Below are 57671 nucleotides of genomic sequence, written 5' to 3'. Positions count from 1 at the left end.
CAGCAAAGAAATGTTTGAGTCAGATGGACTTGAATTAGTATTTGAAGGTTTGGATACTTACGCGACTGTAAAACTGAATGCCCAAGAAGTATTTTATGCCGAAAATATGCACCGTACATGGTTCATTAAAGACAAGTCTTTATTTAGAGAAGGAGAAAATACACTAGAAATCACATTTCATTCTATTTCAAAAGTAGGAGAAGAACGATTAGCTAAATACGATCACATTTATCCTACCGTAGCAGAAAAAGCTGAAATTGGAAAACAAACAGCTCCAGTCACTAGAAAAGCAGCATATCAATACGGTTGGGATTGGGCTCCGAGACTTGTAGCAATGGGAATTTGGAGACCTATAAAACTGAAAGCTTGGAATAAAGCAAAAATTGAAGATTTCCATATTGTTCAACATCAGGTCTCAAAAGAGAAAGCCACTTTTACAGCAGAATTCGAACTTGAAACCATAGAAACGCTAAAAGCAGAACTTCAGATTCACATCAATGGAATTGGAACTGTAGCTAGCAAAACCATAGAAATCAAAGAAGGTAATCAGCAAAAAGCTACTGTAGATTTTGAGATCGAGAATCCTAAACTTTGGTGGACAAATGGCCTAGGAAATCAGCACCTTTATGAAATAACTGGAATTGTAAAATCGGAAGGAGTACAAGATGTTATCTCTCATAAAATTGGTGTAAGAACCCTAGAACTTGTGCAAGAGGAAGATGAACATGGTGAGAGTTTTAAATTCCGATTAAATGGAAAAGACATTTTTGCCAAAGGTGCAAATTGGGTTCCGAATGATCATTTCTTGCCTAGAGTAACCAAGCAAAAATATGTAGATATTTTAGAAGCTGCCAAAACGTCAAATATGAATATCATGCGAGTTTGGGGCGGAGGTGTTTATGAAGATGACCTTTTCTATGAGCTTTGTGATGAATATGGATTTTTGGTTTGGCAAGACTTTATGTTTGCTTGTACACAATATCCTGCTGACTCGGCATTCCTTGCCAATATAAAAGTGGAAGCAGAACAAAATGTAAAACGTCTTAGAAATCACCCTTCAATTGCACTTTGGGTAGGAAACAATGAAATTGAGACAGGCTGGGTGCCTTGGCAATGGATGGAAAAATATGGTTTTTCACAAGTAGATTCTACAGCGATGGAAAGAGAATATGAAAAACTTTTCTATGAGTTATTGCCATCTGTTGTAGACGAATTAGATCATGATAGAAAGTATTGGGCTTCTTCTCCACAAGCAGGTTGGGGTAAAAAATATGAAAGACAAGCCGCAAATCATCATAAAGGAGATGACCATTTCTGGGGTGTTTGGTTTGGTACTTCTCCACATGCTGTATTTTATGGAAATGCAGGCCGATTTGTTTCAGAATATGGCTTCCAATCATTCCCTGAGTTGTCATCTATCGAACAGTTTGCAAGTCAAGCTGAAGGCGATTTCGGGATGAATTCTGCGCTGATGGATTTCAGACAACGTTCTTTCCCAGGAAATCAGCGTATGCAATTGATTGGAGATTATTATTACCAAAAGCCAAAAGATTTTGAAAGCTTCGTTTACCAATCTCAACTGACACAAGCCGAAGGAGTCAAACTTGCAGCAGAATACCACAGAAGAAGACCTCAAACAATGGGGACTATTTTCTGGCAAATCAATGATTCTTGGCCAACGATGTCTTGGTCTTCTATTGATTATTACGGAAAATGGAAAGCGCTTCAATACTTCATGAAAAAAGCTTTTGCTCCTGTTATAGCCTCTGCATATAATGAATATGGAAAATTTGGAGTCTATGTATTGAATGATAAAGTCGAAGAACAAAAAGTAAAAGTAAGTTTAAGCTATCAGACCCTTGATGGGAAAGTATTGAAAACAAAAAAGTATGACATCAATGCAAAAGCAATGGCTTCAACGGAAGTAATTGCTGAACAGCAAAATATTGACGCATTCTTAGAAAGCACTTTAGATAGCTACAATAAAAGAGATTTAGTCTTGGCCATGGAAGTAAAACAAGATGGTAAGCTTTGTTATGAAAATACTTTCTTCTTTAATGCACCTAAAGATTTAAATTTAAAAGAACCTACTTACAAGTTCAATTTAGCGAAAACGAAAGACGGATATGAATTAAGTATTAAAGCCAATACAACAGTCAAAAATCTGATGTTAAGCTGTAATGATGAGAAAGCATTCTTCTCAGACAATTACTTTGACCTTTTAGCTCATAAAGCATATTCTATAAAAATCACAACCGATCAGACCTTAACAAAAGAAGACATACAAATGATGTCTTTAGTTGACAGTTTTACCAAAGCACTCTAAACACGAACAAATTTTTTAGAACATGAAATCAATCAAACAATCAATATGTATAGCAGCATTAGGCGCTTCTATGCTGTTTAGCTGCCAAACAGAGCAGAAATCTGAATTTTTCGCAGATATCAAATCCAATGAATTTATCAGTAAAGGCTTTGTTGGAAACGGTGTGCAATGGTCTGCATATCCTCATGCCGACGGCCCTACAGCAGAATGGGGCGATTTGATGACCAATGCCAAATGGGATACCTTATTCCAACGTGTTGATTATATGCAACCTCAACTTATCCGCGTTGTAGATCAAGCAAACTGGAGATACTACAAAGGTCTAGATAAAAAAGGACAGCCTGTTCTCGATTTTGATAATCCTGAGATGAATCAGCTTTACAAACTCATGGATTACTGTCAGCAAAATGAGATTGAGGTGATTTTTGGAGAATGGGGAACGCCTTATCATTTCCATGATTTGGAAGAAGCCAATGCTAAAAAAGACCGATTAGATAATGCGCATGATACTCGTTGGATCAAAATGATTGGGGCCTATTTAGACCATATGATCAACACTAAAGGCTATACCTGTATTCGATATTACAACTTGGTGAATGAGCCAAACGGAGATTGGGCATCTACCCTTGGCGACTTTGAAGAGTGGAGCAAAGGTGTTGTCGCTTTAGATAAAGAAATTAAAGAAAGAGGGCTCGATAAATATGTTCGAGTTTCTGGCCCCGGTTCTGTACCGCAATACACTTACCCAAATAAAGACTATAAAGGTTCTGACTGGGTAAAAATGAGTATTGATCAATTAGATGAAAACATTGGGGCGTATGAAATTCATACCTACATCGGGACAGAAGACGCTCGAAATGGAAAAGCAGCAGAATCCATGTATTTGCCTCAAGACATTCCTGCTGTTCAAAAAACAGGAAAGAAGTTTTTCGTAGGAGAAATTGGTATAAAAGATGCTTGGGATTCACCTCATCATAAAGAGAATTTGAGAATGGGAACTGAAGATGGTTATGCTTCCAATGAAGATTCTCAAATGGCCGTATTCACCTATCGCTACGGAGTAGATATGGTAGATGCCACCATTCAGCTTATGAATGCAGGAGCTCAAGGTATGGTTGCTTGGGATTTGGACGATGCCATGCACACCAAAAATGATACAGGAGAAAAGAATAAATTAAAACGTTGGGGTTTCTGGAATATCTTGGGTACAGAACTCATTGACAGACCCGAAGATGAAAATATTCGTCCTTGGTTCTACCCTTGGTCTTGGATCTGTAAATATTTCCCAGAAGGAACTGACATCTTAAAACAAGAAACACAATTACCTCAAAATGTTCGTTTGACAGCAGGTGTTTTAGATGGGAAATATACCGTCATGTTAGTAAACAATTCTGCTGAGACGCAATCCATCCATGTCGCAATTGAGGGGGCTTCAACGCAAGAAGTGAAGCAACTATCCTACGTAGAAGAGTCTTACCAACTCAACACAGATATGGGTAGGCCTCAACCAAAACCTGCTGGTTTTAATCTGAAGAAAGGAAGTAATGTCACACTTCCAGCTTATAGTGTTGTAGTGCTAACTACAATGGAATAATAGATTTTCATAGTAAGCCATTTACCTTTATTGCCACTAAATAAATGATTCGAAGTGGCATTAGAGGTGAAGCCGTTAAAATCCTTTGAAATGAAAGCGTAAAGAAAATTCTCTTGTTTGAGTGAAGCGAGTTAAGAATTTTCAGCGAGAATGAAGAAGGATTTAGGCGGAAGATCTATAGCCTTGATCTTTTGATTCTTTTGGATCAAGCCAAAAGAATAACACTAACCAAAATGAAATAGTAGAGATAAGTTCAAATATCCCCCTTGTCTCTACATGATGACTACTTAAGATGAAAAAACTAATCCTTCTATTTATATCCTGCTTTCTGAGCCTAATGACTTTTGCTCAGAAAACCGATTTTGTCCATGTCAAAAACGGGCAATTCTTTATCAATCAGCAAGCTTATCATTATATGGGCACCAATTTTTGGTACGGAATGAATTTGGGTGCTTACAAAAAAGATAGGCTCATCAGAGAGCTTGATCGACTTCAAGAACTTGGCATTACTAACCTCCGAATTCTTGGAACAAGTGAAGGCCCTGACACTGCTCCTTGGCGAGTAACTCCAACGGTACAAACCGCTCCGGGTGTTTTCAATGAAGAACTTCTTGAAGGGCTAGACTATCTTCTGGTAGAAATGGCAAAAAGAGAGATGAAAGCAGTTGTAGTATTAAACAATTTTTGGCCTTGGTCTGGAGGAATGGCGCAATATGTACAGTGGGTAAAAAAAGATAAAAGCATTCCTTATCCACCACCGGCAGAAGGTGGCGATTGGGGTGTTTTTGCCAAATATTCAAGTCAATTTTACGAACTAGAAGAAGCACAAAAGCTCTATCAAGAAAGTATCAAAAAAGTCGTTTTGCGTACAAATAGCATTACAGGAAAAGCTTATACCGAAGATGCTACAATTATGTCTTGGCAATTGGCCAATGAACCCGAAGATCAAACAGCAGACAAGCTTTTATCTTCTTGGATCAACACGACGGCCAAATTCATTAAAAGCTTAGATGCAAATCACCTTGTTTCTACAGGTTCTGAAGGTTATACGCCTAGCTCTTGGGCTGGAACAGATTTCGAAAAAGATCATGAAAGTGATGCAATCGACTATATGACCTATCACATTTGGGTTCAGAACTGGGGATGGTATGATCCTTTTAAGAAAAAGAGTTATAAAAAAGCAGTCAAAAATGCTTTAGCATATATGCAAAAACACAATGCTATCGCAAAAAAAATGGGGAAACCTGTCGTTTTAGAAGAGTTTGGGATTTCTAGAGATCTAGATGATCATTCGGATGCTTCTTCAGTAAAAATGCGCGACAAGTATTATGCTGCAATCTTCAAAGAAGTGGCAAGAAGTGCATCTGAAGAAGGCGCTCCAATGATGGGATGTAATTTCTGGGCTTGGGGAGGAGAAGGTCGTCCTTCTGCACCAAAATCAATTTGGAAACATGGAGACGATCTGATCGGAGATCCGCCACATGAGCATCAAGGTTGGTATTCTGTTTATGACACAGATAAGTCTACACATAAAATCATTAAAAAATATGCTCAGAAGTTGAAGAGCCTAAATGTCACGCTCTAACTTCATTTGACATTTCGTACTGATTTTTTCTGAAAAAACCTGTTTAGATCATCAAGATAAAATTCGTTGAGCTAAACAGGTTTTGTGCTATAATCTTTAACTTAATACCATGAAAAGAATCATTACTTTTGTAGCAAGTTTCACCCTAATAGGAATGACCGCTATGAATTCGTGTATGAAGCCTACTGTAGAAGAAGGACCTTATTTTTCAGCTAAACACCCTAATATTTCAGAAATAGGAAGAACGCAAGAAACTTCCGAAGGACTGATGTTTTCCTACCCAAATGTCACTTTCAGAACCGCATTTGAAGGAAGTTCTATCAAAATGCACCTTCAGCAATTCACGGGATTAGATGGAGATAACCACTTTTTAGTCAGAATTGACGATAAAGAACCGTTTAAAATTGCGGTTTATCCACAACAGGAAGAATATGTTTTAGCTGATAGTCTTGAAGATAAACTTCATGAATTGGAGCTCATCAAAATTACAGAGTCAAATTGTGGATATTGTGTGTTGAAAGGTTTCACAATTGATGAAGGAAAAAAACTGCAATCAGTTAGTCCAAAGGCACACAAAATTGAATTTATCGGAAACTCTATCACTTGTGGATATGGAGTAGAAACTTTGGATGCAGATGCACCTTTTTTGCCCGAAACAGAAAATAGTTATATGGCTTATGCTTCTATTGCTGCTCGAAGTTTAGGCGCAGATTTTCAGACCAATGCTTTTTCTGGGATTGGCGTGTATAGAAACTACGGTAACAATGGGATTCCTATGCCACAGCTTTACCCATTCACTATGCCCTATGATGGTTCTAAAGCTTTTCATGCAGATAGTATTGCGGCATGGGATTTTAAGAAATTCACACCAGATGTATTGGTCATAGCTTTAGGTACAAATGATCTTTGGGATGGAAATGGTTTTAATCCTGTCGAATTTTCGGAAGCATATCTTGAGTTGATAGATACTCTACGCTCAAAGTATGGAAATGAACTACCAATTGTGTGCACACTAAGCCCACTTTTAGTTGATTTCCGAAGAAGTATTTTGGAAGGTACTTTAGAGGGTATTCTGGAAACTAAAAAGGAAGAAGGAGATAATCATGTTCATTATTTCGAATTCAGTCCTTGTGGTGAGTTAGGTTACGGCGCAAGTTGGCATCCTTCGGCAGCCCAACAAGATTTAAATGGAAAAGAGCTAGCGAACTATCTTGCGAATTTGATGAATTGGAAGGTTAGTTAAGTCTTTGAAAGTTGACTAATGCATAGAAGTCCTAATGTTTAGGAATGTTGAGATATCAGTTCTTAACATTAAAAGATACTAACTATAAGGAATAATTTCACTTCGTATTTTCAAGCAAAATTATTCCTTACCTAAACTATCATGATGAACATTTATTCCAAAGTACTCTTTGGCTTACTTTCATTAGTCTTTTTGTCAAACTGTTCGAAAAATAAAAATGAAGAGGTTGTTTATACTTACCCTCTTCAAGGATTTTATTTGCTTAACCCTTATGTAGGAGCAGTTGAATTATCTAGAATTAATGAAGGGACTATTGAAGGAATATTTACTGGTATTGAACGCCAAGAGATCAGTGGGTTTTCAGCTCCTAATCCATTACAGTTTGCAAGTGAAGTAAGTATTGATGGTCCGAATGTATACTTTGGTAATGAACAAGAGCTGATCAATAACGAATTTCATTATGATGAAATGACAAATAGGCTGCATTATAAAATAACTTTTAGAGATTCGGTTTATGAGGGCAGCAGTGTCAATATGACGAATGGAAGAGGTTTGATGACATGTGACCATGATGTCATGATGAATTATATGGATGAACTGATTGAAGATTTAGAAAATTATTATCCAATCTATTTTTATAAATCTAAAGTTGATTGTATCCATGTTTTATCAACCTTTGCAGCTAGTTTTGAAAACTTAGCCTATCTATTAGAGTTCACGAAAACGTGCTATCCTCCTTTTGTACATCCATTGCTTGATGCATTAATTATTGAGTTTCATGTTTTGAGACGTGAATTTCAAGAAGCTTTAGATACAATTCATATGTGGTGGCCAAGCACCAATCGAGAAAGTGAGTTACAGGAGCTTTCAGAGAAAATGAAAAATGTGATACACTTATGGAAATATAAAGAAGAGAATTCCTCAGAAGTTTTAGATTAAAATATAAAATCCATCCTTAAGCACGATAAGGATGGATTTTTAGATATAGTTATTTATTTAACTTATAGCTTAGTTGTATTCATTTCGTAGCCCAATAGACTTAGCATCTTGCGCGCATATCTTTTATCTAATTCTCTGACTCCTTCCGAGTCAAAATGCACATTATCTTCCTGTACTGTACATCCACTTGATGGAATTACGTGAGCTGTAGGAACTTGCTCAGGTAGTTTATTGATGATTTCATTCATTGTAGCACAAATTCCACCTTGATCTTCATGAACTACTTCTCCCGCTAGAAGAGGTACTTCACTAGCCTCCAATGAAAGGTCTTCAAGCATGTCGTTATAGACTTTTTTGACATAGGAAGGCCAAAGTTGATTTCCAGTATTTGTTTCTCCTTGATGTAAAAGAATACCTTTTATCACACCTTTTTTCTGAGCATTTTTTGCTAGACTCATCAGTGTATAATAAGGTGCTCCGCCATAGGCATCCACTTTATCTTTAAACCAAGTTCCTTGATCAGTGTACATCTCTGTATAATCTTGGTATTTGTCTTTGTCAAACAAACGAATATCACAACCTCCAACTGCAACATTGATAATCACGATTGAAATGCTATCGGGTAAATTCGCGACCATTGTTTTCCCAAAATAATCAGCAGGTGAAAGTCCTGTATAACATTGAGATAAAGGAGGAGTAGCTGTGTACCATTCTCCTTTTGACCTTCCAAGATTGTCACAGTCCATTGGCTGAATCATTTGAAAGCGTTCGTCTTCGGTTTGGTCTTGAGGCTCAATCTGAGCTGAACCTTCCATATTTGACTGTCCAAAACACAGATAAATATGAAGATTTCTATTTAAGGTATCTGTTGGAGTTTTGTCAATTTCTTCTGATGTATCGTCACATCCCAACGAATAGAAAGAGAGAAAACTTAGGAATAAGAGAAGTAAATGTCTATTCATATTTTAACCTTTAAATTGTTGTCTAGATACCTTGAAACTAGTTTTTAAGGAATTTTCCTGAAGCTACTTTAGCCCCATCAGAAAGTCTTAAGATGTAAAAACCTAAAGGCAAAAAGCTAATATCTATCGACTTATTGAATGGAGATTGAAGAACAAGATGACCTAGGGTATTAAAAACTTGAATCTTTGTTTTTGGAGCTGTCATAGAAGGATCGAGCTCAAAATTTAAGACCCTGTTGGTCGGGTTTGGGTAATATTTAATTCCGACTTCTTTTGGATCATCATTCCCAGTGATATCACCTCTATGCTTATTTAAAATGGCAATGTATATTCCATTTCCATTTTGTAAACGGTCAATACCCAGTGTAATTCTTCCTGAAGAATTTGGCGATTTTTCTTCTTCATTAAGCAATTCATAGCTGTAAGCATCATATACTTTTACGGTATATTGTCCATTTGGAATACCTGCTACTTGAATAGCAAAGTCCGTGAAATTTTGGTTTGAGGTATTGTTTAAGAAAATATGAGCATCCCTTTTATCTACTAAAATTGCTTTTTCTTCATATCCTGAAACGGTGCTTGTCAGACTTAATTTTAAGAAGTCGTTTGCTGTTTTAGGAGTCATATTATCGGTTACTTCTCTTAGTAAAGAGAACATATTGTAACTATCCCAAGCTTCGAAGTCTTCCCACCACCAAGACATGGGTAATACAGGCGTTTGTTCAAAAAGTGAAGTCCAAATTGAGTATTTCAAATCTTTCTCCCATAGTCCTTTATTCTTATTTGAGCCATCCCAGCTCACACCTGTTTCTCCAACAGCATAAGGTTTATCATATTTGTCAGAGTAATAAGTAATATTGTTGGTAATTGACTGTGAGTTTCCGTAGATATGAGACTGAATAAGGTCTAGTTCATCAATATCAAATAGCTTATTAATTTCTTTATGACTAATACTTGTTGTGATTACATGCTCATGATAATCGATTGAAATAAGGTATTCAGCCATTTCTTTATGCCAAGCTACAACATCAGCTTCGTTGACATTTTGCCCCGCATAAAAAATAGTATTATCAACTTCATTAAAGAACTCAATAGCACCTACCGAAGTGCTGTATCCCCAACGCGAAATAATGTAGCGCATACGGTTTTTGTAAAGGCGCTTTGCTTCGTCAAAAGTGAAAAAATCATTCGGATTTTCGCATCCTGCTAGTTCTTTGTAAGGATGTTTATTCCAGAAGTTATTTCCCCATCCATCATTGTTGTTTACCCAAAGTGCACCATGATAATCCATTGCCAGCATCAAGTAGATACCATTCTTTTCAGCTTCTTCAATCATATAATCAAATCGCTCAATTCCCTCAGGATGGTAACCTACGTCTTCATGTTTTGAATATCTGCCGAAGTTTGGATCGTTCCATTCTAATGGTAAATTCCAAGGGGCGTTTACCCAAGTACGTACATAGTTAATATTATGCTCATTCATGAGGTCAAACCAAAAATCATAAGTGTATTTAGGGTTATCTCCAATACTTAATCGAGCCTCCCATGCAATGTTCATCCCGATACCTCTAAAGGAATCGCCATTGTCAAATGTGAAATTCGTTTTTTCTCCTGTGCTGTGTAAGAATCCTTTTTCTTCCGTTGAGGTCGCTTCAAATGTGATTGCTTCTGAGCTTTTACTTAACTCGTCTTTATTCACTTTTATAACATAAGAATATTGTCCTTCTGTACGCGGAGCAAACCTAAAGCCCCATGTAGAATGTCCATTGCTTGTATCGGTTTCCTTATGGAACATAGGATAGGAAATTGTTGACGCATCTGGTAAAGTGATTTCTGCATCAACAGATATATGGGCAGGATCATGAGGATTGATAAACCCTACTTTCAAGTTGACTTCTGCTTCATACTTTTCAAAAAGTTCTACATTAGTTTGGTTAGTTGTTGGTGTAAAAACCTCCAATATATCATCAGAAATTATATGGTCTGTGCTGATATTACTTTGTCCCCATGCGAATTGAATGCAAAAAAGACTAGCCATTAAGAAAGCTAAGAAATTTCTCATCTCTACAGGTCTTTATTGTTTAAAGAATATTCGTGTTAAAAATTTATCAGTTTTAGTTTAATCAAAGATTGCCTATAAAAAGTGTAAAAACTACTTCATTCATCTTGAAACATGGTACTTTCTTGAATCTTTAACAATTGTTTTATTAGCAACAAATACTTTTCTGAGTAACTTTAATTCATGATTAGTTTATGTTTTCAAAAATGTATCATGTTCTAGCGTAATGGTACAAGGCTTTGGCTTCACGAGTCTCTACTTTTGTATTCGTAGATTATACGCTTACAAAACAGACGAACAATTAATATCAAAAAATATGAAGCTAAAGAAATTTGAAGGAAACCCGATTTTGTCTCCAAACCCGAATAATGCATGGGAAAACTTAGTAGTATGTAACCCTGGTGCATGGTACGAAGATGGTAAGTTCTATATGTTATATAGAGCAGCAGGAGATGATGAAGAACATAAAATACATATTGGTCTAGCTGAAAGTACTGATGGCTTCCATTTTGAAAGACCTCTTGATACACCTGTACTTTCGCCGTCTGTAGATGGACCAGACTCAGGTTGTGTAGAAGACCCTAGAGTTGTAAAATTTGGAGATGCTTACTACATGACTTATGCATACAGAGCTTTTGCTCCTGGGCAATATTGGAAATACAGTTATGATGCTGTAGTTGCTCCAGAAATGGATGATTTCCACCCTTCAGTTTTAAAAGAAAATACAGCAAACACAGCACTTGCAGTATCTAAAGACCTAAAGAATTGGAGAAGAGTGGGAAGAATCACGGCTCCAGAGCTTGATGATAGAGATGTAATCTTGTTCCCTGAACAAGTGAATGGAAAATATGTCATGTTGCATCGTCCAAAAGAGTGGATTGGAGATGAGTTTGGTTGTGAAACGGCATCTATGTGGATTCGCTATTCTGAAGACATGATGGTTTGGAATGAGCCTTCAAAGCTTTTATTAAAAGGTGAAGAATGGTGGGAGCAAAAAGTAGGCGGCAATACACCACCAATTCGAACAGAAGAAGGTTGGTTGATGCTCTATCATGGGGTAGATGAAGATAAATGTTACCGAGTAGGTGCTTGTCTTCTGGATTTAGAAGACCCTTCAAAAATCCTTTACCGTACCAAAGACTTTATCATGGAGCCAGAAGAAGCTTGGGAAAAAGAAGGTCTTTATAAATGGGGAGTGGTATTCCCGACAGGGAACGTACTCGTAGATGATACCTTATACATTTACTACGGAGGTTCTGACCAATACTGTGGAGTTGCTACTTGTAACATTCATGAGTTGGTAGCATTTGTGAAAGAAAATACAAAACAAGAATCATTACAAGACTGAGGGAATTAGAAGAGCAGAACGTTTGAATGTTATTTTTTGAGTTCTGAGAAAGAATTTTTATTCACGAAAAGTTCTGCTCTTGTTAGCACAAAAGGCTTGTATCGCTATTGTTTGGACTGATAAATAAAACACTAATGAACATACAATTAAGCACACTCGATACTGTATTAATTGCAGTTTATGTTATCGGGGTCATTTTTTGGGCACTAAAGAACTCAAAGAACCAAGATTCAGAATCGTACTTCTTGGCAGGTAGAAATATGTCTTGGAAAGCCGTTGGTTTATCACTTTTTGCAGCCTCAGTTTCTTCAACAACACTGATCGGGCAATCTGCAGAAGGTTTTAAAACAGGGTTGGCAGTGTATAACTACCAATGGTTATCGATTTTGGTGATGATATTCTTTGCGATGTTTTTCCTGCCTTTCTATATAAAATCTGGGGTATACACCATGCCCGAGTTTTTGGAAAGAAGATATGATAAACGTTCGAGAACATTCTTTTCATTGATCACCATTATTGGAAATGTCTTTCTTGATGCGGCAGCAGCGCTTTATTCTGGAGCTCTGATTATTCGTCTGATTTACCCTGAGGCAGAACTACAAACCATTATCTTTATCCTCGCTATTGTAGCTGGTTCATATACAATTTTAGGTGGTTTATCATCAGCCATCAATGCAGAATTAGTACAAGCCGTAATCCTGATTATTGGATCAGTGATTCTTTCATACTTAGCAATTACAGAAGTTGGCGGATGGGATGTGTTGCACGAACGTTTCAGTGAAGGAATGTGGTTGCATCTTGTTCGTCCGATGGATGATGCTACAACGCCTTGGCTCGGAATGCTGCTCGGTATACCTGTTCTCGGCTTCTATTTTTGGGGAAATAACCAAGTTATGGTTCAGCGTGTACTTTCAGCTAGATCAATTGATCAAGGGCGAAAAGGGGTATTATTTGTTGGTTTCCTTTATGTTTTCACACTTCTGATTTTCATTATTCCAGGTCTTTGCGGAAGACTCATTGACTTATTTGATGTAGAAGTGCCTCTTAGCATTTTTGGAAATGCAGCTACTGAATTAGTTGATGTAAACGAAATTTACCCTCGTCTGATCATGAAGTTGATGCCTATCGGTTTGATGGGATTGATTATGGCAGCTATGATTTCAGCCTTGACGTCTACACTTTCAGCAGCATTGAATTCGGCTTCTACATTGATCACAATGGACTTTTATACCCGAATAGATAAAAAGGCAGATAACAAAAAGTTGGTAAAAGTTGGTCAGATTATTTCAACCATTATTCTGATTGTGGCTGCTCTTTGGGCTCCCAATATCCGAAAGTTTGGATCATTGGTAGATTATTATCAGGAAATAGCATCTTATTTGGCTCCACCAATTGTAGGGATTTTCTTCTTGGGGCTATTCTGGAAAAGAACAAATTCAGCAGGTGCTTTTGGTGGTTTAGTTTTCGGAGGTCTAGTTGCGATAGTACTTTTCTTCTTTAAAAAATATACACCATTTGCCGATATGCATTTCTTAATGCTCGTTCCTTTCTTGTTGGTTTCAAATATGGCGATAACCATTATCATTTCAATAATGACAAAACCACCAACAGGGAAGCAACTAGAAGGAAACCTATGGACAACCGCTTTGTGGCACGAAGAAACAGAGGCTTTGAAAAGTGTCGTTTGGTATAAGAACTTTAGAATACAATCTGCCGTATTAGCTGTTTTTGCAATTGCGTCATTCCTTTTCTACATTTAATCTAGTTTAGACTTTATCGGTTGGTTATTGATTACTTAAGAAAATGAATAACCAACTTTTTTCTCCGATAAACAGTTCGACTTATGAAAGTATTTCCAGAAATCACACCTGTTCAAGAGAATGATCTATTTTTTCTTCAACATCATCCTAAAGCCGATTTTGACTATCCCATTCATTTGCATGAAGATTTTGAAATCACTTTGGTAGAAGGCTGTAATGGCAGTAGAGCTGTAGGAAATTCTATTGAAAACTATGAACATGACGATCTAGTACTAATAGGCCCCAATCTTCAGCATAAATGGATGAAAGATGATGGGGAAGATATGCCTGCAGTAACTACTATTCAGTTCAAAAAAGATATATTTTCTGAGTCATTTTTAGGAAAAAGAGAACTTACAGAAATCAAGCAATTGATTCATGAGTCGGGAAAAGGTATTGTATTTCATGGAATTGACAAACATCGTATCAAGTTGGTGATCAATGAGCTGATTAAAAGTACCGATTTTAGAAGGGTACTACTTTTCTTTGAAATGCTTTATCTGATGGCGGTCAGTTCTGATAAAAAGCAATTGGCTTCCGATGGTTTTGTGGATGTTCACTATGAAGACACGAGTAGGAGAATAAATATTGTGATAGATCATATATTCAAAAATTTTCATAGAGATATTCCTCTATCAGAAGTATCACAGCTCGTAAGTATGAGTAATTCAGCTTTTAGTCATTTTTTCAGAAAGCGGACAAATAAAAGTTTTGTGAAGTTTGTAAATGATGTCCGTCTTGGAAAAGCTACTTTTTTCTTAGTGAATTCAAGTAAGAGTGTGGCTGAAATTTGTTACGAGTGTGGCTTCAATAACTTATCTAATTTTAATCGTCAGTTTAAAAAACAGAAAGGAATTACGCCTTCTATTTACAGAAAAGAATATCAGAATAGTGTAGAGGAACCGATTTAATTTCAATTAAAAAATCATCAAGTCTTGAGAAATGAAGGCTTGATGATTTTTACTTTTAAGTAATCCCAATTCGATATCAATTCTCGATGACTACTTTCCCAATTGCTTTCCCACTCTCTAACCTCGCATGAGCTTTACTGACTTCTTCCAATGAAAACTGTTCCTTGTCAAGGATTGGTTTTAAATGTCCTGCTTCAGCTATTTTAGTGATTTCCTCCAATATGTGACCATGCTCTTCACGTTTGAAATTATGAAGCATCGGAATAAGCATAAATACAACATGTAAAGAAAGTCCTTTAAAATGTGCGGTAGTTAAGTCTAATTCACACAAAGTAACGGTAGTGGCAATTTGTGCATTGAGGGCTGCTGCATTGAATGATTTGAGAAGATTTCCTGCGCCAACGGTATCGTAAATCAAATCAAAACCAGCTCCATTTGTGTATTTATTTACATATTGCTCAACTGTTTCAGTTTTGAAGTTGATTGGAGTAGCTCCCAAACTTTCAATAATACTTGCTTGGGTTTCATCTCCAGTGGCAAATACTTCAGCTCCGAAGTGTTTAGCTAGTTGAACAGCCAAATGACCAACACCTCCAGCTCCGCCATGAACCAAAACTTTTTGTCCTTCTTTGATACCCGCTCTTGTCAGACCTTCGTAGGCAGTAATCACAACTAATGGAAGGGCGGCAGCTTCTTTCATGCTTAAATTTTTAGCTTTATGAGCAACCAACTTACTATCAGCAGCTATATAATCTGCAAGAGTACCTGGTAAATCTGCTAAGCCACCAGCACAGCCATAAACTTCATCACCTACAGCAAAGTTGCTTACTCCTTCTCCAACAGCTTCTATTGTACCAGCGAAGTCCATTCCTAGAAGAGCAGGAACAGGAGGTGATAGAGGTAAATCTTTTCCCCTTTTTCGGATCATAGTGTCTACTGTATTCACACTTGATGCGGCTATTTTTACTAAAACCTGTCCAGCTTTTGCCGTAGGTTTTTCTAATTCAGTGAGTTCAAACTGTGCATTTTCACCAAATGCATTAAGGATCATTGCTCTCATGATATTTTTTTGGGTTTTACTTCAGTTTGTGAAATCTCATGTATAACAAAACTGCGTATGGAATAAGTCAGTAGGTCGTATTTAAGAGTGTAAGAATTGGAGGGTGTGAAGAAATTTTGAGTAGTATAAATAAAAAACGCACTGATAGTTTAGCTATCAGTGCGTTAGATGTGGATACAGATTTACCTGAAGATTAGAAGACTTTAATCCCGATGACCATTACATCATCAATCTGCCTTTCTCGTCCTCTCCAATTATCGAAAGTTTCTTCGAGTAATTCTCCTTGCTTTTCTAAGCTGTTTTTACGGTGAGAATATAGGTGTTCACGTAGTCTTCTCGACATAAATTTCTTTCCATCAGGTCCTCCAAATTGATCTTGGTAACCATCTGAGTAAAGATAGAATTGCATTCCTTCTTTTAGCTGAATGTCATGACGTTCAAAAGGGTTTGTATCGGTATCTTCTACTTGTCCTCCAATAGAAGCTCTAGAACCTTTAATGGTTTGTAACTCTCCTTTTTCGTCAATGTAAGTCAGTGGATTTTTAGCACCTGCAAAGCTTAGTGTTTTAGTATCCATATCGATACAACACAGAGCCATATCCATTCCATCTTGATTTTGGTTGTTATTTTGATCAAGGTTTACAGCAATGGCTTTTTGTAGTTCTGCTAAAATTTCGTCTGGAGCGGTAATGCCTTTGGTTTTAGTAATCTCATTCAAATTTTGAGAACCAATCATACTCATAAATGCTCCAGGAACACCGTGACCTGTACAGTCTACTACAGCTACTAGCGTTTTGTTGCCAACTGTAACGGTCCAGAAGAAATCTCCAGATACGATATCACGAGGTCTGTGGAATACGAAGAATTCATTGAATAAGTCTGCCATTTTAGTAGGAGATGGCATACTTGCTTTCTGAATCCTCTTCGCATAGTTAATACTCGCTGTAATATCTTTATTCTTATCTCGAATAGTTTCAGTTTGTATACTTACAGTTTCCAAAGTAGAATTCAACTCTTCATTGATTACTGTAAGTTCTTGGTTTGCTTCAGCCAATTCAAACGTACGTTCTTGTACCTTTTCTTCTAGAAGCTGATTTTGTCTGCTCACCAATTCTCTTCTTTTCTCTTCTTTTCTCTTCTTCATGTCTCAATTCAATCTCTTTGTTCAAAAGATTGTTCTGCATCTCATTCATTTTAGCACCCAAACTTAGGGAGAAAAGAATCAATTCTACGATTGAGCCTGAAATAGTGAAGGTATAGGGTTTAATTCCTAAGAAAGTAGGAGGCAGTTGCCCAATAGTTTGAAGCATTGCTACTACCGCAAACAAGAAATAAACGCCATTTCCGATCATAAAATATTTAGCTGTAAGGTTTCCTTGTCTGCCTAGTTTTATGGCAATGATAAAACTGATGACATAAACTGAAAGCCAAGCTAAAGGTCCTGTACTTACTACAAATGAGTTAAAACCGAAATAAACCAATGGGAAACATAGTGCATAGTAGACTAATAATCCTTTGGTGATTTTATCATATAGAGGGAAACGTTCTCTAAGGTTGAATAACTTTCTGTAGAAAAGAATCATCCCTGAAAGCGCCAAGAAACCAGCATAATTTTGGAACAGCTCATTCAATTCTGCAGACGGCATCATTTCAATAAACTTTCCTGAAAAAGCTAGATTGAAAAAGAAAATAACTACCGTGAAAAAGGCATAATACATATAGCCTTTATCTCTTGCTAGTACGAATAGTAGTAAGTTGTAGCAGAACATTACCGCTACAGCACCACAAAGAATCCAAAGACTCAGATCTCTAGATTCCTTTTCACTAACGAGGTCTGCAGTATTTACTATCGCAAATTCTTGAGGAATCGCTTCAAAATGTAAATCTGCTTTGTCTTGGAAAACTGCTTTGATATAGCAATCAATCGTTTCATTACCTTCTATTACAAAAGGAGCATAAGTGTTATTTCTATAAATAAACTCTTTTCCTTTGTTTGGGTAATGATTACCACCAATCACTTTTTTTCCATTACTAAAATAAAACTCTAGCAAGTCGAATCTTGACGTAAGAATCGTGAGTGATTGCTGTACAGCTGTTTTATTTTGAATTTGAAGACGCAGCCAAATTGTAGAACTTCCAACAGGAACTTTTTCAAAGTTGTAGCTTTCAAAAGCAACTCTATTACTATCAATGTCTTCGATAGTAATTGAAGCTCCTTTTTCAAAGCTCATCTCTATGTGAGGAACTAATGTAGTTTCTTCAGTGAGTGTTGAATTCAGTACAAAAGGGCTTTGTCCAAAACTACTGCTTGAGATTAAAATTGAAACAAACAGTAAATAGAGTACTTTAAACCGCATGTGATGCCTCCTTTTCTAATGCAGTATTGCTGTTAGGCAATTGGAATTTCTTTCTGTTCATGAGTAGGAATGTATAAATTAGGTCTAGAATAAACGTAATTACAGCAAGCCAGATAACAAATGGCTGTGGTACATCTCCTATCCATACAGCAACACCAATAACTGCTGTACCAATCATTTTCCATACAGCAACGCCCAATGAAAGCGCTTTTTGCTGAGGGTGGTTGAAGAACAACATGATGTATAAGAAAGACATCATGATATTCAGAATATACCCTGTGATTCCTCCAATTGGATCACCAAATTCCTCATGGAAAAGGTAGATAATACCGGACCAAGCAATAATACCCCCAATGATAATCACATTAAAGTAGCGAAGCACATAAGGATTTTTGACTTGCTTACGTCCGTATTTAAATAAAGCATAAAGTAGAAATACGTCCATTAAGAACCACGCTCTAATTCCCCAAACAGCCCAGAGCCCCAATTCTGTGACGAGTGCGAAACTATAAACTAATTCCCATGCAAAATTGGCAACCAAAGCAGCCAAAGGAATTTCCAAAAACTTATATTTTATTACATTTCTTGCGGCCAAACCGTAGGCTACCATCCAACAGATAGCATCAACAAGAAATAGAATTTGCTGATTTACAGTGTAGTCGGTTAAGTTAATCCACTTTTCCATGAAGTTAGCTTTTTTGAGTGTGGTGTTGTATACTTAATCTCCATTTCCCAATAGCAGGAGTGCTGATGACACTAAGCCATTCAGGTTGTCCTAGCTCTGTGGTTTTCTCCCAGTTTTCTTTTAATGAAGGTGGAATGTAGAAATGGACTTTTTTATAATCGTTGAAATAGAGTAGCATTCCTTGAAGTAGCGACTTATTGAAATGCTGTGCGAGTTTTGAGATTATTTCCGAATGATCCATCGTATCATCAATAGCATCAATCATAATAAATGATGCTTTTTCGATGAGTGAACCTAATAAAGAATCTTTTGCTTCTATGCCTACAATATCAGCTAGCTCATCACCAATAAGATGACGCATGAGTAATTTAGGGTAGAAGTCAAGGACTGTACCCGGGATTATATTTTGCATGAAAGTAACACAAGCATCAGTCAATTCTCTTCCAGCCTCAGAAGGCGCTTTTTGATCATCAAGAATTTGGTATCCTAGTTTTATTCCTTCATCATAGTTTTGAGGAATTAGCTCAGGAAGAACTCCCATAATATGCCCAACAACTCTCCATGCATAGAGATAGCTTTCCTTTTCTTCCTCAGTTAAGTCTACACCTATTTGTAATAAACCTTCAAGAGGAAAAACTGAAAAAGCTAGAAGTGTTCCTGCCATATCTTCCTGATTGATTGGAAGTCCGAAGTACTCCGTATCCCAATTATGCTTGTTTAGCAGATAGTATCGAATTGCAGCATGGATAAGACGAACCTTTTGAGCTGTTCTTATTCCTCTACCATTAGGACCTAAACCGCCCTCAGACATTACATCAATCACAAACTGAGCAGTCTCCATAAGTCTACGGGTAAACTTACTCAAATCTCCATTTTCATCCGCTTGAAAACGTCCAGTCATATGTAAAACTTCGGCACCTTTTGCACAAGCATAAGTTGCTGGTAAAGATTTACATAAAAGCATCATTGAAATCTGAAGTCCGTATTCTTCAAAGAATCGCTCACCTTCACGTATTTTTTCAAAGTCTACCCATTCTGGTAGCTGAGCAGTTTCTTCAAAATATGATCTTAGGACCTCGGGCATCTCAACCTCTGGTAGATCTTCGTTTTTTGAAACGATATCAAAAATTAACCGAATAGAATCTAACCCATTTGATTCTATCAGTTTCTCAACGGTTTGATCTGCAAGAGGGTCTGCGATTAAACGTTTATTGTCTAAAAGTACATCAAGCTCATTCATAGTAATAGCTAAGTTCTGGTAACCCCAAAGTATTTGAATACTTACAAAGAAAGCATTTATTAGGATTTATTTACATTAAAAATATAACTTAACATCGAATTAATATAACTTTTTCAATTATAAATTTTTTAATGTGTGGTGTTAAGCTACTATAGTTTAAATAAATACTTTGAGGTGAATAGGTAATTATTTGTTTTTGAGTTTAATATTTATCAATACTTGAGTTGAATTAATGCTAATAGTTTAAATACAAAAAAAGCACCAAAAAATTACTTTTGGTGCTTTTTAATTAGAAAACTTACAATAGTATATCAGTTTAGTAACCAATTTATTGCATCTTCTTTGTTGTCGAAATGTTGTGTGTTTAATAAGCTACCTTGTTCTTCTTCGATAATTTGTTCGATTGAAAGCTGTGAAAACATATCCGATGAAACGATCATGGCCATTTTTTTAAGGTGTTTACTAGCTACAGGAGCAATGTTAGTTTCATACCACATTTGAAATTGGTCAGCAAATGTGAATCCTAACTTTCTGTTGTCTGAATAAAGCAGATTGATCTGTTCATCATTGGCGTACACTTCAACCATGTTGTTTACTACTTCCTTCACTTCTTCAAAACTCATGAGGTAAGAATCCTCTTTCCATTCCACATGAAGAAGCTCTTTTTCGGGCTCTGTATAGATGTTACAGTAGAGGTTATTTAAGATTTCCATAATGTGTTTATAGTGTGTTTAAGGTTTACTCCAATTTAATAGGATCAGGCTGAGTCCTTTTTATTATTTATTTGAAAAAAGTACATCGGTATAGTTAACAAGTAAGTCTCTCAAATTGTAAAAATTCAAATCATAAAATATTGAATATGAGTATTTAAAGTATTTAGAGAATAAATGATAATGAGTGTGAACATTAACATGATGTTTAAAAACTTTTAAACACATTTGCACACCGAAATTTAGATGGCGGTTTAGTATTGGAACTATGCAAAATTAACCCACAATTTAATTGTGTCGGTTTTAAACTATCTAACAATTATGAACAAGCAATTATCAATCGCACTTAGCCTTATCATGGCTATGTTATCGTTGGTTTCATGTGATGATTCCAATGAAGCGGTAAACACTCAAGGAGTATTAACCCTAAATGTAGAATCCCTGTCTTTGGAAAATGCGTATGAGATTCATACGACAATTGGTGGGACTGATTATGTAATTGAGGAAAATGAAAATATTTTCTTGTCAGCAGGATTCTATGAGATGACAAAATTTGAAATCTATGAGAATGGAGCTTTATCTTATTTTCTAGTAGGTCAAGTAGGTTTTGAAATCAAAAGTGGAGAAATCACAGTCGTAGAGGTTCCTGTAATTCCTGTACAGGATGGAGATTCTGGTATTGGGGTACCAGAGTTTGAGGTAGAAGTTGACCCTTACCACGCAATCCGTAATGGAATGACATCCGTTGTTATTGAAGCAAACAGTAGCACAGGAGTAACTCCAATCAGAGAGCTAATCGATGATGGATTCCCGACACTCAGATTCTCAAACAATGAAGGTTCTCCTGTATTATTTACTTACTACAAGTATGGTAATGCTTCTGAGACAAATACCGTAATTGTAGGCGATTTACAACAACATTTTATTGTTGTACCATCTACAGGTACTTACATAGTAGAGTATTTAGGAAAGAAAAAGACACTTACTGTACAGTAATTATTCACAAAGTAAAATAATAAAGAGACGCTAGAGTAATATGTTAGGTATTACATTTAGTGTCTCTTTTTTTGACTAAGAATTTAAGATTCTTGATCCATCGTCAGTTTAGTAGAACTGAATGCACACAAAGGGGTATCAATATCTATAAACGTATTTTCAATTTGCCTAAAATAGATATAGCCATCAATTTCAGACTCCAATTCAAAAGTTGCTTTTTTAGTCTCAATTTCACAAAGTAAACTTCCAGCACTTATCCACTCGCCTTCATTCACTAGCCAAGAAGTTATTTTAGCATCTTCGATTGATTGAGGAAGTCTAAAAAGTGAAATATGCTCTTTTTCATTAGCTAATTTTTCGAGCTGATTGATAATCTGATCTCTAGTTTCATAATCCTCTTTTTGACGGGAAACTTTAGCCTCGTTCATCTTACCAGATTCTTCTGATGTAGAACTGAAAAACTGTATTAATTTCTTAAGCATTTGATCTTGAAAATTGGATAGATAATCTAAAAAACATGCTGCTATATATGTTCAATCTAGTTATTCATTTTTTAGCAATCAAAAATGTAGATGAGATTTGGGCAGTGTATTATTTGTAGTTAGGCATGAATATAGTGAACTAGGGAGTTTGTAAATAATTACATTTTTTAGAGCTTCAATTAAATTTTTCAGATATTCGTCAGAGCAATTTAGGATAAAGGTCTTTATGCTAAATTAAACCATAACGGTTTTTGGAGGTCAAAGATGATGATGATTCAGAAGCCACAAATGAATTTTTAGATCAATGAAGGATAGTACACTTTGGCAAGAACTAAAGGAGGGAAATGCAAAAGCCTTCAAGGAAATTTTTGATACACACGTTAAACTCTTGTACAAATACGGCTATAAATTTTGTCAGGATCCAGATCTCGTAGATGACTGTATTCAAGATATTTTTATGCGTATTTGGGAAAAACGTAGTACGCTAGGAACTACTGATAACATCAAATTTTATTTGATGGTCACGCTCAAGCGAGCAATTTATCAGAAGATTCTTCAGAAGAAAAAATTACCGACGAGTACAGATGGCGATGAGAAATACGAAAATTTCTCTTTAAGTTTTTCCATAGAAGAAGATATCATTAAAAACGAAACGGATGCTTTTAATAAAGAGCGTTTGTTGGAAACATTGAATACTTTACCTAAAAGGCAAAAGGAAGTCATCTATCTCCGTTTTTATATGGGTTTGTCTTATGAAGAAACAGCTGAACTGATGGAGTTGAATTATCAGTCGGTGCGTAACCTACAGAGTACAGCCCTTAAAAACATGAAAGGACAAATGGGTATGGCTTGTCTGGTATTGTTCTTAATGGTTTAATTTTTTTAAAAGTAAATCAGTACAGAACAGAAGATGAGTTCTTTACTGAATTGAAAGAGAGAAAAAGGTCTTGTTTAGCCTCACTAAAGTAATCAACGACTATGTCATCAATCGATAAATATTTAAATGATCCAAAATTTTGTTCTTGGGCTTTGGGCGAAGCCGAAGAAACAGTCTTTTGGAATAAGTATATCTCGGATCATCCTGAAGAAAAAGAGATTATTGAAAAAGCGGTCTCTATTGTTCAGAAAGTAAAGGTAGATGAACCGACGATAACAGATGCTCATGTCCAGAAGCTCTGGTCTTCGATAGCCCAACAAACTGTTCAGCAAACAAAATCGAGAAGTCTATTCCCACAATGGTCTTATGCTGTGGCTGCTTCAATAGCACTTCTAATCACAGTATCTGTTGTCTATTTCCAATTTTTCCAAGGTGTACAGGTACAAGCTGAATATGCCGAGCAGAAAACACATGTTTTACCTGATGGCTCTGAAGTTTGGATTAATGCCGGTTCAAAGATTAAATATGATCCTGAAAAGTGGGCTGAAACTAGAACCTTACAGTTAGAGGGAGAGGCTTATTTTGAGGTAGAAAAAGGGAGTAAGTTTACCGTTCAGACTCCTAAAGGAGATGTGTCTGTACTAGGCACTCGTTTCAATGTCTTTGCCCGATCAGATGATTTTAGAGTAGAATGTTACAGTGGTAAAGTGAAGGTTGAAAGTCCGAATCAGAAAGAGGTGATTTTGGAACAAGGTGATAAGGCTGTACTTGCTGAGACTTTACTCAAAAAGGAAGAGACAACTACTTCAAGAATTCCGCTTTGGAAAGAAGGACATTTCCAGTTTGACAATATGCTACTTACAGATGTCTTTGATGAGGTCGAAAGACAATTTGATGTAAGCATCAATTTCAAAGATCAAACAGCAATTCAAAATCGAAGATATACAGGTACATTCTCCAATAAGAATCTTGAAATCTGTCTTGAGATTGTCTGTGTACCTATGGGACTAAAATATACGGTGAATGGTCAAGAGATCACGATTGAATAAACTACTTTTTTTATATACACTATTTTTTATTACAACATTAGTTCCTTTTCATATGCCCAAAGTGTATGGACAGGAACTTTTGTTGATTACTAGAAAATTTGATAGTGAGCCACTCACTGAAGTTCTTAAACAACTCTCTGAAGAATTTGGGTATTACATCGCATTTGATGAAGACAAGCTGAAAGAATTACAAGTAAATGCAGACTTAAGTGAATTGAGTTTTGAAAATGCAATTACAGTTATTCTGAAAGACTTTAAACTAACTTATCAGATTTTGGATAAGAAGTATGTGATTGTAAAAGAAGCTCTTTCAATTCCTACCCCAGAATCAAAGTTTCAAATACAAGGGTCAGTAATTGATGCCGAAACAGGAGAAACTTTACCTTATGCACTCATCACAGATTTATCTACTTACAAAGGAGGACTAACAAATGAGCAAGGGCTGTTTTCAATGACACTTCCTGAACAAGCTGACAGTTTGAAAATCTCTTTTTTGGGCTACAGGCTTCAAGTAATTACACGTGAGATGTATGAGAATGAAGCTGTGCTAGATATTAGGCTAAAGAAAGAAACGGAAACATTGGAGACCTTAGATGTGAAACGTAAAAAATCACTCACATCTGAAGTGTTGTCTGAGGAACAAAGTGCAATGCTAGTAACCAACACCGTTGCAAGTGAGCTGTATTCTTCCCAATCCAATAATCTATCTTATGCACTTCAGTTTCTTCCGGGAGTGAGTACACAAGGAGGGATGTCTTCAGCCATGCAAGTTCGAGGAGGAAGTAGCGATCAGAATTTGACATTGGTTGATGGTTTTCCGCTTTATCAAATTGGGCATTACAATAATATGTTTGATTTGGTAAATCCAGTATTGGGCGATTCTGTCAAAATATTGAAAGGGGGTTACGATGCTCGTTATGGAAATAGAGTGTCAAGTATTGTAGATGTCAGGTTGGATGTTCCTTCACTTACAGAAGTAGAAGGAGAGTTGGGTTTGCAATCTTTGGCATTTGAGGGAATGATTTCTGTACCGATTATTGAGGGAAAGCTGTCCTTACTTTGGGCAGGACGAAAGTCTCATAATCTACTACCAAACACACTTTACAAAGATTTATACGCCACTTCCGAAACCAATATTCTCTATAATGAAAACTATGCTTCGGAAGATAATTCGGAAGCATTCAGACGAGCGGTTTTTCCTAATACTAGTTTTTATGATACAAACCTTAAACTAGCGTATCTGCATAACACTAAAAACATCTTTGTATTTAGTTCTTTATTCAGTGAGGATGAAATGAGTCAGAGACAATCATTTTCACAGCGAATTCCTGGACAGTCAAATCCAAATAGAATTCGTACGATAACCATAGAGAATAAAGATAACAGAACATGGAACAACCAAGGCGCAAGTTTGGAGTGGACTAGGTTACACCATGAAAATGCTGAGACTAAAACGTATTTAAGTTATGGCTCATCGGCATTGAGCACAGATCATTTCTATAATTATAATGTAAATCTACTCAACAATATCATTGGGATAGAAAGAGATAGTGCTGTTCATACACATGAGGAAATAACTGATTTCGGTTTTCATGTTGATCATAAACAGCAAACAGCTTTAGGACTCTTCGAGTTGGGAGGAAATTGGACATATAATCAAATTGATCGGATTTCGGCTTTGGAGCAGTCCAATACGTTGTTAATGTCCTCCAATACATTGGGTACTTATGCACAACTTTCGGCTAGTCATAAAAAATTATCTTATAAGCTAGGGGCTAGAGTTTGGTATTATGAACCTACACAAAAAACGTATTTTGCACCGAGAGCATCTCTAAGAATTGAACCCACAGATGCTTTTGCATTAAAGTTTGCAGGAGGTAGGTATTTCCAATTTATTCATCAAATATCAGATCCTCTAAGTAAAGATTATCAATGGTTGTTGGTAGATGATATCGGGATTCCTGTTCAAGTATCAGATCATTTGATTGGAGGATTTAGTTTTAAGAAAGGTGGGAGTACTTGGGACGTAGAAGTTTATCAGAAGAAATCAAAAGGGGATATATCTCAGCTCACACTCCGAAACCCCCAGTACAGAGATGGTTTGAAAGGAGAAGGTCTTTCTCAAGGACTCGACACTTTTTATGAGTATACCCAACAAGCATGGAAAATATATGCTTCTTATGCTTTTAATAAGTATACAGGCTTTTTCTCAAATCAGCGAGAAGAACAAAAAACATCTCATATTCTCCAATTGGCAGGGATGTATCAGTTCAGAAAAGTGAAGTTTGGGCTCACATGGCTTTGGAATAATACCAATTATGAGTTCATAGGATTCTCAAAAAAACAGACGGATAAATATCCATTACTCCGCATTGTTCAAGAGCCTTTTAATATTCCTGTCTATCATCGATTGGACTTTTCAGCACAATATGATTTTCGTTTGAATGATAAATTTGATGCTGAATTGGGGCTTGTTATTTATGATTTGTATAACAAACAAAATCTTCAAGAAACTCAAATAACAGGATTCAGATACGATGGAAGAATACAATATGTACTTACTGATTTATACCAAACTGGCTTTTTACCGAATCTGACGTTTAAGGTGAAATTCTAAATAATTCTTACTTAATAACTTTTTGGATTAAGCTTTGCGATAGTATTTATCTAAGATTTTTTTTGATTATAAATCAATTGAATATGAGAAAGTTTTTACTACCAATTGTAGCTTTAATAGCATTCACTTTTTCATCATGTGATGATCTAGAAGAAACAATAGATTGTACATCAAATACAGCAAGATTGTCTGCTTTGCTTTTGACAATTGATGAGTGGGACTGCGATGACGCAACTGAAGCGTACAATCTGTTAGACGAAAATCAAGATTGTGATGAAATGAAGTTCTTAATTGAACAACAAGATTATGGAACTGTGGAGGATGCCTTATTTATTATTAATGGATACAAAACAGTGACATGTACATTAGATGGGTTATTCTAAAATATAAATCTGATCTATGATAAAGCGCTGTCTCTTCGCAAAGGGACAGCGCTTTTTTATTTGATATTGATTTTGTTTTAATTTTTATCACTGATAATCAGTGTTTTAATAATTTTATTTATTTTTTTTCAAATAAAACAAGTACACATTTTCATCTTGTCCCTTTCCTGTAATGAATTCACCGCAGAACAACACTGCACGGTACCGATTTGGAAACCAATTATTCAAAAAAGAAAACAATTAAAGAGATGAAAATAAGATCAATTGTAACACTCGCTGCTCTATTTGCTTTTGCTTCATGTGAATCGGATGATAATAACATCGCTACAGATTTATCAGATTCAGTATTGCTAAATGATGAAACGGTAAATGAAAGTGTTTCAGAATATTTGATTCTTCAAAATGACCTTGAAGGTTTGGAAGAAGAAGCTTCGGAAAGAGAAGGTGAAGATGGAGGAAGTAACTTCCGTTCTACAGCCGGAGCTGCTGACAAAATGAGAGGTAAAGGTAAAAATGGTAAGCACCGTCCATTTGCCCATTATCACTGTGCAGATGTAACCCGAGAAATGGACTGGGAAGAACTAACACTAACTAAAGTATATGATTTCAGCAACGGCGGATGTGAAGGTGGAGAAGTAGTTATGGGTGGTTTAGTAACAGACGTAATTGACCTTGATACTACAGAAACGCTAAATACATATAGCTTCTCTACAACATTCGATGCTTTCTCAAGAGACGAAGTTGTCATGGAAGGAACAGTAGAGCGTGTTCGTAATTGGGAACCTCTTGAGGCAGAAGATTTAATAGATCCGAAAGCATGGATGAAAATCGGTAGAACATTTACGGGTACAGTTGCTAAAAATTTGACAGTTACATACCCAGCAGACGAAGAAAATGCAGAAGGTTGGTCTGAAACAATTGAAAAAGACTTGACGGTAGAAGCGAGTGAAGGAGAGCAAAGTCGTATAGGAACAATTACTTACAGCAACTCATTAGGTCAAGGTTATACTACAGTGATCACTACAGCAAGAGTGTTCACAAAAAACTGTGATTCAAAAGTATTTTTCCCTGTAAGTGGAGTTGAAGAAGTAACTACTTTAGATGGACTAGTAATAACAATCAACTACGGAGATGGCGAGTGTGATACACTAGCAGAAATTACAATTGATGGTGTGACTGAGGTTGTAGATTTGAAAGAGGTGATTGGAGAAGGTAAAATTAATAGAAGTGCCATTCTATCAAGACTGTAATTAAGAGAGGTATAGACTCACATTGAATTTAAATCAATTAAAAATCCATTAGCTTAAAAAGTTAGCCCGAAAATCCCCATTTGTAGAATAAATAGTACATAGTACAGATATAGATTGGCTTCCTCTTTTGAGGAAGCTAATTTTTTTATTTACAAGTAAGTGTAAATGATTATATGAGAAAAGTCGTAGAAATTATCAGCTTTAGATAGTGATAATCTGACTCCTTTTGAATATTCCTTTCAAGAACTATTTTTTTTGAACAAAAACGCTACCTCAAGAGAAAAAACAGCTGTTTTGGTATGATTCTTAGTCCCTTTAAGATTAATTTGTAAAACAGAAAAATCATATCTAATGAATTAGCGTTTGATTAAACTGTATGCCAAACAAGAAATAACTTCAATTGGCTTTACAAAAACACACTTTTAATAAACTGACAAGGACAAAAGATACATTTACCTATGCTGAATAATTCTCCTTTACGAATCCTTCTTCTCCTGGTCTATGTCGGGCTAATGGTAGGAGCAGTACTGATTGTTTCTCCTGGAGAAATACCACTTGGAGGAGAGTTAAGCCTTCGTATCCCAACTACAAAAGATGTGTTACCCAAAGAATGGCTTGAAGAAGAAAACTTCCAAAAAGCACAAGAAACACAACTTGCAAGTCAGGAAGATTTAGAAGTGGACTCTGTAGCGGCAGAAGCATCTGCTAAAACTACAGAAGTTAAGAAGCCTGTAAAAAAGAAGCTTAAAGTATCTTGGAAACCAGGTTCAATAGCCTTAGAATATCCTGCCAATAACAAAGAAGCTCTTGCAAACTTTTTCAACGCCTTACAAAAGGTAGAAGAAAAAGGCAGCCATATCCGTGTCATGCATTTTGGAGATTCTCAATTGGAAGGTGACCGTATGACAGAACGTTTGAGACGAAGATTCCAAAATCAGTTTGGAGGACATGGAATCGGGTATATTCCAATGATCGAGAGAAGAAATATCAGAACGTCCGTTGCACAAGAATACAGTAGAAACTGGAAGAGAAAGTCAGTCTTGAAGAAAGATTCAACCGATCATAATTTCTATGGGATGAATGGTGCTTATTATTACTTCAATGAAAGTGATAAAGATGAAAATGCTTCAGCCTCTTTTGTGAGTACAGGTTATACCACAAAAAGAGAAAAACAGATTGACAGATTCCGCTTATTTTACAAAAACCCTGAAGAACCACTTTATATTTATTATACCCTAAACGAAGGAGAGGAAAACATTCTGAGAGTTCCTCCTTCTACAGATTTACAAGCAACAACATTGCCGATAAATGGCGGTTTTGATCGTGTAGATCTTTTCTTGGAGAGTAAAGGACAACCTGAATTTTATGGAATTTCAATGGATGGAACATCTGGGATTTCTGTAGATAATATGGCGATCAGAGGTAGTTCGGGCGTAGAGTTTACAAAATTGAATAAAGCCTTCTTTAAAGAGCAAATGGATGAGCTTGACACCAAGCTTATTATTTTTCAATTTGGGGTAAATGTGGTTCCACAAGAAAGAGAAAGTTATGCTTTTTATGAGCGACTGCTTACGCATCAGTTGCAATATTTGAAAAGTATTGCTCCAGACTGCGATATTGTAGTCGTTGGTGTGTCTGATATGGCGAAAAAGATTGGAACAGAAATTCAAACCTATCCAAGTATCGATTTGGTGAGAGCTGCACAACGAAAAGCAGCCAAAAGAGCTGGTTGTGTGTATTGGGATTTATATTTGGCAATGGGTGGAGAAAACTCAATCAGAGATTGGGCTGAAATGGAGCCAGCTTTGGCGAACAAAGATTTTATACATTTTACTCGTACAGGAGCTAATAAAGTGGGAGACTTACTTTTTGACGAACTGATGCGAGAATACAAAAAATTCAAAGAACAGAAATAACCATTTCACTGTGTGCTGGTGAATCAACTAACAAAATTCTTATGTTAAGAAAAGGAACTTTTGTGAGCCTTTTTTTACTGCCTGCCATGCTTGTAGCAGGAGTAAATGTTTGCTCTGATGAAGGAGAAAAACCCGAGGAAAAAAAATCATCAAAATTTGAACGCCTAGACGCGAATTTTACATTTGTCCGCCAAGATTTAAATGTGTGGGAAGATTTTGGACAAGACAAATCACTGAATTCTTTTTTCAATAAGTTATACACTTTGGAAAAAGAGAAAAAAGGGAAGGTGAATATTTTGCACATAGGAGATTCTCACATTCAAGCAGATTTTCTTACAGGGCACATCCGAGAAATGTTCTATATGGACGAGCGTTTCCCGATGTCAGCGAGAGGTTTTGTTTTTCCATACCGAATGGCGAGAAGTAATAATCCGAAAAACTTTGAAGTCAATTACACAGGGAAATGGACAGGAAAGAGAATTGCAGTCAGAAAGCATAAAAGTGATTGGGGTGTAGCAGGCTATACCGCAGATACCTATACCGATGGCGCTCGATTAAGAATTTTACCAAATGCAGATTCTGTTTGTGTCTTTGAAACGGATGAAATAAAAGTATTTGATCAAGGTGGCTTGAAAGCTTTCGATGTTAATTACAATACCGAAGGTCTTGGTGTAGACATCAAAAGGACAGAAGCTGAAAATTATACATTATTCGAATCGGAAAAACCTTTAGATGAAATCAGACTTAAGTTCCAGAAAACAAGTCCTCATCAGAGTCATTTTATGCTCCAAGGATTGTATTTGGATAATCAGAAACCAGGAGTGACATATTCTGCGGCAGGGGTAAATAGTGCTACGGTCAATTCTTTCCTGAGAAGCGAAAGTTTGAGTGAGCAGTTGCAGGAACTAAATCCAGATTTGTTAGTGATTTCTCTAGGAACAAATGATGCTTATAACGATGCTTTCAAAGAGTATACTTTTAAAGAAAAGTACAGAGAATTATTAGCTAAAATATTGAAGAAGCAGCCAAATCTAACGATTCTATTAACTACTCCGGGCGATAATTATCGCTTAAGAAAGTATGTGAATATGAATAATGTAAAAGCTCGAAAAGTCATAATGGAATTGGCTGAAGAGTTTGAGTTAGCTGTTTGGGATATGTATACTGTCATGGGAGGTTTGAAAGCGATTGATGAGTGGTATCAAGAAGGATTGAGTTCTGAAGATCGAATCCACCTAAACAGAAAAGGTTATATGTATCAAGCAGAACTATTCTATGAAGCATTTGATAAAGCTTATGAAGGATTTGTGCAGCGCAAGGAGCGAGAAAAACCGTCAAAAGATATTGCAGCAGTAGCAAGATAGATACAAAAAATGGCTTAAATGAGATTGAATCATTTAAGCCATTTTCTTTTTATTCGATTAATGAAATGTCTATTCAATTACTTTAGGAACTCTAAATGATTCCTCATCCTTCTTAGGTGCATTTTTTAGACCTCGCTCACGAGCCAAAGTATTACTCACTTTATCTTCACGAAGTACATTCACCTCTTCAGTCATATGTGTCAGAGGTTTTACACCTTCAGTATCGACTTCTTCTAACTTAGTCACCCAATCAATAATTTCATTCAGACTATCCACCATCTTATCTTCATCTTTGCCATCAAAGTTAAGTCTAGAAAGGTGTGCAATCTTATGAATTGTACTTTTATCTATCTTCATGCGAGTTTTAATTCGATATTTTCAACTTAAAAGCTAATGTAAGGTAAAAATATTAAAATAAAGATACTTTTATTGTTGAAATTGAATTAAGCTTCAACAGCTACCCATTGGCTGACATAAGCTTCACCAGGAGAGCTGATGCTCTGACAAATCATTTCTGCAAAAGTCAAAATCTCTCGATCAGAAGAATCACAGATTTGAAGGAAAGTCGTCATAAGCTCTTCAAAATGCTGATCGGCTATAAATGCAGCTTGTGGTTCAGAGAACAAATCTTTATTCACGCCACTACATTCCATCAACTGATACAATATCAAATCGTATAAATTAGATGGCTCAATACCTTCTAGCATTTGCTGAATTCGTCTTTCTGGTCTGAAAGCCAAATCATCTTCCAATTTATTATAAAAGTGTTGAGTGAAAATCCATAGAACAGTATTTGTTTCCTTTTCTAATAATTTTCGATCAACTAATCTATTCAACAAATCACTTTTATGGTCTGTTAAGATCGTATTTAGGTGCTCAACCCAATCAGTTATGCTTTTTTCACCTTTGTGTTCACGGATATTATTCCAAACAAAGTGAGTATAAGGTTTACTTTCTTGAGGTGCACTTTCTAGTGCAATTAAAGTATCATTTTCTACATCTATGAAGCCACCCATTCTAAGGTCAATTAATAAAGCACCGATAAGTCCTTTCTTAATATGTGAAACAGCTTGCTCCATTACCATCCCTTCTTCATCGTGTAAAGCTGAAATAAGTAAAGATTCTGCTAATGATAAATTCATAAAAAAGTATTTAGAAACACTTCAGTTTAAATTAGGCTGGAAGTGTCAGTTCGTTATTAGTTTCGAAATAGTGTGGATAGTATTTTTCTAACTCAGTATTGATTGTCTGAATAACCTGTTCTTTCAAGTTTTCGATATCATCACTGCTCAAGCCTTTCGTCGGTATAGGCTCATGATAGACTATTCTACACGGTGACCAATTCAATTCTGGAGCTAATCGAGGCCAAATTACCCAATTATCGATAATTGAAACGGGTTGAATAGGTATTTGTTTCTCGATAGCAATTTTAAAGGCTCCATCTTTAAAGTTTCTTACTTTCGGAGGTTTACGATTTTGTGTCCCTTCGGGATAAATCGCAACACTCAAGCCTTTGTCAATCATTTCTTTTGAAGCAACGTAAGCCTGTTTGGCACTGTCTCTTGAGTTACGGTCTAATACAATATGGGTTTTACTGAAAATCCAGCCAAACAACGGAATTTTAGCTAGGCTGTGTTTTCCCATAAAAATTAGAAGCTGATCGGAGGTTGCCCCCATCAGCGGAATGTCCATAAAAGATGTATGGTTGGCCACATACACTTTTGTATTATGATCTCTTGAACCTTCTCTAAATTCTATTTTCGGAAGATTGAAGGTAAAAAAGTACAAACTGTAAGACCAGTATTTATTGAGGAATCGGATGCATGAATAGTGGTGTTTCCAATTCGGAAATTGGAAGAGTAGTGCATAGATAGGAAATAGCACTAACATGGTAATTAGGAATCCGAACAAGCCCCAAAAAAGGTAGATCTTTTTGAGTATTGCAATCATGATTTAGTGGTAGTAAACTGACTTTGTAGTATAAATTTTATCGTGTAATTCTTCGATTATTTAAAGATTTGAATTAGGCGACTTTGGTATATTTTATTCAATCTCAGAATAATCTAAATTCTAATCTAAGGAATTTTATGGAATATTCTCATGATTTTTTTTGATAATACTCCAATCTACTCCAATTAATATACACTCAAGCCTCTAAATTTTGTTATGGAAACCAAAGGTATATTCCAAACATTTCTGAGGTGTAAACTATAAACAAAGTTTGAATTGGCTACCTTTGTATAGTTATCATTTTTTAGGAAAATAGGCGGATTTCCTTTTGAATTACACAGAAAACAAGCGATAGATGACGGTAGCAATAGATAAACTTGATCCTAAAGATTATATCATCGTTAAAGGAGCAAAAGTTAACAACCTTAAGAGTCTGAATGTGGCTATTCCACGAAACCAACTGATTGTGGTTACAGGGGTGTCGGGTTCAGGAAAATCTTCTTTGGCCTTCGATACTTTGTTTGCAGAAGGTCAACGTATGTATGTCGAGAGTTTGAGCTCATATGCACGTCAGTTTTTAGGACGAATGGAAAAACCTGAGGTGGAATACATCAAAGGGGTTTGCCCTGCTATTGCTGTAGAGCAAAAGGTAACAACTAAAAACCCTCGATCTACCGTTGGTACTACTACAGAGATTTATGATTATCTCAAGTTATTATTTGCTCGTGTCGGAAAAACCTATTCGCCTGTTTCGGGAGAAGTAGTGACAAAGTCATCGGTGACAGAAGTTGTCGATTTCCTTTTCACTTATGAGGAAGGAACTCGCTTTATGATTCTTTGTCCTTTGTTGGTTCAAGAAGGTCGTAAACTGGAAACAGAGCTTCAGATTCTGTTACAGAAAGGTTTTAGCCGTGTGGTTTTCCAAGGGGAAACAGCTTTCATTGAAGACTTGATTGAGCGAAAAGACGAAATCAATAAACTTGATCTTTCGCTTGAAGAAAATAAAGTGGAAATTCTTATTGATAGAGATTCTGTACAAAAAGGAGATGAAGACCGTCAGTTCCGAATGGCAGATTCTATCCAAATCGCTTTGTTTGAAGGGCAAGGAGACTGTGTGATTGAGGTTATTGACAAAGACAGAAATAAAATCAGAAAAGACTTTACCGAAAGGTTCGAGAAAGATGGAATTACTTTCGAGGAGCCAACGGTAAATTTCTTCAGTTTCAATAACCCTTTTGGTGCTTGTAAACGCTGTGAAGGTTTTGGTAAAATTTTAGGAATCGATCAAGATTTGGTCATTCCAAACAAAACGCTTTCTGTTTTTGAGGGAGCAATTGCGCCTTGGAGTACCGAAAGTATGCGTAATCGTTGGTTGACACCACTTTTACGTTCTGCTTACAAATTTGACTTCCCTGTTCACCGTTCTTACGAAGAACTGACAGATGAAGAAAAGCTTTTGCTTTGGGAAGGAAATGAGCATTTCAAAGGGATTAATGCTTTCTTCAATCATTTGGAGAGCAAAACACATAAAATTCAATTCAGAGTTCTGCTTTCAAAATACAGAGGTCGTACCGAATGTCCAGACTGTAGAGGAACACGTTTGAGAAAAGATGCAGGCTATGTAAAGATTGGTGGAAAAAATCTGCAAGATATCGTTTTGATGCCAATCAGTGATTTGATTCCGTTCTTCAACGGTCTTGAACTAACGAAACATGAACAAAAAGTAGCACAGCGTATTCTGATTGAAGTACAGAATCGTTTGGGCTATATGGATAAAGTAGGACTTGGCTATCTCACGCTAAATCGTTTAACTTCTACACTTTCGGGTGGAGAATATCAACGTATCAAACTAGCTACTTCATTGGGTAGTGCTTTGGTAGGTTCAATGTATATTTTGGATGAACCAAGTATCGGTCTTCACCCAAGAGATACAGCTAACTTAATCAAAGTACTCAAAGAACTTCGTGATCTTGGAAATACAGTCATTGTAGTAGAACATGAAGAAGATGTGATGAAGGCAGCAGATCAGATCATTGATATTGGTCCAGATGCAGGTGTTCATGGCGGATCATTGATTTTCCAAGGAGATATGGATGAGTTGAAAAGTAATCCAGAAGTATCTCACACCGCAAAGTATCTCACAGGAGTTGAAAAGATAGATGTACCTACTTTCCGAAGAAAGTGGGTTGAGTATATTGAAATTATTGGGGCGAAAGAAAATAACCTTAAAAATGTACAGGTGAAATTCCCGTTGAATACAGTGACTTGTGTAACAGGAGTTTCGGGTTCGGGTAAATCTACGCTGATCAGAAAATGTTTACAACCAGCTTTACAACGTAAGTTGGGTGATTACAATGATGAAGTAGGTAAACTTGAAGGGATTGAAGGCGCATGGAAATCAATCACTCAGATTCAGTTTGTTGATCAGAACCCGATTGGTAAATCATCACGTTCCAATCCTGTTACCTACGTGAAGGCTTACGATGCTATTCGTGAACTTTTCAGCTCACAGCCTTTGGCAAAACAACGTGGTTACAAACCTGCGTTTTTCTCATTCAATGTAGATGGTGGACGTTGCGAGGCTTGTCAAGGAGAAGGCGTAACCAAAATTGAAATGCAGTTTATGGCTGATATTTATTTGCCATGCGAAAGCTGTGAAGGAACACGTTTCAAAAAGGAAATCTTAGACATTAAATACAAAGACAAAGATATTTCTGAAGTCTTGGAGATGAGTATTGATGAAGCGATGGATTTCTTTGCCGACCGTAAGAAAATCACGGATCGCCTCAGAGCATTGCAAGAAGTAGGTTTAGGTTATGTAAGATTAGGGCAATCATCAAACACATTAAGTGGTGGAGAAGCACAACGTGTTAAATTGGCTTCATACCTTGTAAAAGGGACTCTGAAAAAGACAGATCGAGTTCTCTTCGTTTTTGATGAACCAACAACAGGACTTCATTTCCATGATATCAATAAGCTAATGAAATCAATCAATGCTTTGGTAGAAAATGGACATTCTGTAATTATCATTGAACATAATACCGAAGTGATCAAATCTGCTGATTGGGTGATTGATCTAGGTCCAGAAGGCGGAGACAATGGCGGTTATATTGTATTCGAAGGCACTCCAGAAGAATTAGCTGAAAGTGGAAAAGGATATACGGCTGCTTATTTGAAAGAGAAGTTGAGTGAGTAATTTAGCAATCTATGCTGATAATAGAATCAACTTGTTTATAACTTTGGGCTGTAAACAAGTTGATTTTCTTTTTTAGAATAATTGCTTCTTGTATTTTTTTGATTTATCATTAAACCTAATGAAGGTATATGAATCATTAAGTATAGGCGTCTTTCATACAAATCAATGTGAAGATTTTTTAGTAGTAGAGCAAATAGCTAGTAATAAAAAGTTAATAGCTGTTTTAGATGGTTGTACAATGGGTACTGAATCGGTTTTTGCATCCATGCTTTATGGTAAGATTCTAAGAAAGGTAGCTAAGAATATTTTTTATGAGGAATTTGTGTCTAAGGATACTAAAGAGTTAGCAATAATACTTAGAACGGTTTTTAGAGAACTTTTTAAAGAAACGGCCTTAATTAAAAATCAATTAGGACTTGAAATAAATGAGTTACTTTCGACTGTGATTCTAGGTGTTGTAAATACTGAAGAAGCTGAAGCAGAATTTTTGACGGTAGGCGATGGACTTGTTTGTATTGATGGAAAGTTTGTTGAATATGAACAGGATAATATACCAGATTATCTAGGCTATCATTTAACAGAAGATTTCGATACTTGGTATACTAATCAATTACAAAGATTGTCTGTCAAATCATTTGAGAACCTTTCTATTTGTACGGATGGTATTTTTACTTTTCAGAACCTCAAAAACAAAGGGAAGCAATTGTCTGAATCTGAAATCTTGAACTTTCTTTTGATAAATAAGGAGGGAAGTGAAAATAAGACTTTCTTGGAGAAAAGATTGAGACAGCTTGCCGAAGAGTACGAACACGTACCAACAGACGATCTTGCTATCATAAGAATAATGAAGATTTAAGTCTATAAAAAAAGGAGTAACTAAAGTAATCTATGACTATAATAGATTACTTTAGTTTTTCATTGAAAAGAATCAAAACTGATTAGCAACAGTTTTTCGTACTTTCATTTGTACAATCACAATTGCAGTCACAATCGTCTTTACAAACACATTTTCCATCTTTGCACTCACAATCGCAATCGCAATTGCAATCACATTTACAAGCTTGTGAGTTTTGTTCTGTACAGCAATTTGTTTGAGGTTCGCAGCAGTTATATTGTGTGTTCATATCTTGAAGTATTTAGTGTTTTTAATCTCTTTCACTAATAGAGACGAGCTAATTGGAAAAGGACGCAGAATTATGCTAACAATTACATTTTTTTCCTTCTTCGGCTAAACAACAATTCAAGAACATATCCTTTAGTTTTCCCCTAGCTCTTTGTATTCGAGATTTAGTAGCGGTATAAGAAAGTCCCGTTTTTTCAGCATAATCTTTCTGAGATATGTTGCCATAGACGGTCTGTTCTAAAGCATCTCTATCGTTAGGAGGAAGTTGTTGGATAAATGGATTAATGCAATTGACACAGATTTTATTTTCATCTTCAGATTCAGAATCATCATCCCAAATATCTTGGAATTCTTCTGTGTATGTCAGAATGTTCTTCTTTCTGTAGTAATCAATAATGGTATTTCGAGTAAGCTGATAGACCCAACTAGTGAGTTTTTCTTCTTGTTTTAGGCTTCCTGCTTTTAGGTGAATTTTGACAAAAACATCCTGAAGAATATCATTAGCGATTTCTTTATCATTCACCTTCGTAATAATAAAGGCAAATAGTTCTGTTCTGAAGTTATTCCAAATACTAGTCGTGCTCATACATAAATAGACGAAGAAGTTGGGGAAAGACGCATTTAATGAAGAAAATAATCAAGCATTTTTTAATAACTACTTTTTTATAAATGACATATTTACGCTTATTAATGTTCTAAAACTCAGAGATGTTAGGAAATACGTCAATCACCTCTTTTTTTTGTAACATATTTTTTGCGATTAAAGCTTGAGCTTATGATTCTATTTCGACAGCCAACATCTGATAAACAATACAATACTTTTATTTTTTTACTGTTTTTCATCTTTTTACAGCCTTTTCAGGCTATAGCATTTAATGATTGGACTCCAGTAAATATAAATGACTTAAATACAGAAGCAGAACGACTCCAAGCTTCAAAGCCTGATAGTACCATTTTTTTGGCACAAAAAGCACTGAGTTTAATGAACTCTAATGAAAAGCAACAAGCAAAAGCTTTTGCGTTTTGGAATCTTTCTCAAGCATACCTTTACAAGCATGAGTATTATTCGGCTCTTATTTATGGGCAGAAAGGAATCGGTTTATTAAATGAAGAAGATACCAGTAAGCTTCATTTGGATATGTTAGGGACACTTGGTTGGGTGTATTATGATATGGGAAATACATCACAAGCAATTCCGTATCATGAAAAGGCGTTAAACTTGGCAGTCAAGAAACAAGATTTACGTGAGGAAATCACCTATTTGAATGCCTTAGGTTTGGACGCAATGGACGAGGCCGATTATATGATGGCTCTTAATTATTTTCAAAAAGCAGAAAAGAAGCTCTCTTCCGAATCGACATCTTTTAGCTATTTGTTATCAGCTATTTATAATAATCAAGGCATTATTTACTCTACGTTAGAAGATTGGACACAGGCAAAAATATATCTTTTAAAATCGCTAGAGCTAAATACTGGAGGAGCTTCAAGTTTAGTGGAAACCTACACTTATTTGGCTAAAGTAGAAAGAGGACGTAAAGACTTCAAGCAGGCAAAAGTGTATTTGCAAAAGGCAGCGCAATATGTAAAACAAACCAATTATAGTTTTGCCCTCCGAGAGTTTTATGAAGAAAAAATGAGCTTTGAAGAAATTCAAGAGAATTTCAAGGAAGCATTTCTCGCACAGAAAGAGTTTATTGCACTTGACCAGAAAATCAAGAATGGAAATATTCATACTGTAACTAATCACCTGCTCAAATTTCAGCAAAATAAGATTGAACAAGATGAAAAGCTGCTGACGCAAGAAAAGGAAATCAAGCAGATGTATATCCTTTTTAGCATAGCTATTGTGAGTGCGATTATTCTTTTGGCCACTAGCATCACACTAAGGCTAAGACATAGAATGAAGCAAAAAGCCCTAGAGCAACAGCTTTTGAAAGAAAGTTTGAACTCTGCAAATATCAAGAATACGGAACTGTCTGATGAGTTGGTACACAAGTCAAAACTGTTGGAAGATTTGGCACTGACCATTTCTCAGCGTAATGAAATTTTGCAGACTCTTCGAGAAAATATTTCAAATTCGAGATCGGAAGAAATGCGAAAGGTGTGGTTTACACTCACACAAATGGTTGAGCAAGTTGAGAAAATTCCGCAAGCAAAAGTTTCAGCCGAAGTCAGCCAAGATTTCTTGTACCGAATCCATGAACAATTTCCCGATTTGACGGATAAAGAAATTCAACTAATCCTCCAAATCAGAAGCCACTTGAGTTCCAAAGAAATTGCAGAATTGAATAATGTAGAAGTTCGCTCTGTAGAAATGGGACGTTACCGTCTTCGTAAGAAATTAGGCTTGGCAAAAGGGGAAAGTTTAAAAGATTTTATCTTCAATATCTAAAAAAACTTCAAAACCTGTAGAGTTTCACCCCTACATCACTTTATACCTTTTTGAGTTTCTGAAAAATATATTTCAACCTATTGACTTATTTAATGTGTTGTAAATGTGTGTTTAATTATAAGTGTTTGATTTACATTACAAGCTGTATAGTTTGTGTATAGGTGAGTTATTTTTCTTTCAAAATGTAATCTACCACCTTTGAAACATCGGAAGTCAGAAAGGTACCTAAATATCCGAGTAGAGTTTTAGTGTTTGACTAATTAGATGTAGGAGGGTATGCGTCATTTTTTGAAAATATCACTGTTAAGTACCATCTTCTTAATGCTATTTTCTTCATGCGAAGAAGCAAAAGGAAATAAAGAAGAGGAGTTACAATTAAGTAGGAAGAATTATCCTAATGTATTAAACCTAAAGGGTGTGCCAACGGATGCACACACCAATAATGTTTGGGCATTTTCAGACCAAGGAGCATGGCATGCTTTTTCATTACCAGAAGAAAAAGACAAAGCAAATTACGGAAGCTTTATTGGCCCTTATTTGCTAAGACAAGAATTGAGTAATTGGATAGGGAAAAGTCTTTTACAGCTTTCTTTGTTTGATGTAGAAACACAAAAAGAGATTTACCTTAAAGATGCAAAGTTAATCTCGAATACATTTTATCCGGGATTGTTAAAGCAAGAATTGGAAGTCGAGGATTTGAAAGTTGATTTGCAGCTCATCTTTGTAGATGGCAGAAGTGCCTTGACAAAAGCTGTTGTCACTAATCTTTCGAGTACGAAAAAGGTATTGCAGTTAGGTTGGAAAGGAACTGTCTTTGAAGACCAAAATACAATTGAAAGAGAAGCCAATGGACTCTCAGTAAAGATTGCAAAAGAAGAAAATGTAGGCATAACGTTTTCTTTTGAAGGAGAACACATCACGACAGAAGGTGAGCGTTCGTATAAATATTTGAGTAGACAGCAGGAATTACGAGCTCAAACAAACTGGACAGAAAGTGCACTGATTTACTACACGTTTAGCCCTGAAGAGAGAAAAAAAGTATTGGCTGATACACAGCAATATTTCATGGACACAGAGAATTACTTTGTGCAGAATGAAAATAGATGGAATACCTATGTGGCCAAGCTTTTCCAAAAAAATCTGCAAAAAGAAACACTTTTATCTGTTGAAAAGTACGACCGATTAGCAGTTAAAGCACTTGTTACGCTGATGCACAATTGGAGAAGTGAAGCAGGAGGGGTGTATCATCAAGGAATTGTGCCTTCTTATGCTGCTAAGTATTTTCAAGGACTTTGGGCATGGGATTCGTGGAAACATGCCGTAGCTATAGCACCATTTGAACCCGAATTGGCTAAAGATCAGATCAGGGCCATGTTTGATTACCAAGATGAAGAAGGGATGATCGTGGATTGCTTCTACCGAGATGAAGAGATCGAGAAACCAAATTGGAGAAATACAAAAGCACCACTTTCGGCTTGGGCTGTAGAGCAAGTCTATTTAGAAACAGCGGATATTGATTTTGTAAGAGAAATGTATCCGAAGTTGGTGAAGTATCACAATTGGTGGTATGAAAACAGAGATCATGATCAAAATGGTTTGTGTGAATATGGCTCTACCGATGGTACTCGAATAGCAGCAGCTTGGGAAAGTGGAATGGATAATGCCGTTCGTTTTGACCATGCAAAAATAGTAACGAATAAAAATGGAGCTTATTCACTAAATCAAGAGTCTGTCGACCTGAACGCTTATTTGTTTGCTGAGAAACAGCAGTTGTCATTTTTAGCTTCCGAATTAGGCTTGGTTGATGAAGCTAAAGATTTCAAGAGAGGAGCAAGTAAGGTCGCTACAGATGTAAAGAACATGATGTTTGATCAAGAAGATGGGTTCTTCTATGACATTCAATTGGAAGATAAATCTAAGGTTAAGGTGCAAGGTCCAGAAGGTTGGACGGCACTCTGGACACAATTGGCAGAGAAAGAACAAGCAGAGAAAGTAAAAGAAATTATGCTTGATTCGGCAAGATTCTACACTTCCTTGCCTTTCCCAACTTTGAGTGCAGCTCATAAAGATTTCAATCCGCAACGAGGGTACTGGCGAGGACCTGTTTGGCTCGACCAAGCTTACTTTGCCATAGATGGCCTAGCCAAATATGGTTATGTGCAAGAAGCAAAAGAGGCCGCACAGAAATTAGTGGACAATGCAGAAGGCTTGGCAGATACTTCAGTACCAATTCATGAAAACTATCATCCACTAAGTAATAAAGGGCTAAATGCACCACACTTTAGTTGGAGTGCAGCGCATATTTTGATGCTTTTTTAATCAAGAAATCAAACTGTTCATTGATCTAAATAACAGCCATGAATAAAATATTTCTTAGCTTTTTAAGCACCATTCTCTTGGGAATGGGGGGCGGAATTGTACACCCAATTTTTGCCCAAAGTTTACCCGACTGGGAAGATCCTAAAGTCTTTGCCATCAATATGGAAGCACCAAGAGCTATCTTCTATGTCTTTGATAAGGAAGAAGAAGCTTTCAAAAAGGACTGGGAAGCATCGTCGGCCTATCAGTCTTTGAACGGAATGTGGAAATTCAATTGGTCAGTTGCACCAACAAAACGTCCGAAGAATTTCTATAAACCGACTTACAATGTATCGGAATGGGATGAAATAAAAGTACCTGCTAACATTGAGTTACAGGGGTACAGTGCCCCAATTTATACCGATGTTCCTTATCCTTTTGATCCTAATCCTCCATTTGTACCAAAAGATCATAATCCTGTAGGTTCTTACAGAAAGGAATTTACACTTGAAAAATCATGGATGACGGATCGAATTTATATCCATTTTGGAGCCGTAAACTCAGCTATGTATTTGTGGATTAATGGTGAGAAAGTAGGCTATGGAGAAGGAAGTAAAACACCGATGGTTTTCGATATTTCAGACTATGTGAAGGAAGGGAATAATACGCTTGCAGCAGAAGTCTATCGCTTCTCTGATGGAAGTTACCTCGAAGATCAGGACATGTGGAAAATGAGCGGAATAGAAAGAGATGTTTACCTATACAGAAGAGGAAATACTCACATCAGAGACTTCTTTCTAAATGCTTCTTTAGATGATAATTATCAAGATGGAATCTTTGATTTGAACATTGAAATCAGAAATCAATCTGAGCAAAAGAAAGGCAAGTATTCGGTTACGTTCAGCATTTTTGATGAAGCTAAAACACGTTTACTTTCAAAAGAAAAAACAGTAAAAACAAAGAGTGAATATTCGGAAGTTTCTTTTTCTGAAAACCTAAAATTAGTACGTCAGTGGACGGCTGAAACGCCCCATCTTTATACACTTCAACTCACATTGAAAGATGAGAAAGGACAGGTAATCGAATCTTTGAGCAGAGACTTTGGGTTTAGAAGGGTGGAGATCAAAAAACGACAATTGTTGGTCAACGGAAAGCCTGTAACCATAAGAGGTGTAAATCGACATGAGCATTCTAAAGACAACGGAAATGTCATTACGGAAGAAGAAATGATTCGAGATATTGAGTTGATGCAACAATTCAATATCAATGCAGTCCGAGCAAGTCACTATCCTAATTACCCAAAATGGTATGAACTCTGTGACAAATACGGAATGTATGTGGTAGATGAAGCAAATATCGAATCGCATGGTATGGGCTACGGAGAGGAAAGTTTAGCAAAAGATACCTTGTGGATGGATGCACATCTGAATCGTACCATCCGAATGCTTGAGCGAAGTAAAAACCACCCAAGTATTATTGTTTGGTCTTTAGGAAATGAAGCAGGTGATGGGATCAACTTCGTGAAAACTTCAGAATGGTTGAAACAAAGAGACCCTAGCAGACCAGTTCAGTATGAACAAGCTCGTTCAAAAGATCATACCGACATCACCGTTCCGATGTATGCTACAATTGATTGGATGCGAGAATACATAGAAGGAGATTATACCAAGCCTTATATTCTTTGTGAATATGCACATGCCATGGGAAATAGTGTAGGAAATCTGCAAGGCTACTGGGATTTGATAGACAGCGAACCAAGTTTGCAAGGTGGATTTATCTGGGATTGGGCAGATCAAACCTTTGAACAAGTAGATGATGAAGGTAAAACCTATTGGGCATACGGCGGTGATATGGGCTATGTTGGTATTTCAAACGATTCATCTTTTTGTGCCAATGGCTTAGTGACGAGCGGAAGAACGCTGAATCCACATATTTGGGAAGTAAAGAAAGTATATCAACCCTTGAAAGTATTAGCTGCTGATGTAAAAAATGGAAAGTTCAAACTTTGGAATCGATTCAACTTTATTGATAATTCAAACTTTGATCTTGAGTGGGAAATCAAGAATATTGATCAACTGGTAGCAAAAGGAGAAAGTTTAGTATCTGTCTGTGCACAAGATACCGTTGAGTTTCAAGTAGACTTTCCTGATTTAGCCGTAAAAGCAGGAGCTGAATATATCGTCACATTCCGTCTCAAGCTTAAACAAGCACAAGGACTTTTACCAAAAGGATTTGAAATCGGTTGGGATCAATTTATCCTAGAAAGTTATCCGAGAGAAGGTATTAAACAAACGTTTGGAAGGCTTTCTTACGAAGATCGTGAACGAGAAATTCAGATTAGGGGGAAAGATTTTAACCTCACTTTTGACAAGCAAGAAGGGGTTTTGTCGAGCTATCAAATTGATGGCCAAGAATTGATGAAGAAATCGCTTCAAGCTGATTTTTGGAGAGCACCTACAGAAAATGATTTGGCTTGGGGAATGCCCGCTTACGCCAAAAGCATTTGGAAAACAGCAGAACAAGACCCGTTAGAAGTAAAATGGGCAATTGAGGAAATCGCTACAGGGCATTTGAAATTAGTCTGTACACAAGAACTAAAAGTAGGCAGAACCACAACTCAGCATACTTATGATGTGATGGGCAATGGCGATTTGCTTGTCAACTATCATTTGACAGTTGGGGATTCTTTACCCGAAATGCCAAGAGTGGGAATGCAAATGCATCTGGATAGCTCTTTTTCAAATATGACTTGGTATGGAAGAGGGCCAATTGAAAGTTATGCTGACCGAAAGTCGGGAGCTGCACTTGGTTTGTATTCAAGTACGGTGTGGGAACAGTATTTCCCATATGTAAGACCTCAAGAAAATGCTCAGAAAACAGATGTACGTTGGTTGACATTGACAGATGAGAAAGGCAAAGGTATACTGGTTGTCGCTGAAGAAATGCCATTGAGTATGACAGCTCATCAGTTTGATACAGATCGTTTGGAGCACCGAGGAATGGAAACTATGGCGCATGGAACAGATATCGTTCCTGAAGATTTGATTTCACTTAACATTGATTACAAACAGATGGGAATAGGCGGTGACACAAGCTGGGGATGGAGAGCTAAAGCACACCCTGAATATCTTTTACCATCAGCTAAAAAATATGAGTACAGCTTCAGAATAAGTCCTTTGAGGAAGACAAGTGAACTCAACGATAAGCTCCGATACCAGTACCATTTTGGTGATAAACTAGAGTAGAAAATGGAAACCTTAGCATTATTAGGATTAGGAGTCATCATCGGAGTTTTACTTAGAAATAAAGGTAGACTAGCTGATTTGACAGAGAAAGCGACTACGGTTATGATTTGGATACTCTTGTTTTTTTTGGGAGTATCCGTAGGAACCAATGAAGAAGTTTTAAACAACTTAACCGATTTGGGAGGACAAGCATTATTACTGACTTTGGGCGGAATTGGAGGAAGTATTTTTTGCTCATACTTTATCTATAAGCTGTTTTATCTAAAGAAATAGAAGATGAAAGGGACGCTTTTAATACTCCTCTTTTTTGTAGCAGGTTGCACTTTATCCGTTTTCGGATTTATCCCTACAGTATTGGTTGAAAATGACTTTAGCACCTATGCACTTTACATCCTAATGTTTTTAGTAGGCATTGGAATTGGCATAGATAAAAGAGCTATTAAGATGTTGAAAGGGGCTAACCTCGGTTTGTTTTTGGTTCCTCTTTCAGTCGGGATTGGAAGTATAATCGGAGCGGCACTAATCAACTTAGCTATAGGGCAAGGTTTTAAAGAAGGAATGGCCGTAGGTGCAGGTTTTGGTTATTATAGCCTGTCTAGTATTTATATCACAGAATTGCATGGAGAGGCTTTAGGGGTAGTTGCTTTGCTTTCTAACATTATGAGAGAGTTGTTGACATTACTAATCACTCCACTTCTAGTAAAGTTTACAGGCAATCTATCACCGATCGCATCGGCAGGAGCAACTTCTATGGATACGACCTTACCTGTCATCAGTCAGTATTCGGGGAAAGATTATGTAGTTGTTGCCTTGTTCAACGGGATATTGCTCACCATAGCAGTACCACTGCTGATCCCCTTTATTTTGAATTAAAAACACATCAAATATTTTTTTAGAATAAACATGATCAACACAAGACAAGAGAGAAAAATTAAAGACTGAAAACACACTTTCTGTTTGAAGAAAGAAACACTAAATCAAGGTGTTTTAAACACCACCAATCAATAAACAAATACACTTTTCTAAAGTAACTATTTAAATTTTTTGGATATGAGGAATTACAATTTTCCATGCTTGGACATGAGTCGTAAGGCTTTTTCGTCCTCAGTATTTATGATACTATTGATATCCATTTTCTCCTTACAAAATATATATGCACAATCTGTAAAGACACTTACAGGTAGTGTAATAGATGATAGCGGAGAAGGAGTTCCTGGAGCAAATATTTCTGTGAAAGGAACAAGCAAAGGAACGATTACAGATTTCAATGGAAAGTATAAGTTGGAATTGCCCACGGAAGAGGTCGTTCTTGTCTTTTCTTATGTAGGTTTAGAGACACAGGAAATCATACTTCCTGCCCAACAAACCGTCTTGGATGTGAACCTGCGACCGGATGCGGAAGAATTGGATGAGATTGTAGTTGTGGGCTATGGTATTCAGAAGAAGAGTGATCTTTCGAGTGCTGTAAGTACTGTAAAAGCAGCAGATGCCAATAAAATTGCAGCCACATCTCCAGCTCAAATGCTTCAAGGGCGTACTTCTGGGGTTTCAGTTATCAATTCGGGTTCTCCGGGAAGTGCACCTTATATTAAAATCAGAGGGATGAGTTCTTTTGGTAATGTGCAACCACTTTTTGTGATCGATGGTATTCCGGGTGGAGATATCAGTATGATTCCGCCAGATGATATTGAGTCTTTTGAAATCTTGAAAGATGGTGCTGCAGCCGCAATTTACGGTTCTTTGGCAGCCAACGGAGTGGTGTTGGTTACTACAAAATCGGGTAAGAAAGATCAACCGATGAAAATTGATGTGACCATGTATGCCGGTATCCAAGAAGATATGAATCGTCTAAATATGGCAGATGCAAATCAATGGTATTCGATCAAAGAACAGACTTACAATAACTCAATGGCAGAAGGTACAATTTCTTCATTGCCTTTATACTTACAGCCGAATTCTGGTTTTAATCTAGAAAATTATGCAAATACAGATTGGCAAGATGCTACTATGAGTTCAGCCACCATCCAAAATTATTCTGTAGGCTTGTCGGGAGGTTCTAAGTTTTCTAACTATAACCTGTCTGTGAACTACCTCAGTCAAGATGGTGTGATAGACAATTCTGGAACGGAGAGATTCAACTTCAGATATAAGTCTACTTTTGAGAAAGGAAACTTGAAAGTAACACCAAATGTCGCTTATTCTCGTCAGACTTGGGAAACAAATACCATGAGCATGTCTAACATGCAACGCTCTTTGGCACTTGTACCAATTTATGACGAAACAAAGGAAAGTGGTTATGGCTATATTGATGAATACGACATTCGTAGTGGAGCCAATCCTGTGGGGCAATCAGAACTGATCAATAACGAATCTGCAAAAGATCAATTGATCGCCAATATCGGTCTTCAATATCAAATTTTAGATAATCTGATTGCATCGGGTAATGTAGGATATACCAAGTCATTTTATCAACAACGTTATTATTACCCAGAGTATAAATTGGCAACAGATACACAACGCCAAAATCCATATTTACAAGAATACAGAGCAGAGTGGAGTGATTTGAATTACGATTTCACATTAACCTATTCAAATACTTTTGCTGACAAGCATTCCCTTTCTGTAATGGGAGGTATTGTAGGTTATGAGTACGACTATGCAAATGTAGATATGAATGTGACAGGCGGATTTATGTTCCCAGATTTTGGAGGTTTAGATCCATCTTTAGGAGCGGCACAGTCAGGTGATTTCATTGGTACTGGTGGTTTCCAAAGAGTAACTCGTTTTGGTTTGATGAGTCGTGTAAACTACAGCTATGATGATCGTTATTTGGTACAAGCAACAATTAGAAGAGATGCTTCTTCAAAGTTTGGCAGCGAAAACCGCTGGGGGAACTTCCCGTCTGTATCAGCTGCTTGGAAATTACATAACGAAGAGTTTTTCACAGGAATGAGCGATGTATTCTCAGAATTAAAACTTAGAGCATCTTATGGTATTCTTGGTAGAGAAACAGCCTTGAGTGCATATGACCGTCAAGCATTGGTAGAGAGTGGTTATTGGTATGTATGGGGCAATAAGCCTGTCGGAGGAATTGGAACACCAGGAATGGCAAACTCACAACTGAAGTGGGAAGAATCAAAAACATTGAATATAGGTGCTGACTTTGGTCTTTTTGCAGACAGAGTTTACGGTACAATCAACTATTATCAAAATGACTCGGAATCATTACTTTTGGAAGATCCGAATACACCACCATCATCTGGCGTAGATGCACCAATGGTCAACTTAGGAATGATGTCTAACAGAGGTCTAGAATTGGAACTAGGTTACAGAGGAAGTATTGGAGAGTTGAAGTATGATTTAAGTGCAAATATGACAACCTTGAAAAACGAAGTAGTTTCTTTAGGGGATAGAGATGGAGCATTGTACGGAGATGAAATCTATGGAACAGGAGCAGCACAAACCATTTCGATGGTTGGAGAATCAGCGAGTCAGTTCTATATGATGAAAACCAACGGAATCTTTCAATCTCAAGAACAGATTGACCGCTATGTGGATAGCGAAGGCAATAAGATTCAGCCAAATGCAAAACCTGGAGATGTCATTTATGTAGATGTAAACGGTGACGGACAGATTGATTCTGATGATAGAACGGTTGTAGGTTCTCCACTTCCAACCTTAGAATATGGATTAAACCTAAATCTTTCATACAAGCAATTTGATCTTTCTTTATTCTTCCAAGGGGTAACAGGAAATGAAATTCTAAACGTAACGGCTTTCAATACTGCTCAGCCAAATACAAACTTCAATATGAGTGCTGACCTTTTGAATGCTTGGACACCAGAAAATACCAATACGGACATTCCTCGAAATGTAGTTGTAGATAATAACGGAAACTATATGATGTCTGACCGATTCTTGGAAGATGGTTCATATTTCCGTCTGAAAAACCTTCAATTTGGTTACACTTTGCCACAAAGTATGTGTGAACGTTTGAAGCTTCAAAAATTGAGAGCTTATATCAATGCTGACAATGTCTTCACACTGACAGGATATTCTGGTTATGACCCAGAAGTAATTCCTTCTAGTGCACTTACACAAGGTGTTGACTATGGTTCGTACCCTATGTTCCGCACCTTCACAGCAGGTATTCAAGTATCCTTCTAATCCAATCCAAAATTTAATGTTATGAAAAGATTCATCCATATAATAAGCGCGATGCTTTTGGTCATTGGTTTTACATCTTGTGAAGACTACTTGACTGAAGAATCCCCAGATCAACCTACTTCCGATCAGATTTGGGTAAGTTATGAAGCGGTAGAACAATACCTAGCCACTACTTATTCATACATCTCAACGACAGGCTGGACATACCATGAATATTTCTATTTGCCAGAAAATTTCCGATCAGATGACATTCATCCAGAAAGCGGAACAACTGATTGGGGCTATCTGCAACGAATAGTGAATTTCTCAAATACAGCCAGTGAAGGCGTTCCTGCCTACATGTGGAACCGATGGTATGTGGGTATCAAAATGGCAAATGATATCATTGAGAATGTTCCAACTATGGATATGCTTTCTGAAAATGAGCAAAATGAACTTATAGCAGAAGCGAAGTTCTTGAGAGCATTTTATCATTTCAATTTGAAGAGAAATTTCCATGATATCATTTTGAGAGTGAGTGTTCCTAAAAGCCCAGAAGAATTGTCTCAAGCTTTAGCGACAGAAGATGAAGTTTACACTCAAATAGAAGAAGATTTTTCGTTTGCCGCAGCGCATTTGCCCCAATCTTGGGCTTCTCAATATTGGGGCAGGGCAACCGCAAATGCCGCCTTTGCTTTCTTAGGAAAAGCACATTTATATCAAGCTGATTGGAGTGAAGCAAATAAGGCTTTTGAGCAAATTTCAGGACATGCATTGGTTAGAGGTACTGCTTACCGTTCTATGTTTGATGGTACAGCAGAGGTAAATGAAGAAGTTATTTTCTCAAGAGGGTATACAGAAGAGCAAATTGATGCTTTGGACATTTACCATCAATTGGGCGTAGCTATGGCTCCTCAAGGTTATAATGGTGGCTGGAATATGGCAAGCATTTCAGATTATTGTGCGAGCACTTTTGAGGATGGCGATATCCGTAAAGCGGCTTCAATTTTGGAGCATGGGCAAGAGTTTGATGGGACAATTGTAGACTTCCCAAATCCAGATTTTAAGATGAGTCTGAAATATGTTGAGTCGATCAACGCCATTTCAACCAACAGAAGTGTGGTAGATTTAATCTTGATGCGTTATGCTGATGTATTGCTTATGCAGGCTGAAGCATTGAATGAAATGGGGCAAGATACACAGGCGTTGACTTTCTTAAATCAAGTGAGAAATCGAGCGAATTTGTCATCTGTGAGTTTGACTGGCGATGAGTTGAGAACTGAAATCCGCAAGCAACGCATGTTGGAGCTTGTAAGTGAAGGACAGCGTTTCTATGACTTGGCTCGTTGGGGAATCACGAAGCAACAGCTAGTCGCATCGGGAAATCCTTATGCTGAAAAATTTGAGGACAAACACAATTATTTCCCAATCCCACTAGAGGAAGCGCAAAGAAACAAATATGTTGATCCAACGCCAGGATTCTAATGTTTGAGTGGATAATGAGGGCTGAACTAGCCCTCATTTATCAAATTACTTTAAGTGCTTTTTGAAATAACTTCTAAATACTTTTTTATGAAATCAGTCTTTCAATATATCCCTCTAGGACTTCTTTTTAGCCTACTAATTGGTTTACTGAGTTCTTGTGAGGAAAAAAGTGCAGATTATGGTATTGCACCGTCTACACTTGTTTTTGAGTCAACTTCTGAAAATATTCTTTTTACAGAAGAGAACCCCGAAGAAAGTATCACAGTAACTACCTTGCTTTCGCTCAAAAATCAGCAAAATACAATCAGTGATATTGCTTTGGATGTAGAGCTTAGCAATTTGTTAGATACCGATGTAACCGTGAGTCCAACCGTAGTGTCATAGTCTAAAGAACAACCACAAGTTGAAGTAATGATTACGGTTTCTTCTTCAAATTTGAATAAAGGAGATGTCGGTTCTGTCATGCTGAATATCCCAACGGGTGTTGGTTACAACGTAGCAAACAGCGTTTGTGAAGTAAAAGTGAGAAGAGAAGGAGTCGTATTTATTCCAAGTGAATGGCTTGGAGACTATACAGCCGTAGAGAATGAGTCTAATGAGTATGACATGTCTATAGTCCAAGAAGGAGAGCAATACTTTATTCAAAACCTATGGAATAATGCTGAAGATGGTGCTCACCTTGTAGAAATCGTATTTGAAGGATCGTCGGTATATATCCCTGGCGGACAGCTAGTCTCTGATTGGCAAGACCATAGAACAAAAGAGAATATTCCTGTGGCTCTAGACGCAAATGATAAAAGTATTGCATTTAACCTACTTTTAGTAAACAGTTCCAATGAAGATTATGGCAATTTGGAAACTGTAGCTACAATGGATGCCAATAGTCTTGCCCCAGAAGCTTGGTTGGGAACTTACTTTGTATCAGAAGTTGTGAATGGAGAAACAGGAGAAACTTCTGAATATGAAGTGAAAATAGTGAAGGAAGGAAATCAGTTCTTCATCGAGAATATGTGGAATAACATCTGGGATGGAGCACACCTTGTTGAAATCATTTTTGATGGAGATATGGCCGTAATCCCTGCGGGGCAATTGGTTTCTGACTGGCAAGATCACGCAACAAAAGAAGACTTGGAAGTCACTTTGACCTGCGATGGGATGATATTAGAATTCACTCTTTTATTAGAAAACAGTAGCGGAGTAGCCTATCAGCCATTACCGACTACATACACCAAAAAATGTGATTGCCCTGCTGAAAATTAAAATGTCAGATAAATGATCTGAAAGGCTGATTCAATTTTGAATTGGCCTTTTCTTTTGCCCTAAAAGTTTTCACTATTCGTAGAGTTAAGCAAAGTTATTTACGAATTCATCAATGAATATTAAAGGCGAGTTCTTCGGTATCGAAATAAATCTAGTTTTAAATGAGTCTTCAGACTCTTTCTTTCATTATTAAGTTTGAAGATTGCTTCGCTAACTCTTCAAACAGTGTTTATTGTTATTACCTGACTTTCAAAATTACCACAAGATTAACCTTGAAAGGAATTAAGAAACTAGTTCTTAATTCTCAGTGAAAATCATCAAACTTTAGCCTTTTCTTTTTGAACAAAATAGTTCCTAATCTAAACATGTATTAGGTCTTATTAGAAGCTATTCAGTCTTGTTGGGAATCTTTAAACGGCATAAGTGTTACCTTTTTAGCTTGTAGAATCTCGAATTAAAATCAATTCATAGATGAAAAAGAATGTATTGTCTTTATTGGGCTTATTTGTTTTAGGCTTGTTTGCGCAACCTTCAGCATTGGCTTGTACGAGTATCATGGTAACAAAAGGAGCTACAAAAGATGGTTCCAATATGATTACCTATGCCGCCGATTCACATGTATTGTTTGGAGAATTGTATTTCTATCCTGCAATGACTTATCCTGAAGGTACAATGCTGGACGTGATTGATTGGGATACAGGAAAGCCCCTTGGTCAAATTCCTCAAGTAGCGCAGACTTATTCTGTGGTAGGGAATATGAACGAACATCAGCTTGCAATTACAGAATCTACTTTTGGAGGAAGAAAGGAGTGCCAAGGACAAAATGATGGAATCATAGACTATGGTAGCTTGATCTACATTACTTTACAACGTGCAAAAACAGCTCGTGAAGCAATCACGATTATGGGTGAATTGGTGAATACCTACGGTTATTACAGTTCGGGTGAGTCTTTCTCAATTTCTGATAAAAATGAAGTGTGGTACATGGAATTGATTGGGAAAGGTGAAGGAGAAAAAGGTGCTGTTTGGGTAGCTCGTAGAGTACCAAATGGATATGTAGCAGCTCATGCCAACCAAGCTAGAATTGGTAAATTTCCTCAAGATGATAAAGAGAATTGTTTGTACTCAGCTGATGTAATTGAGTTTGCAAAAAACAAAGGATGGTACAAAGGAAAAGATAAAGATTTTGATTTTGCAGAGGTGTATGCCCCTGTGGACTTTGGTGGTGCTCGTTTCTGTGATGCTCGTGTATGGTCAATTTATAACCGTCTGACAGATGGAATGGATAAGTTTACAGCTTACGCAGAAGGGAAATTGGAGAAGGACGAAGCAACAGGTTTTACGACAAATAAACTACCATTGTGGGTGAAGCCATCTAAAAAGCTATCGGTTCAAGATGTAATGGAGCTAATGCGTGATCACTACGAAGGAACACCATTGGACATGACACAAGATGCAGGGGCAGGAGCCTTTGATTTGCCGTACCGTTGGAGAGGTTTGACTTGGGAATATGAAGGAAAAGAGTATTTCAATGAAAGAGCAATTTCTACACAACAGACAGGTTTTTCTTTGGTTGCTCAATCAAGAGCTTCTTTACCAGACCCTATTGGCGGAATACTGTGGTTTGGAGTAGACGATACTTATTCTACTGTTTATACACCAATGTACTGTGGTATGACAGAAGTGCCAGAAACTTTTGAGGTAGGAAATGGTGATATGCTTACTTATTCGGAAACTTCTGCATTCTGGATTTTTAATACGGTTTCAAACTTTGCTTATCTACGTTATTCGGATATGATTCAAGACATCCGTGAGAAGCAAAAAGAACTTGAAACTAAGTTCGTAGATTATACGGCTATGATTGACAAATCGGCAAGTGAAATGTTTGAAGAATCTCCAGAAAAAGCGAGAGCATTTGTAACGGATTTCTCAGTGACGACAGCCAATAAAATGGTTATGGATTGGAAGAAATTTGGTCAGCAGCTCATCGTAAAATACATGGATGGAAACGTGAAGAAACAAACTGAAAAAGGTCAGTTTGAACGAAGTGAATATGGGCAATGCCCTTCCCCTAACTTCCCGGGATATAGCGAACAATGGAAGAAACAAGTAGTGGAAGACACTGAAGATCGATTGGAAGTGAAAGAATAACCTTTAGGGTTTATCTATAACTAAAAATGAGTCATCCCGAATTAATGATTTGGGATGACTCATGTTTTTATTCAGTGTAAGTTCAGTTTATTAATTTTTTAGCTGATCGAATTTGTAAGTGAAGTTTAGGCTAAGTCTTCTACCGATCCACCAAGATTCTGACTCATAAAGAAATCCTTCTCCCTCAGCACTCAGAATTCTTCTGCGTGAATCCAACATATTGATAGCTCTGAACGAAATATTCGCTCTATCTTTCATGATATCTTTGCTAATTGCTAGATCGGCGTAATGATTTGCGTACGAAGTGTATTGTGCATTTACGCTTTTTCCTTGGTAATTGAAACTTCCTTGAATCGTGAATTTCTTCGGTAATTTGAAGCGGTTATTGATACGTGCTGTCCAAGTTTGGTTATCCGCATCATATCTTTTTCCTTCTAACTGCCCACGTTGTTTGAATTTGTAGAAGTTGAAATCACCCGAAAGTCTCCACCATTTAAAAGGATTGTAAGTAGTTGAAAGCTCAAGACCTAAACGTTGTTCTATTCCTAGGTTGACTAAAGTTGTGATTAAGTAGCCTTCTTCATCTGGAGAAACGATAAATTGGAAAAAGTCAGAAGTTTCTTGGAAATAAACCGATGGATTGACTGTGAATTTGTCTGAGGTTTTAAGAATTTCAAATTCAAAAGCATCTGTGAAATTCGGATTCAAATCAGGGTTCCCTCTGAACTGATCACGTACATCTGAAAAACCACCAAATGGATTCAGTTGCCAGAACTGAGGTCTGCTGATTCTTCTGCTATAACTCAACTGAAGTTTATCTTTCTCATTGAGTTGGTAGTTGAAGTGTACAGTAGGGAAGAAATTATAATAGTCTTTAGGTAAATTAAGTTCATTGATTCGGTCTGTAATTCGGATGCTTGAATGTTCCATTCTAAGTCCGAATAAATAATTCAGTTTCCCGAACTTATTGCCGTATTGAGCATAAGCTGCCGAGATTGTCTCTTCATACAACATTTTGTTATCAAAATTGCCCAAAGTAACGAACTGACCATCTAACTCCTCTTTTACATAATAGTCAGAAGTAATGTCTCTGGTCTGAAAACGAAGACCTGCTTCAATTCGTTGATCTTTTGAAATCGGAAATACAAGATCAGATTGAATGGTTAGATCATCGGAAGCTTCGTAGTTTCGGGTATTGAATGCTTGGTAATTATCAGAAGTAGGGAAGCTTTGTTTGTAACTGATGTCTTCTAATTCTTCGTTGTACCACCAATCATAATTGACATCTACCGTAAGTTTTTGTCCTTCTTTACTGAATAGCTTTGTATATGTCAGATTAGCTTCTTTGTAATCCATTGGTTCGAAGTAGTCGATTTCACGGATTTCAGTTCTTTCTATATTTTTCGCTTCATCCAAATAGTTATAAGTGATGGTCGTGAAGTCATCATTATCCATTTGATAGCGAGAAATAGAAAAGTTGATGGTGTTTTTATCATTGATGAAATATTCAGCACCTACCCGATAATTGTGTGCATTATCATTTCGTTGCTGATCATTCATTTGATCAATGTAAAGTGTAGTTGGTTGAAAAATGGTTTGAGAAGATTCAGAACCACCAAAGAAGTTGGAGTAACGGTAACCTAAAGTTGAAAAGACATTGAACTTCTCTGATTTGTAATTCAAGTTTAGAGAAGCCGTATGTTGGTCGGGAATTCCTGTTCCTAATTGTATAGAACCGTTAAAGCCTGATTTTCTATTTTTCTTCAAAATGATGTTGATAATTCCTGCCGTTCCTTGTGCTTCATATCGGGCAGAAGGGTTGGTAATGACTTCAATTTTTTCAATACTTTCAGAAGGAATTTGTTCAAGCCCATTGTTGAGTGTAATGATAGAAGGTTTGCCGTTAATTAGTATTTGGACATTGTTATTGCCTCTGAGGGATATTCCACCTGCTGCGTCAACAGTTACAGATGGTACGTTATCCAAAATATCATTAGCTGTTCCTCCTTTTGAGAGTAAGTCTTTACCGACATTGAAAACCTTTTTATCCAATTTGTACTCCACACTTGTTTTCTCTGCTGTGACTTCAACCTCATTGAGCGTGTGTAAATCTTCCTCAAGGAAAACGGTTGGTAAGTTGCTGTCTTTTAATAATTCGAAGTTAGGATTTTCATAAGCTTTAAATCCCATAAACTCTACTTTTAATAGGTAACTCCCTGTAGTAGTTGTAATTGAGAATCTACCATTTTCGTCTGTGAGAGCTCCAGTAAGTTGAGTAGAATCCGTTTTGTGTTGTAAGCTTACGGTTGCATAGCTTAACGCTTGGCCTGTTTTTTTATCTTTTATAAGACCTGTGAGAGATACTTTTTGTGTAGCTACATTTTGCCCATAGGATGTCAGGCAAACCATAATTGAAATGGCTAGTAATAGTTGTTTCATAAGATTATAATGTCCCTAAATCGCTTTAGAGATTATTTAAATTTGACACGAATTGGTTGCTGCTAGTTGCAGCTTAGTTTTTAGTATACACTGAATAATAGCTCACAATTTAAGAGAAAAATATGAAAATGTTTAATAATCTTAAAAAACATAAGGTTTAGCGTTTATTTCAAGAATATCACATTTTAGCGATAAATATTTTGATTCTGTGAACACTTGTAGTGAAATGATTTC

42 protein-coding genes (1 of these 42 only partly in view) are annotated in these 57671 nt (G+C 36.7%); 28 read left to right on the top strand and 14 right to left on the bottom strand.

Annotation, left to right across the window (positions count from 1 at the left end):
• The 5 genes from BC781_RS10875 to BC781_RS10855 all read left to right on the top strand — a co-directional run.
• Window positions 1–2326, top strand: partial view of a beta-mannosidase gene (locus BC781_RS10875; RefSeq protein ID WP_109617472.1) — the 3' portion only. The gene continues 296 nt to the left of window position 1, outside the view; 2326 of the gene's 2622 nt are visible here — the last part of the coding sequence; its start codon lies off the left edge, out of view; it ends in the stop codon at window positions 2324–2326.
• A gap of 22 nt (window positions 2327–2348) precedes the next feature.
• Window positions 2349–3920 (top strand): cellulase family glycosylhydrolase, encoded by a 1572-nt coding sequence (locus BC781_RS10870; protein WP_109617470.1) that lies wholly within the window; start codon window positions 2349–2351, stop codon window positions 3918–3920.
• Window positions 3921–4212: 292 nt separating this feature from the next.
• Window positions 4213–5505: a glycoside hydrolase 5 family protein gene (locus tag BC781_RS10865; RefSeq protein WP_146201672.1), complete on the top strand. Its 1293-nt coding sequence runs from the start codon at window positions 4213–4215 to the stop codon at window positions 5503–5505.
• Window positions 5506–5614: 109 nt separating this feature from the next.
• Window positions 5615–6748: an SGNH/GDSL hydrolase family protein gene (locus BC781_RS10860; protein WP_109617466.1), complete on the top strand. Its 1134-nt coding sequence runs from the start codon at window positions 5615–5617 to the stop codon at window positions 6746–6748.
• Window positions 6749–6889: 141 nt separating this feature from the next.
• Entirely contained in the window at window positions 6890–7687 is a 798-nt protein-coding gene (locus BC781_RS10855; protein ID WP_109617464.1) for a hypothetical protein, read from the top strand.
• Window positions 7688–7749: 62 nt separating this feature from the next.
• Here the strand turns inward: BC781_RS10855 and BC781_RS10850 are convergent, their stop codons facing one another.
• Both BC781_RS10850 and BC781_RS10845 read right to left on the bottom strand, forming a co-directional pair.
• Complete coding sequence (locus BC781_RS10850) at window positions 7750–8649, bottom strand: sialate O-acetylesterase (RefSeq protein WP_109617462.1); 900 nt, start codon at window positions 8647–8649, stop codon at window positions 7750–7752.
• A 37-nt stretch (window positions 8650–8686) separates the two neighbouring features.
• Entirely contained in the window at window positions 8687–10711 is a 2025-nt protein-coding gene (locus BC781_RS10845; protein ID WP_109617460.1) for a T9SS type A sorting domain-containing protein, read from the bottom strand.
• 313 nt (window positions 10712–11024) lie between these two features.
• Here BC781_RS10845 and BC781_RS10840 point away from each other — a divergent pair, with 313 nt between their 5' ends.
• The 3 genes from BC781_RS10840 to BC781_RS10830 all read left to right on the top strand — a co-directional run bounded on the left by BC781_RS10840 (window position 11025) and on the right by BC781_RS10830 (window position 14766).
• Window positions 11025–12056, top strand: coding sequence for a glycoside hydrolase family 130 protein (locus BC781_RS10840; protein ID WP_109618008.1), 1032 nt, complete (start codon window positions 11025–11027; stop codon window positions 12054–12056).
• A gap of 134 nt (window positions 12057–12190) precedes the next feature.
• Window positions 12191–13816 (top strand): sodium:solute symporter, encoded by a 1626-nt coding sequence (locus BC781_RS10835; RefSeq protein ID WP_109617457.1) that lies wholly within the window; start codon window positions 12191–12193, stop codon window positions 13814–13816.
• A gap of 83 nt (window positions 13817–13899) precedes the next feature.
• The gene (locus BC781_RS10830; RefSeq protein WP_109617455.1) at window positions 13900–14766 is read left to right on the top strand and encodes an AraC family transcriptional regulator; all 867 of its coding nucleotides are present in this window, start codon (window positions 13900–13902) and stop codon (window positions 14764–14766) included.
• Between the two features lie 76 nt (window positions 14767–14842).
• On the opposite strand, the gene BC781_RS10825 is transcribed toward BC781_RS10830, so the two are convergent.
• From BC781_RS10825 to BC781_RS10800, 6 genes are all read right to left on the bottom strand, one after another.
• The gene (locus BC781_RS10825) at window positions 14843–15826 is read right to left on the bottom strand and encodes a zinc-dependent alcohol dehydrogenase family protein (RefSeq protein WP_109617453.1); all 984 of its coding nucleotides are present in this window, start codon (window positions 15824–15826) and stop codon (window positions 14843–14845) included.
• A gap of 193 nt (window positions 15827–16019) precedes the next feature.
• Entirely contained in the window at window positions 16020–16970 is a 951-nt protein-coding gene (locus BC781_RS10820; protein ID WP_109617451.1) for a PP2C family protein-serine/threonine phosphatase, read from the bottom strand.
• Entirely contained in the window at window positions 16882–18183 is a 1302-nt protein-coding gene (locus BC781_RS10815; RefSeq protein WP_109617449.1) for a 7TMR-DISM family protein, read from the bottom strand. Before BC781_RS10815 ends, BC781_RS10820 begins: the two co-directional genes overlap by 89 nt.
• Complete coding sequence (locus BC781_RS10810) at window positions 18173–18868, bottom strand: transmembrane-type terpene cyclase (RefSeq protein WP_109617447.1); 696 nt, start codon at window positions 18866–18868, stop codon at window positions 18173–18175. Before BC781_RS10810 ends, BC781_RS10815 begins: the two co-directional genes overlap by 11 nt.
• 4 nt (window positions 18869–18872) lie before the next feature.
• Window positions 18873–20108, bottom strand: coding sequence for an oxygenase MpaB family protein (locus BC781_RS10805; RefSeq protein WP_109617446.1), 1236 nt, complete (start codon window positions 20106–20108; stop codon window positions 18873–18875).
• Window positions 20109–20419: 311 nt separating this feature from the next.
• The gene (locus BC781_RS10800; RefSeq protein ID WP_109617445.1) at window positions 20420–20821 is read right to left on the bottom strand and encodes an STAS/SEC14 domain-containing protein; all 402 of its coding nucleotides are present in this window, start codon (window positions 20819–20821) and stop codon (window positions 20420–20422) included.
• Window positions 20822–21139: 318 nt separating this feature from the next.
• Here BC781_RS10800 and BC781_RS10795 point away from each other — a divergent pair, with 318 nt between their 5' ends.
• Window positions 21140–21814, top strand: coding sequence for a hypothetical protein (locus tag BC781_RS10795; RefSeq protein WP_146201671.1), 675 nt, complete (start codon window positions 21140–21142; stop codon window positions 21812–21814).
• An 83-nt stretch (window positions 21815–21897) separates the two neighbouring features.
• Here the strand turns inward: BC781_RS10795 and BC781_RS10790 are convergent, their stop codons facing one another.
• Window positions 21898–22296, bottom strand: a complete 399-nt coding sequence (locus tag BC781_RS10790) for a lipoyl domain-containing protein (RefSeq protein WP_109617443.1) — start codon at window positions 22294–22296, stop codon at window positions 21898–21900.
• Between the two features lie 304 nt (window positions 22297–22600).
• On the opposite strand from BC781_RS10790, the gene BC781_RS10785 reads away from it, so the two are divergent.
• From BC781_RS10785 to BC781_RS10755, 7 genes are all read left to right on the top strand, one after another.
• On the top strand, window positions 22601–23173 hold the full coding sequence (locus BC781_RS10785) for an RNA polymerase sigma factor (RefSeq protein ID WP_109617442.1): 573 nt from the start codon (window positions 22601–22603) through the stop codon (window positions 23171–23173).
• A gap of 101 nt (window positions 23174–23274) precedes the next feature.
• Window positions 23275–24222 carry a FecR family protein gene (locus BC781_RS10780; RefSeq protein ID WP_109617441.1) on the top strand — a complete coding sequence of 316 codons (948 nt, stop codon included), beginning with the start codon at window positions 23275–23277 and terminating at the stop codon, window positions 24220–24222.
• Window positions 24197–26839: a TonB-dependent receptor plug domain-containing protein gene (locus tag BC781_RS10775; RefSeq protein WP_109617440.1), complete on the top strand. Its 2643-nt coding sequence runs from the start codon at window positions 24197–24199 to the stop codon at window positions 26837–26839. Before BC781_RS10780 ends, BC781_RS10775 begins: the two co-directional genes overlap by 26 nt.
• Window positions 26840–26922: 83 nt before the next feature.
• Window positions 26923–27222: a hypothetical protein gene (locus BC781_RS10770; protein WP_109617439.1), complete on the top strand. Its 300-nt coding sequence runs from the start codon at window positions 26923–26925 to the stop codon at window positions 27220–27222.
• 248 nt (window positions 27223–27470) lie between these two features.
• Window positions 27471–28472: a hypothetical protein gene (locus BC781_RS10765; protein WP_146201670.1), complete on the top strand. Its 1002-nt coding sequence runs from the start codon at window positions 27471–27473 to the stop codon at window positions 28470–28472.
• Between the two features lie 458 nt (window positions 28473–28930).
• A complete protein-coding gene (locus BC781_RS10760; protein WP_109617437.1) occupies window positions 28931–30388 on the top strand; it encodes a GDSL-type esterase/lipase family protein in 1458 nt (485 codons plus the stop codon).
• 41 nt (window positions 30389–30429) lie between these two features.
• On the top strand, window positions 30430–31752 hold the full coding sequence (locus BC781_RS10755) for a GDSL-type esterase/lipase family protein (RefSeq protein WP_109617436.1): 1323 nt from the start codon (window positions 30430–30432) through the stop codon (window positions 31750–31752).
• Window positions 31753–31821: 69 nt separating this feature from the next.
• Here BC781_RS10755 and gatC read toward each other — a convergent pair whose 3' ends face one another.
• The 3 genes from gatC to BC781_RS10740 all read right to left on the bottom strand — a co-directional run bounded on the left by gatC (window position 31822) and on the right by BC781_RS10740 (window position 33702).
• Complete coding sequence (gatC, locus tag BC781_RS10750) at window positions 31822–32109, bottom strand: Asp-tRNA(Asn)/Glu-tRNA(Gln) amidotransferase subunit GatC (protein WP_109617434.1); 288 nt, start codon at window positions 32107–32109, stop codon at window positions 31822–31824.
• 86 nt (window positions 32110–32195) lie between these two features.
• Window positions 32196–32894 (bottom strand): GOLPH3/VPS74 family protein, encoded by a 699-nt coding sequence (locus tag BC781_RS10745; RefSeq protein ID WP_109617432.1) that lies wholly within the window; start codon window positions 32892–32894, stop codon window positions 32196–32198.
• 31 nt (window positions 32895–32925) lie between these two features.
• Window positions 32926–33702: a lysophospholipid acyltransferase family protein gene (locus BC781_RS10740; protein ID WP_109617430.1), complete on the bottom strand. Its 777-nt coding sequence runs from the start codon at window positions 33700–33702 to the stop codon at window positions 32926–32928.
• 355 nt (window positions 33703–34057) lie between these two features.
• Between BC781_RS10740 and uvrA the strand changes: the two genes are divergently transcribed.
• Window positions 34058–36898, top strand: coding sequence for an excinuclease ABC subunit UvrA (uvrA, locus tag BC781_RS10735; RefSeq protein WP_109617428.1), 2841 nt, complete (start codon window positions 34058–34060; stop codon window positions 36896–36898).
• Window positions 36899–37016: 118 nt separating this feature from the next.
• The gene (locus tag BC781_RS10730) at window positions 37017–37754 is read left to right on the top strand and encodes a protein phosphatase 2C domain-containing protein (RefSeq protein WP_109617426.1); all 738 of its coding nucleotides are present in this window, start codon (window positions 37017–37019) and stop codon (window positions 37752–37754) included.
• Window positions 37755–38097: 343 nt separating this feature from the next.
• Here BC781_RS10730 and sigZ read toward each other — a convergent pair whose 3' ends face one another.
• Entirely contained in the window at window positions 38098–38607 is a 510-nt protein-coding gene (gene sigZ / locus BC781_RS10725) for an RNA polymerase sigma factor SigZ (RefSeq protein WP_109617424.1), read from the bottom strand.
• Between the two features lie 189 nt (window positions 38608–38796).
• Here sigZ and BC781_RS10720 point away from each other — a divergent pair, with 189 nt between their 5' ends.
• The 10 genes from BC781_RS10720 (at window position 38797) to BC781_RS10675 (ending at window position 54998) form a co-directional block, all read left to right on the top strand.
• Entirely contained in the window at window positions 38797–40413 is a 1617-nt protein-coding gene (locus BC781_RS10720) for a tetratricopeptide repeat protein (protein ID WP_109617422.1), read from the top strand.
• Between the two features lie 321 nt (window positions 40414–40734).
• Entirely contained in the window at window positions 40735–42732 is a 1998-nt protein-coding gene (locus tag BC781_RS10715) for an MGH1-like glycoside hydrolase domain-containing protein (protein ID WP_158281443.1), read from the top strand.
• A 38-nt stretch (window positions 42733–42770) separates the two neighbouring features.
• A complete protein-coding gene (locus BC781_RS10710) occupies window positions 42771–45956 on the top strand; it encodes a glycoside hydrolase family 2 TIM barrel-domain containing protein (RefSeq protein ID WP_109617418.1) in 3186 nt (1061 codons plus the stop codon).
• 3 nt (window positions 45957–45959) lie between these two features.
• Window positions 45960–46229, top strand: coding sequence for a LysO family transporter (locus BC781_RS10705; protein ID WP_109617415.1), 270 nt, complete (start codon window positions 45960–45962; stop codon window positions 46227–46229).
• A 3-nt stretch (window positions 46230–46232) separates the two neighbouring features.
• Window positions 46233–46829, top strand: coding sequence for a lysine exporter LysO family protein (locus BC781_RS10700; protein ID WP_109617413.1), 597 nt, complete (start codon window positions 46233–46235; stop codon window positions 46827–46829).
• A 240-nt stretch (window positions 46830–47069) separates the two neighbouring features.
• On the top strand, window positions 47070–50123 hold the full coding sequence (locus BC781_RS10695; protein ID WP_158281442.1) for a SusC/RagA family TonB-linked outer membrane protein: 3054 nt from the start codon (window positions 47070–47072) through the stop codon (window positions 50121–50123).
• A 21-nt stretch (window positions 50124–50144) separates the two neighbouring features.
• Window positions 50145–51587: a RagB/SusD family nutrient uptake outer membrane protein gene (locus BC781_RS10690; RefSeq protein WP_109617409.1), complete on the top strand. Its 1443-nt coding sequence runs from the start codon at window positions 50145–50147 to the stop codon at window positions 51585–51587.
• An 87-nt stretch (window positions 51588–51674) separates the two neighbouring features.
• On the top strand, window positions 51675–51971 hold the full coding sequence (locus BC781_RS10685; protein ID WP_109617407.1) for a hypothetical protein: 297 nt from the start codon (window positions 51675–51677) through the stop codon (window positions 51969–51971).
• Between the two features lie 27 nt (window positions 51972–51998).
• Complete coding sequence (locus BC781_RS10680) at window positions 51999–52847, top strand: hypothetical protein (protein WP_109617405.1); 849 nt, start codon at window positions 51999–52001, stop codon at window positions 52845–52847.
• Between the two features lie 471 nt (window positions 52848–53318).
• Window positions 53319–54998, top strand: a complete 1680-nt coding sequence (locus BC781_RS10675) for a dipeptidase (RefSeq protein WP_109617403.1) — start codon at window positions 53319–53321, stop codon at window positions 54996–54998.
• A gap of 90 nt (window positions 54999–55088) precedes the next feature.
• On the opposite strand, the gene BC781_RS10670 is transcribed toward BC781_RS10675, so the two are convergent.
• Window positions 55089–57437 carry an outer membrane beta-barrel family protein gene (locus tag BC781_RS10670; RefSeq protein ID WP_109617401.1) on the bottom strand — a complete coding sequence of 783 codons (2349 nt, stop codon included), beginning with the start codon at window positions 57435–57437 and terminating at the stop codon, window positions 55089–55091.
• Between the last annotated feature and the right edge of the window lie 234 nt (window positions 57438–57671).

This window comes from Sediminitomix flava (genome assembly GCF_003149185.1).
Taxonomy (GTDB): Bacteria; Bacteroidota; Bacteroidia; order Cytophagales; family Flammeovirgaceae; genus Sediminitomix; species Sediminitomix flava.
The sequence above is the reverse complement of the archived record's forward strand: the minus strand, read 5'-3'. Positions and strand labels throughout refer to the sequence as shown.

Excerpts from the sequence above, each read along its gene's own strand:
- BC781_RS10870 (WP_109617470.1), top strand. The coding sequence starts at position 2,349 with ATGAAATCAATCAAACAATCAATATGTATAGCAGCATTAGGCGCTTCT.
- BC781_RS10865 (WP_146201672.1), top strand. The coding sequence starts at position 4,213 with ATGAAAAAACTAATCCTTCTATTTATATCCTGCTTTCTGAGCCTAATG.
- BC781_RS10860 (WP_109617466.1), top strand. The coding sequence starts at position 5,615 with ATGAAAAGAATCATTACTTTTGTAGCAAGTTTCACCCTAATAGGAATG.
- BC781_RS10855 (WP_109617464.1), top strand. The coding sequence starts at position 6,890 with ATGATGAACATTTATTCCAAAGTACTCTTTGGCTTACTTTCATTAGTC.
- BC781_RS10850 (WP_109617462.1), bottom strand. The coding sequence starts at position 8,649 with ATGAATAGACATTTACTTCTCTTATTCCTAAGTTTTCTCTCTTTCTAT.
- BC781_RS10845 (WP_109617460.1), bottom strand. The coding sequence starts at position 10,711 with ATGAGAAATTTCTTAGCTTTCTTAATGGCTAGTCTTTTTTGCATTCAA.
- BC781_RS10840 (WP_109618008.1), top strand. The coding sequence starts at position 11,025 with ATGAAGCTAAAGAAATTTGAAGGAAACCCGATTTTGTCTCCAAACCCG.
- BC781_RS10835 (WP_109617457.1), top strand. The coding sequence starts at position 12,191 with ATGAACATACAATTAAGCACACTCGATACTGTATTAATTGCAGTTTAT.
- BC781_RS10830 (WP_109617455.1), top strand. The coding sequence starts at position 13,900 with ATGAAAGTATTTCCAGAAATCACACCTGTTCAAGAGAATGATCTATTT.
- BC781_RS10825 (WP_109617453.1), bottom strand. The coding sequence starts at position 15,826 with ATGAGAGCAATGATCCTTAATGCATTTGGTGAAAATGCACAGTTTGAA.
- BC781_RS10820 (WP_109617451.1), bottom strand. The coding sequence starts at position 16,970 with ATGAAGAAGAGAAAAGAAGAGAAAAGAAGAGAATTGGTGAGCAGACAA.
- BC781_RS10815 (WP_109617449.1), bottom strand. The coding sequence starts at position 18,183 with ATGCGGTTTAAAGTACTCTATTTACTGTTTGTTTCAATTTTAATCTCA.
- BC781_RS10810 (WP_109617447.1), bottom strand. The coding sequence starts at position 18,868 with ATGGAAAAGTGGATTAACTTAACCGACTACACTGTAAATCAGCAAATT.
- BC781_RS10805 (WP_109617446.1), bottom strand. The coding sequence starts at position 20,108 with ATGAATGAGCTTGATGTACTTTTAGACAATAAACGTTTAATCGCAGAC.
- BC781_RS10800 (WP_109617445.1), bottom strand. The coding sequence starts at position 20,821 with ATGGAAATCTTAAATAACCTCTACTGTAACATCTATACAGAGCCCGAA.
- BC781_RS10795 (WP_146201671.1), top strand. The coding sequence starts at position 21,140 with ATGAACAAGCAATTATCAATCGCACTTAGCCTTATCATGGCTATGTTA.
- BC781_RS10790 (WP_109617443.1), bottom strand. The coding sequence starts at position 22,296 with ATGCTTAAGAAATTAATACAGTTTTTCAGTTCTACATCAGAAGAATCT.
- BC781_RS10785 (WP_109617442.1), top strand. The coding sequence starts at position 22,601 with ATGAAGGATAGTACACTTTGGCAAGAACTAAAGGAGGGAAATGCAAAA.
- BC781_RS10780 (WP_109617441.1), top strand. The coding sequence starts at position 23,275 with ATGTCATCAATCGATAAATATTTAAATGATCCAAAATTTTGTTCTTGG.
- BC781_RS10775 (WP_109617440.1), top strand. The coding sequence starts at position 24,197 with ATGGTCAAGAGATCACGATTGAATAAACTACTTTTTTTATATACACTA.
- BC781_RS10770 (WP_109617439.1), top strand. The coding sequence starts at position 26,923 with ATGAGAAAGTTTTTACTACCAATTGTAGCTTTAATAGCATTCACTTTT.
- BC781_RS10765 (WP_146201670.1), top strand. The coding sequence starts at position 27,471 with ATGAAAATAAGATCAATTGTAACACTCGCTGCTCTATTTGCTTTTGCT.
- BC781_RS10760 (WP_109617437.1), top strand. The coding sequence starts at position 28,931 with ATGCTGAATAATTCTCCTTTACGAATCCTTCTTCTCCTGGTCTATGTC.
- BC781_RS10755 (WP_109617436.1), top strand. The coding sequence starts at position 30,430 with ATGTTAAGAAAAGGAACTTTTGTGAGCCTTTTTTTACTGCCTGCCATG.
- gatC (WP_109617434.1), bottom strand. The coding sequence starts at position 32,109 with ATGAAGATAGATAAAAGTACAATTCATAAGATTGCACACCTTTCTAGA.
- BC781_RS10745 (WP_109617432.1), bottom strand. The coding sequence starts at position 32,894 with ATGAATTTATCATTAGCAGAATCTTTACTTATTTCAGCTTTACACGAT.
- BC781_RS10740 (WP_109617430.1), bottom strand. The coding sequence starts at position 33,702 with ATGATTGCAATACTCAAAAAGATCTACCTTTTTTGGGGCTTGTTCGGA.
- uvrA (WP_109617428.1), top strand. The coding sequence starts at position 34,058 with ATGACGGTAGCAATAGATAAACTTGATCCTAAAGATTATATCATCGTT.
- BC781_RS10730 (WP_109617426.1), top strand. The coding sequence starts at position 37,017 with ATGAAGGTATATGAATCATTAAGTATAGGCGTCTTTCATACAAATCAA.
- sigZ (WP_109617424.1), bottom strand. The coding sequence starts at position 38,607 with ATGAGCACGACTAGTATTTGGAATAACTTCAGAACAGAACTATTTGCC.
- BC781_RS10720 (WP_109617422.1), top strand. The coding sequence starts at position 38,797 with ATGATTCTATTTCGACAGCCAACATCTGATAAACAATACAATACTTTT.
- BC781_RS10715 (WP_158281443.1), top strand. The coding sequence starts at position 40,735 with ATGCTATTTTCTTCATGCGAAGAAGCAAAAGGAAATAAAGAAGAGGAG.
- BC781_RS10710 (WP_109617418.1), top strand. The coding sequence starts at position 42,771 with ATGAATAAAATATTTCTTAGCTTTTTAAGCACCATTCTCTTGGGAATG.
- BC781_RS10705 (WP_109617415.1), top strand. The coding sequence starts at position 45,960 with ATGGAAACCTTAGCATTATTAGGATTAGGAGTCATCATCGGAGTTTTA.
- BC781_RS10700 (WP_109617413.1), top strand. The coding sequence starts at position 46,233 with ATGAAAGGGACGCTTTTAATACTCCTCTTTTTTGTAGCAGGTTGCACT.
- BC781_RS10695 (WP_158281442.1), top strand. The coding sequence starts at position 47,070 with ATGATACTATTGATATCCATTTTCTCCTTACAAAATATATATGCACAA.
- BC781_RS10690 (WP_109617409.1), top strand. The coding sequence starts at position 50,145 with ATGAAAAGATTCATCCATATAATAAGCGCGATGCTTTTGGTCATTGGT.
- BC781_RS10685 (WP_109617407.1), top strand. The coding sequence starts at position 51,675 with ATGAAATCAGTCTTTCAATATATCCCTCTAGGACTTCTTTTTAGCCTA.
- BC781_RS10680 (WP_109617405.1), top strand. The coding sequence starts at position 51,999 with ATGATTACGGTTTCTTCTTCAAATTTGAATAAAGGAGATGTCGGTTCT.
- BC781_RS10675 (WP_109617403.1), top strand. The coding sequence starts at position 53,319 with ATGAAAAAGAATGTATTGTCTTTATTGGGCTTATTTGTTTTAGGCTTG.
- BC781_RS10670 (WP_109617401.1), bottom strand. The coding sequence starts at position 57,437 with ATGAAACAACTATTACTAGCCATTTCAATTATGGTTTGCCTGACATCC.